Genomic DNA, 57,671 nt, shown 5'->3' with positions numbered 1-57,671 from the left:
ACCGACAGCCGCAACGCCGACACCCCCGACCAGCTCTGGCTGGTCACGCATGATCCGGTCTATACACTGGGCCTCGGTGCCGATCCGGCCCATGTGCTGGATGCCCATGGCATTCCGGTGGTGCAGACCGATCGTGGCGGCGAGGTCACTTATCACGCGCCGGGCCAGGCGATTGTCTATTTGCTGATTGATCTGCGGCGCCAGCGCAGCGACCGTCGCTTGCTGGCACGCGAATTTGTCCAGGCCATCGAGCACGCCGTCATTGCCACTCTGGCCGCGTATAATCTGGCGGGCGAACGCAAGGCAGGTGCTCCCGGGATTTTTGTTTCCGAAGGCGAATTCCAGGGTGCAAAAATTGCTGCGCTCGGCTTGAAAGTTCGCGTCAATGGCTGCACGTATCACGGTGTATCGCTGAATGTGGCGATGGACCTGACGCCATTTTCATGGATTAATCCGTGTGGCTACGCCGGACTGCAGACCACCGACATGCGCAGTCTTGGCAGCAGCGCCACGGTGGACGCCGTCCAGGCGGAACTCGCCGACCAACTGATTCAATTACTGAAAGGACAGTCTTCTGCAGCGGCTTGACGCGGAAGCACACACCATGGCAAACGACGCGCCCGAACTCGATACTCCTGCTGTTGCCGCTATTGCTCCGCCGCCAGCGACGCCGGTCTATTACAACCCGCTCGACAAACAGAAGGGCGCCGGCAAGACCGCCCGCATCCCGATCAAGATCGTCCAGGCCGAGCGTCTGCCGAAACCTGACTGGATTCGGGTCAAGTCGGCCCTTCCATCGAGCCGCTTCTTTGAAATCAAGGACATCCTGCGCGCCAACAAACTTGTCACCGTCTGCGAAGAAGCCAGCTGCCCCAACATCGGCGAATGCTTCGGCAAGGGCACTGCGACCTTCATGATCATGGGCGACAAATGCACCCGCCGCTGCCCGTTCTGCGATGTCGGTCACGGGCGTCCCGACCCGCTGGATGTGAACGAACCCGAGAACCTGGCAAAAACGATCGCTGCATTGCGCCTGAACTATGTCGTCATCACCTCGGTCGATCGCGATGACCTGCGCGACGGCGGTGCCGGCCACTTTGCCGAATGCATCCGCCGCGTGCGCGAACTGTCGCCATCGACACGCATCGAAATCCTGGTACCGGACTTCCGCGGCCGCATGGATCGGGCTCTGGAGATTCTCAATCTGGCACCGCCCGACGTGATGAACCACAATCTCGAAACCGCGCCCCGCCTGTACAAGGAAGCGCGCCCCGGCTCCGACTATGCGTATTCGCTGAATCTGCTGAAGCGCTTCAAGGAACTGCATCCGGACACACCGACCAAGTCAGGCATCATGGTCGGCCTCGGTGAAACCGACGAAGAAATCCTGCAGGTCATGCGCGACCTGCGCGCCCACAACGTTGACATGCTGACGATCGGCCAGTACTTGTCACCGAGTGGCGATCACTTGCCGGTGCGGCGGTATGTGCATCCGGATGTGTTCAAGATGTTTGAAGAAGAGGCCTACAAGATGGGCTTCGTGCATGCTGCCGTCGGGGCGATGGTGCGCAGTTCGTATCATGCCGATGAGCAGGCGTTGGGTGCGGGTGTGACGATGAACCTGCCAGGTTAGATAGCGGGCGGTACGGGTTTGGAGGTTGGGTTGCGAAGCTGAACATGCGGCAAGTTTTCGGGGCGGTTGGCGGTTGGCGGTTGGCGGTTGGCGGTTGGCGGCTCGCCGTGCGCCGTGCGCCGTCTGCCGTCTGCCGTCTGCCTTCTGCGGTAGCTAAAACGGGTTGCGCTCCGTGGAGCCAAGCCGGGGGCGGCCCGGCAGCCGCTCACTTTTTTTGCTTCGCCAAAATAAAGTAAGCAAAAAAAAGGCGACCGCTAGACCGCTGCCCTGCGGGTTCCCAAATACCGTGCCCGGTCAGGGGGAGGGCCGCAAACTCGCTGCCCTTGCAGGGCGCAGATCCGCTTGCAAGCGGATCCCGTTCCGCAGGCGGATCGCATGCGATCCGAAACCCCTGCTACACCTCAGACAGTGCGGCCCTCTTATCCCCTGCCCAGCCACGGTATTTGGCAGCGGCCTTTTATGCGGAATTCAAGGTCAAGACCAAGCTCAGCTTTGATGATTTAATTAGGGTCACGCTCGCTTTGCGCGAGAACGATGGCTTGTAAAAGCCTTGTAGGTTTTGGTTTTGACGTTGGTTTTGACGTTGGTTTTGAACTCGAAGTCGATCACGACGAGGAAGTTTTCTCGCGCAAAGCGAGCCTGACCATCAACCAATTACCAAGGCTTGGCTTGGTCTTGACCTTGAATTCCGCGTAAAAAGATCGCTGCCAAAAACCGGGTACGGCAAGAGGATCAGAAGCCCGCACTGTCTGAGCGCAGCGAGTTTGCGGGCTTCCCTCTTGCCGTACCCGGTTTTTGGGAACCCGCAGGGCAGCGGTCTTGCGGTCGCCTTTTTCTTGGTTACTGCTTTTTGGCGAAGCAAAAAGAAGTGACCGGCTGCCGGGCCGCCCCCGGCTTGCATCAACGGAGCACAACCCGTTTTAACTACCGCAGACGGCAGCCGGCAGCCGGCAGCCGACAGCCGACCCGGCGGACGGCAGGCCGCCAACCACCCAGCAAGCTTGACGCATGTTGGGCTTAGCAGCCCAACCTACGATTCGGCAGCGCTAGCAACGCTAGCTCACCAAGCCGCGGCTCCTGCTGGCAGCGGCCGGCTACCCAAGCGCCAACGCGCCAACTCATCCGCCCTACCCCGCCAACGCCACCTCCAGCAACTGATGCAACGCCGCAAAATCCGGTTCTCCCACATACCGCTTGATGATCTTGCCCTTCTTGTCGATCAGGAAGGTAGTCGGAGTCAGTTTGACGTCGCCAAATGCCTTCGCCAACGTGTCCTGCGGGTCCAGCGCGACGGTGAATGGCAGCTTGCGTGTCTCGGTAAAATTGAGCACGTAGTTCGGCGGATCGTAACTCATGGCGACCGCCACGAAGTCCAGGCCGCGGGCGTTGTAGCGCTCGTAGGTATCGATCATCTGCGGCATTTCCTTGACGCAGGTGGTGCAACTGGTGGCCCAGAAATTGACCATCACGACTTTGCCGCGCAGGCTGGACAAGGCAATTCGCGTGCCCTGCAAATCGACGAAGGTGACGTCCGGCGCGGACTTGGTCGATGACAGCGACAGGAAACCGCCGACCGCGATCGCTGCCACCACCACCACGGCGGCGAGCTTGACGAAGAGCTTGTTACGGGATGGGGGAACGGGAGATGCTTGCATGATGGTCTTGCCGATCAGATGAAAAGCCAGCGGTCATTATAGTCAGGTCTTTCGCCCCCCGCGAAACAGCCATCCATCAAGGCCGCAAATACACAAATCCTTCACGCGCCTGCAAGCGCGCAATCTCGGCCACGCCGGACGGCACCAGCCTGGCTGACGCAATCACGCGCTCCGGCGAGACATCGTGGGCGCTGAGCGTATTGGCACAGACGCGGAATTCGACACCCTGCTTTGCCAGCGCCATCACGGCCGGCTCGAACGGGTTGCCGTTGCGCTCGGTGGCGTCTTTCAGCAGGAACTTGATGCCATCGCCGAGGCCGACCACGACGATGCGGGTATCCGGCGCAGCGCGCAAATGGTTGCGGATATTTCCCAGCGCACGGCTAGCCTGGTCGAGGCCGTCGCTGAGCTGGTAGACCACCTTGATGGGTTCGTCGGCGCGTGCTGGCGCGGCGATGCCCGCGAGCAGGACTGCGCCCATGAGCGCGGTTGTCAGAAATTGGCGTCGCATGCAATGTCCTCGTCAACAATCAAAAAACGGAAAAACCAGCGCCGGCATAGCTGGCACAGCTGGCATAACTGGCCGCCACGGCCGGTGGCAACGGCGCGTCGATGGCGCTGCAGATGGCACGCAGCAGATCGGCGACGTCAATCGGCAAGCCGCCCGGCGTAGTATCGCCCGCGACCGCGACCAGCGCCTTGAGCAAGGCCGGTTTGGCCAGCGGTGCCAGTTGCAGTACGCGCTCCAGCGCCGCGCTGACCTCATCAAAGTCAATCGCCGTGATCACGAGCAAATCACTTGCCGCCAGCGACAGGCCCGTGCAGCGTTGCGCGCCCCGCAGGAATGCTGCGGCCGGGGCATCGGTGGCAGCGACATGCGCCATCAGCGACAGCAGCAAGGCCAGCTCGTTGCGCAGCGCACCGAGGTGATCGAACCGTACCGGCACCGAGCGGCCCGCATGCAGATCGAGGCGACGTGTCAGGATGGTTTGCAGCACAAACTCGGCCAATGTGACGCGCTGGTCAGCCGCAATCAATGCGCTGGCAGTGCGCAGCAGGCTGTCACGTTCGGGTTGCGACAATTGTTTCAGCGCGGGCATCGCGAGGTCCAGTATCGGCAGTCGCGCGCTGGCTGGCACGGCATCGAGCTGATGCGCCAGGTGGCGTACGAGCGCGGTTTGCGGCGACTGGCAGGCATCCAGTATCTCGTCCTGTGCGCTGCGATTCAATTCTGGCGCCAGCAACAGCGCGAACACCAGTGCCCGCGCTGCATGCGGATCGCGCAGCGCACTGTCGAGTTCCGCGCCGGGCAATGGCATCGCCGCCACGCCGGATGACATCGGCAACAGCGCTGGCACCGCGGCCGCCTCGGCCGCCTCGGCAACACTGACCGGCGCAAAGGCCAGGTCGGGCAGGCGCGGTGCGGCAAGTTCGACCTGCTGCAACGGCGGCGCATCGCGCAGCGCAACCCGCCGGCCAAAAATACGCTGCAGCCGTTCGGCAATCGGCGGATGTGTGGCAAATAGCCCGTCCACCAGACCGGCTCTTGCGGCACCGAGGAACAGGTGCGAGAGCTGCTCGGCATTCGGATGACGGATCTGCGAGCCAAGTTCATTATCGCGGGACAGGCCACCGATTTTTTGCAGCGCGCCACCGATGCCGTCCGGATTGCGCGTGAACTGCACCGCGCTGGCATCGGCCAGGAACTCACGCTGACGCGAGACCGCCGACTTGATCAGCCGGCCAAAAAAAATACCGATATAACCGATCACGAACAGCACCAGACCAGCCACGAACAGCACCAGTTGCACCGGCGGACCTTTCTCGTCGCGCTCGCGTCGGGCCCAGACCCGGCCGCCAAACTCCATCAGATGCTGGCCAAAGCCGGCCAGCATCTGGATGCCGAACAGCACACCGATCAGGCGCACGTTCATGCGCATGTCGCCGTTGAGGATATGGCTGAATTCATGCGCGATCACGCCCTGCAATTCGTCGCGTGTCAGCCGTATCAGGGTGCCGCGCGTGACGGCCACCACGGCCTCGTTCGGGTTGTAGCCGGCGGCGAAGGCATTGATCGATTCTTCTCGGTCGAGCAGATAGACTTTCGGACACGCCACGGCCGACGCCACCGCCATCTCTTCCACTACATTGAGCAGGCGGCGCTCCTGCGCATCGCTGGTTGCGCGCGCTACCAGCCGACCGCCGACCATCTGCGCGACCGCATCGCCGCCCTCGCGCAGGTTGAACAGTTCGATCAGCGTACCGCCGCCGATCAGGCCCAGTGTGAGTGCGGTATTGGTGAAAAAGAAGTAGCGCGGATAGGTATGGGGACCGGCGAAGTTGCTCCCTTCAAACCAGATCCACAACAAGGTGGCGGCCGCATTCACGGCCAGTACGATGGCCGTGACAGCCAGCGCGAACAGGATCAGCAGCGTGCGGGTTTGCTGCCGTGCCTGTTCCTGCTGTGCGAAAAAATTCATGTGCCGGTCTGTACAAAGACCGAGATCAGAACGCGACCTTGACCGCCTTGCGCTCTTCCGCCGACTCGGTCGCCTGCAGCAACTCTGCGGGTTTGAACGCGCACATCGTCGCAATGACCGAGCCGGGGAATTGCTCCAGCGCGGTGTTGTAGTGCATCACCCCATCGTTGTAAGCCTGGCGCGCGAAGGCGATGCGGTTTTCGGTACTGGTCAGTTCTTCGGTCAGCTGCATCATGTTCTCGTTGGCCTTGAGATCCGGATAGGCTTCGGACAACGCAAACAGTTTTCCTAGCGAGGCACCCAGCGCACCCTCGGCGCTGGCCATCTGCTGCAGTGCCGCGGCGCTGGCCGGATCGGCCGCGGCCTGCGCATTGGCGGTGACGGCCTGGTTGCGCGCGAGGATGACGGCTTCCAGCGTCTGGCTCTCGTGCTGCATGTACGCTTTGGCGGTCTCGACCAGATTCGGGATGAGGTCGTAGCGCCGCTTGAGTTGTACATCGATCTGGGAAAACGCATTCCTGAACTGGTTGCGCATGCTGACCAGCCGGTTGTACGCACCGATCGCCCAGAACAGCACCAGCAACACCAGACCCAGCAAAACGAGGAAGGCTGTCATATTTTCTCCGAGAAAAAAGCCGCCATTCACAGTGAAAGGCGGCTTGAAACGGCTACGGAATTTGCGCTGACTGCGCTAACCAGCGCGCCAGCTTGTCGCTACTTGCCCGACGTGCTCAACTGCCGCAATTCTTCGTCATCGATGATCTCGAACACCTTCACGACTTTTTGCACGCCGCTGACACCGCGGGCGACTTCGGTCGCCATGTTGGCTTCGCGATTGGTGACGCGGCCCATCAGATAAACCGCATTGCGCTCGGTGACGACCTTGATCGAGTTCGCGTACAGGTCCTTGGTATCGACGAACGAGGCTTTGACCTTGCTGGTCAATAACGCGTCATTGGCACGCGAGGTGTAGTCCGACAGGCCGGTCACCTGCAGTTCGTTGATGACGGATTTGACGGCTTCGATGCCGGCCACTTCACGCTCGACGTCGGCTTTCATTTTGGCGTCGCGCACTTCGCCGGTCAGCAGGACACGGCGGTTGAAGCTCGCCGTATTCACATGACCGGCATCACCGACGACTTGCGGAATGCGCGTTTCGGCCTTGACTGCGATGGCCTTGTCTTCGGTCTGCGCACCCAGGGTACGGCGATCAGTGGCAGCGAGGGTTCCCATCACGGCGGTGCCAATCGCCATTTCGATACAGCCTTGCAAGCCGGTTGCAACTACGCCGCACAACAGTACGGTCGCCAAGGGGCGGCTGGCGCGAGGCCAGGTCCGACGTGCCCAATCAATCATTTGCATCTCCTCCGAAAAGTGCGACATCGATACCGTCGCACAGACAATGAATCGTTAATAAATGGACTTCCTGAATGCGTGCAGTGCGGTCATGCGGCACGCAGATGTGCACATCGGCGTCGCTGAGCATGGCACCGATGGCACCACCGCCCTTGCCGGTCAGGGCAACGATGCGCATGTCGCGGTCCAGCGCGACCTCGATCGCCGCCAGCACATTGGCCGAATTGCCCGAGGTCGACAACGCCAGCAACACGTCGCCCGACTGGCCGAAGGCCTGCACCTGCTTGCTGTAAATCTCGTTGAAATTGTAGTCATTGCCGACCGCGGTGATGATCGAGGTATCGGTGGTCAGCGCCAGCGCCGGCAGCGGCAAGCGCTCGCGTTCGAAACGGCCAACCAGTTCGGCCGCAAAATGCTGGCAATCGGCAGCCGAGCCGCCATTGCCGCAGGCGAGGATCTTGTTACCGTTGGACAGCGCCGTAAACATGAGTTCGACTGCCTGCGCAATCGGCAGGGCGAGTTCTTCGGCAGCCTGCATTTTCAGGTCGGCGCTTTCGCGGAATTGATCGAGGATGCGTTGATTCATCATGTGGGTGGGCTTGGAATGAGAGTCATCGTGCGCCGCTCAATCCCGGAAAAAACTCCGGCATGGCGGCAGGGAGGGTGTCAGGAGTCAATGACATTTTGCAGCCATGTTATCACCGTGCCGTCGATCGCCACCACATCGAAGCGGCAGGCTGGCGGATGACGGTAACGTTGCAGGTAAAGTTGTGCGGCCACCACGAGGCGCCGCTGCTTGGCCGGCGTAATGCTGGCCGCCGCGCCGCCGTGTCGTGCCGTGGCACGCTGCCGCACTTCGACAAAGACCAGCGACCCGGGCGCCTGCATCACCAGATCGATTTCGCCACCCTTGCGCAAAAAATTGCGTTCGACCAGCACCAGCCCATGCCGCTGCAAATACGCCAGCGCAAGGTCTTCGCCAGCGTCGCCGGTGCGCTGTTGTTCGGTGCGCGATTGCCGGCCCCGCAGCTTCGCCAGCAAGCCCATTCAGCGCGACGGCACCAGCGGCGTGACGACGCCATCCTGATAAATCGCCTGCAATGGCGTGCGCTGGAAGCGCGTCGTGCCCTCGCCGAAACGCACCGACAGCCTGCCGCTGACGCCATCGATCTCGAAGCGGGTGTGCCCTGCACCGATCTCGCTGGCGATGCGCCAGGCGTCGATGCCCAGCGCATACAACCGCTCCAGATCCGGACTGCGTGGCTGATCCGGCACCGGTGGTGTGCGCGGATAAATCATCACGGCCGGATGCGACAACTCGATCTGCCACGGCAGGTCGAGCAAGCGCACGCCATCCATCTCGGGCATCGGTTCGTGCTGCGTCAGTTCCTGCGGCACGAACGGATTGAGCTGGGAGGTGCCGTACATCGGCATGTCGCGACCGACCGCCGTGCGCACCTGCCGCGCCTGCGCCGCATCAAGCGCGACAAACAGCAGCGCCGGCTTGTCGGCCAGGATGCGTTTTTTCAGCTGGGCCACGCTGCTGGCGCCGAGGTAGGCGCCAGCCTGGGACACGTCCGCGCTCTGTGGTTCCAGTCCGAGCTGGCGCCATTGCGCGGCAAATGCGCTGGCGGCGCGCCGTTGCCACGCCGCGCCGCCCGAGATCACCAGCGCCCGTGCAGTGTGTTTGCCGGCGGCAGCCCAATTGGCAAGCTGACGCGCTTCGTCTTCGACCGACAGGCCGATCACCAGCATCTGGCGCGGCAGCGCGCGGTCGACCTCGGGCGAGAGCTCGGGCTGGGTCAGGGCGATGGTGGGTTTGCGGACGTTGCCGCTCTGGGCCAGGGCCGTCACATCGGTGCGTGACAGCGGTCCGACCACGATGTCATTGCCGGCGACGGCATCGGCATAGCCGGCAAGCAATTCCTGCGGTGATTCGCCGGTGGCAAACACGGTCACCGTCGCGTCATTGCGGTCGCGTTCATAGGCCGCCATGAAACCGGCCAGCACGGCGTCGGCGGCGCGGCCCAGTACCTCGGAGTGCAACGGCAGCAGCAAGGCGATGCGCGGGCGCGCTGGCGCTGTTGCTGGCATGGGCACGGCCAGTTCACCGGGCGTGTCCGGGACGCCAGTTGTGTTTGCCGCGACAGTCGCGCACAATCCGCTCAATCCACTGAAAACGCCGCACAGCACCACCGCGCTCGCCCACTTTCCCACCATGATCTCTCCCCCGATGACTGCACCGATTGCGTTTCCCTTGCTCGAAGAAGTGTCGCAGCAGATGTATCCGATGTCCACCCTGTACGTGGTGGCGACTCCCATCGGCAACATCGGCGACATCAGCCTGCGGGCGCTGCATTTGCTCGGTCTGGCCGATGCCGTGGCCTGCGAGGACACCCGCAACACTGCACAGCTGATGACCCGCTACGGCTTGTCCAAAACCCTGATCGCCGCGCACCAGCACAACGAACGTGAAGTCGCCGACAAACTGATCGCCCGCCTGCACGCCGGCGAGCGGATCGCACTGGTCTCGGATGCCGGCACCCCCGCCATCTCCGACCCCGGCGCGCGCATCGTCGAAGCGGTCCGCGCCGCCGGCTTGCGGGTGCTGCCGCTGCCGGGTGCCTCGGCCGGGATTGCCGCGCTGTCAGCCAGTGGCTTGCAGGATGCACAGTTCTACTTCGTCGGATTTTTGCCGGCCAAGGGCAAGCAGCGCGAGACGGTACTCGGCAGCCTGCGCGGGATTGCGGCCACGCTGGTGTTTTACGAGGCACCACACCGCATCGTCGATGCCGTCGATGCGCTGACCGCCGCGTTCGAGCCGACCCGCCAGATCGTGTTTGCGCGCGAGCTGACCAAGCTGTTCGAAGAAATCCATCGCTGCGATCTGGCGCAGGCGGCGGCCTGGGTAAAGGCCGATCTGCATCGCGAAAAAGGCGAATACGTGGTGCTGCTGGCAGGCGCTCCCGCTGCAATCGCCGCCGACGAAGTCGAGGCCGACCGGGTCTTGCGCATTCTGCTGGCGGAGTGTTCGGTCAAGCAGGCCGCCGCGCTGGCGGCACAACTGACCGGGCAAAAGAAGAATGCGCTGTATGAGCGGGCGCTGGTGATCAAGGCGGAATGATCTGCGGGCAAGTGGTGCGGATGCAGCAGTGACCACTGATGTTTTTTGGCCTCAGGTATTTTTCGGTGCGTAAAGGTAAGATGGGGTTCCCAGTTTCGCCTCAGGCGAAACGCATCATCGGGCGTCGCCACCCAACCGCCCACCGAGAACTTATCCCATGACCACTTTCGTAAAAATCAGCAGCCACACCATCCCCGTACTGCAAGCCACCGTCGAGCAATACCTCGACCCGGCCAGCGGCGTCCTGCACATCCACATGGATACCGCGCAACCGGAACTGGTGTTCCTGGTCGCCTTCCCGACCGTGCCGCAGGTCAGCGATGGCCGCGCCCACATCCTCGAACATCTGGCTCTGTGCGGCTCGGATCGCTATCCGGTACGCAACCCGTTCTTTTCGATGCTGCGCCGCTCCACCGCCACGTTCATGAACGCCATGACGTACGCCGACCGCACCGTGTATCCGTTTGCCAGCACCGACAAGAAAGACTTCTTCAACCTGCTCGACGTGTACCTCGACGCCGCCTTTTTCCCGCGCCTGGATTACCTGAACTTCCTGCAGGAAGGCTGGCGCTACGGCCTCGATGGCGACACCCTGCAATACCAGGGCGTGGTCTTCAATGAAATGAAAGGCGCGTTCAACAGCCCGATGCGCGCACTCGACGCCGGTATCGCCGGCACGCTCTTCAAGGGCACCACCTACGGCGTCGAATCCGGTGGTGATCCGCTGGTGATCCCCGAACTCACGCATGCGATGCTCAAGGAATTCCACGCCACCCATTACCATCCGTCGCAAGCGGTCTTCATGACCACTGGCCGCATCGACGCCAGCGAAATCCAGCAGCAGATCAGCGAGCGCGTGCTGTCGAAACTGCCGGGTTCGTCACCGCGTCGCTTGCCCGAACTGGCCCCGGCCTGGACCGCGCCGAAAGAAAACACCGTACGCATTCCCTCGCAGGAAGCACGCGACGATGAATACGGCATCCAGTTCGCCTGGCTGATGGGCGAAGCGATCGACCAGCAAGCGTATTACCGCCTGCACCTGCTGTCAGCAGGCCTGCTGGGTGATTCGTCGGCACCGCTGATGAAGGCGATGGAGTCGGCCGGCTACGGTCGCCCGTCCAGCATGAACGGGCGCGATGCAGGTGCGCGCCAGATGGTCTTCCATATCGGCATGGAAGGCCTGACCGAAGCGCAGGTCGAGCTGGCCCGTGCGCGCCTCTGGAGCGCGCTCGAACAGACCGCCATCGACGGCATCCCGACCTCGGTATTGCAGGCTGCGCTGCGCGACATCAAATACAGCCAGCGCAAGATCAGCAGCGGCCATACGCCGTATGGCCTGTCGCGCCTGCTGCACGCGTTGCCGATGGCAATGTACGGCGGCGATGTGATGAATGCGCTGGACAACGAGGCCATCCTGGAAACCCTGGCGCACGAGATCGACGACCCGGCTTTCTTCAAGGGTCTGGTGCAGTCGCTGATCGATTCGCCGACCCGCTTGACCACCCGCGTGATTCCGGATGCGGAGTTCTTTACGGTGCGCAAGGCAACCGAAGAAGCGCGCCTGGCGGCACACCTGACGACGCTGTCGAGCGCGGACCGCGAGCGCATCCAGGCCGATTCGGCAGCGCTCGAAAAACACCAGCAGCTGCCATCCAATTCCGAACTGCTGCCGCGCATCCTGCCGGGCGATGTTAGCCCGCTACCACGTGCTGCGTTGCCGATTCCGGCAGCCGACCAAGGTGCGATCAGTTTCTCGATCGCCTCGAATGGCATCAGCTATGCCAACGTGCTGTACGACGTCTCGCACCTGTCAGACGACAACTGGCCTTGGCTGCAGCTGTACACCGACGTGATCGGCGAACTAGGCGTGGGCGAGCGCGATTTCGAGGCCACCAGCGCCTGGCGCCAGCGCATGGTGCCGGCGTTCCACGCCAGCCTGGAAGCCATCCCGCGCGGCGAAGGCCGGCTCCATGTCGAGCTGTCGTTCTCGGCCAGCGGATTGCGGGAAGAGCAAGCCGCAATCGCCAGCGTGCTGTCCGAATCGATCACCAGCCCGCGCTTCGATGAAGCCGAACGCGTGGCCTTCCTGATCCAGAGCCTGGTGCAGGACAAGCTGACCAGCCTGGCCGAATCCGGCAGCCACTACGCGTCGCTGGCGGCAAGCGCACCGCTGTCGGCACTGCGCCGTTTCAGCGACATCACCGGCGGCATGTCGGCACTGCCGTTCTATCGTCGCCTGCAAGAACTCAGCAAAACACCGGCAGGTCTGCAGGAAATTGCCGACCAGCTCGGCGCTCTGCACCAGCGCATCGTTGCGCAGGTTCCCACCATCCTGTGCGCCGGTATCGAAGAAGATGGCGCCGCGCTGGCCGCCTTGCTGGAGTTGCCGACACCGGCAGCAGCGCCGTTGCAGGAAGCGGTCGCCCCCGCCAGCGCACCGGCCAGGCCAGTCGGCAACGTCGCACTGCATGCCACCAGCCAGATCAACCATTGCGTGATCGCCTGGAGCGTGCCGGGGGTGCAGCATGCGGATGCGGCTGCACTGGCCGTCGCTGCCGAATTGCTGTCGCACCAGATCCTGCACCAGGCCCTGCGCGAACAGGGTGGTGCCTACGGCGGTTATGCCAGTTATGCCGCCAATGCCGGCGTGTTTTCAATGAGCTCGTACCGCGATCCGCGCCTGGCTGGCACGTATGCCGATTTCGCCATCGCCATCGACCAGCTGCTGGCCAGCGACTACTCGCAGGAAACCATCGAAGAAGCCATCATCTGCGTCATCAAGGGCCTCGACAAACCGCATTCGCCGTATGCCGAAGCATTGACCGCCTGGAACCTGCAGCAACGCGGCATTACCGCCGAAATCCGCCTGCAGTTCCGTACCGGAGTACTGAACTGCAGCGCCGCGCAGGTCAAGGCGGCAGTGCAGCACTGGTTGAAAGAGGGCATTCCAAGCCGCGCCGCATTCGCCGGCAACACCACCCAGGAACTGGCGGGGCTGGAGGTGGTCGATCTGGTCGGATTGGCTAGCTGACGTCAATGCAAGGCCAGATCAGGTTGCTCGTCAATGCCATCAGGAAAAGGATACGGAGATGATGCATCCCGACAGATTGACCGCAACCATGGAGGGTGACTTCGTGGTTTTTCTGATTGGCATGCGTGTTAACCGTCCCTGGAAAATCCACAAATGGCTGCCAGTAGTGCGTGCCATGCCACGCATGTTGCGCGAGCTGGCCGCACTCCCGGAGTCCGGCCTGCTGTCGTACGAAATGTGGTTTGGCCGGACCACCATCATGGTCCAGTACTGGCGCTCGTCGGAACAATTGCTGGCGTATGCCAGCAACAGGAACGCCGCGCACTTGCCGGCATGGAAAGCCTTCAACCAGTCGGTTGGGACAAATGGCGATGTCGGCATCTGGCACGAAACCTACAAGATCGCGCCCGGCGCCTGCGAGACGATTTACGCCAGCATGCCGGCATTCGGCCTGGGCAAAGCCGGCCTATTGCAACCGGCGAGTGGCAAGCGCGGCAGTGCGCGGGAACGGTTCGGATTGTAAAAGATGGGACCGCAGATGGGCTCAGCGGCTGTGACAACACCATCGGCATGGACGTAAAAATTTTTGATCGAGCAGCTCTGCCCGGACATCAATCCAGAGGGCATGGTGGCGGGAACGATGACGCAGGCCGCGCTCGCGGCAACAGGCCAGATCGTTCCAGTACGTGAGGGATGATGAAGCGGTGCAGCCTGCCATTTCCATCCATGAAAGCCGCAAGTTTGATCGCGCGGGCAAGCGGCGATGGGCAACATCGGGTTGTCCAAAGGCGAAGCGCCACAGTGGAGCGCTACCGGAATGTCAGGCCGAACGATCCGTGGTCAATCTCAACAATCAAATGTGTGTCAATATGCGTGCACGCAATTTAATTGTTCACAATCTATTAATAAAAATTCACACTGGAGATTTCCTTGACACTTCCTATGCCCGCATTGATGAACAGCTTGCCGAAGACTGCGAGTACCGCACTAGTGCTTCTGGCAAGCGTCTTTGCAAGCTCGTTTGCAAACGCCGCTGATGCCCCCGCTCCACCCGCCGCAGATGGCAAGAGCGTGCATGAAAAAATCGTCGATACCATGACCGTTCTGGCCAAAGGGCCGCACGCCGGTTATCGCGCCAATCACGCCAAGGGCATCGTCCTGACCGGCAGCTTTACGCCATCGGCCAGCGCCGCGACGCTGAGCAAGGCACCGCATTTTCTGCAAACCGTGCCGGTCACGGTACGGTTTTCCAATCCGACCGGTATCCCGACCTTGCCCGATGCCTCGCCGAATGCCAGCCCGCACGGCATCGCGATCCGCTTCCAGTTACCGGAAGGCGCGGTCACCGATATCGTCAGCATCTCGTACAACGGCTTTCCGGTGGCCACACCGGAAGACTTTCTGCTGTTTCTGAATGCCGTCGCCAGCACCAAGCCGGACTCACCAAAGCCGACTCCGGTCGAACAATTTCTGGCAACCCATCCGGCGGCAATGAAGTTTGTCAGCACACCGAAACCGGCACCGGTCAGCTTTTCGACGCTCGCGTTTTATGGCGTCAATGCCTTCCAGTTCACCAACGCCAAAGGTCAGACCGAATACGCGCGTTACCGCATCGAACCGCTGGATGGCATGAAAGCACTGACGCCGGAACAGGCCAGCGCTGCCGCGCCGAATTACCTGATGGATGAACTGCCAACGCGGGTAGCCAAAGGGCCGGTGAAGTTCCGCATCAGTGCCCAGATCGCCGCCAAGGGGGATTCGATCAATGACGGCACCGCCGTCTGGCCAGACGACCGGCCGCAAATCGAACTGGGCATCCTGAGTCTGGACAAGATGTCGCCGGACAGCGCCGCTGCAGAAAAGCTGCTGGCATTCAATCCGCTGTTGCTGACGGACGGCATTGCACCGTCGGCCGACCCGGTACTGCTGTCGCGCCCGATTGCGTATAGCGTGAGCGTGGTGCGCCGGTTGACGACGAAGTAAGGTTGAAGCAAGTCGATTGGTCGGGCTGGCACGGTGTCATCGTGCCGGCCCGATTGTCGTCCGGGGATAGCGAATCCGAATCCGAATCCGAATCCGAATCCGAATCCGACACTGTTCAGAAAATCTGAGCCAACACCTCGAAATTGAGGAAAAACTGTGTTCTGGCAAAAAAATAATCCGATTTGACGGCATTGGAGTAAGGGCCAGCGTCGCTGCACTACGCCGGAAACCGCACCGTAAACACTGTCCCTACCCCATCGGGACCGCCCGCCAGCATGATCTGCGCGCCGTGCGCCTGCACGATATCGCGCACGATGGCCAGGCCAAGGCCGCTGCCGGTGACGGTATCGTCAAGCCGAACGAAGCGGTTGAAAATCGTGTCCCGAGCCGAGTCGGCAATGCCGGGGCCGTCATCCTCTACCGCAAAGATAACGTGATCGCCATCAGACAGGCAACGCACCGTCACGCTGCTGTGCGCCGGTGAATAGCGGATCGCATTGTCGACCAGGTTATCGATCATGTCGCGCAACAGGAATTTATCGCCCTTGACGTGGACTGGTTGCAGATCAAAACCAAGATCGATTTTTTTCTTGTCCGCCTGTTCGACAAAATACTGAATCGACTGCTCGACGAGTTTGTCGAGGCTCACCGTATCCAGCCGGTCTTTTTCGAAGCGTGTGGTGTCGGCACGCGCCAGCGACAGCAACTGGTTGGTCTGGCGAATCATCCTCTCGGTAGAAAACCGCATCATGCTCAGTGAATGGGTCGTGTCGTGTTCGCCGCCATGGCGCTGCTGCAACCATTCGATCTGCATCTGCAGACCAGCCAGCGGTGTACGCAACTGATGGGCCACGTTTGCCAGAAATGCCTGTTGCGCCGTCGCGCTGGTCTGTACTTTGTCGAGCAGGCTGTTGATCGCATGGACCACCGGTCGCAATTCGGACGGGATACCTTCGGCACTGACCGCAGCCAGTTCGTCGTGTACGCGCGCATGCAAATCGGTCTGCATTTTTTTCAGCGGGAACAAGCCTTTCGTGACACCCAGCCAGACGATGGCAATCGAGATCGCCGTCAGCAAGCCTTCCAGCAAGATCATCGCCACGAGTATTTCGGAATTGATGCGGGTGCGTTTGCGCAGGGTTTCGCCGACACCGATGGAAACGGGTATCGCGCCGATGGTGGTTTTCAGGGAAATGATCCGCACCGGTTCGGCCCGCATCACACCACCGTACGCGACCGGATCGTTGGCTGTGTCCGGCGCAGCAAGTGGCGGAAAATCATTGTCGCCCGCGATGGTGCGACCGTCGACCGTGCGCACCACGAAAAAGATCGCATCGAAATGATCCAGTCGCAGGACTTGCTCGGCCTGCTGCGGCAGGTCGATGACGACCTCGCCATCCACGTCACGCAGGCGCGGTATCAAGGCCCACGCCGCATCGGCCAGGCTCTGATCGAACGCCGATTGCGCCGGTGCCCATGCCAGCCAATAGGTCAGGCCGGCACCAACCAGATTGATCAGCAGCAGCGGTGCGATCAGCCAGCCCAGCAAATTCAACCGGATGCTTTTCTTCACGGCGTGGCTTTCATAGCGGAGTCGCTTCGAGCATGTAGCCGAAGCCGCGGATGGTGCGGATTTCGATATTGGCTGCGGCAATTTTGAGCCGGATTCTGGAGATGTAGACTTCGACCGCATTCCAGGTCACGGTCTCGCCCCACGGCAAAATGGCGTCGATGATTTGCTGTTTCGAGACCACGCGCGAGGCCTGCTGCATCAGATACGCCAGCACCGCCCATTCCCGTGCTGACAGCTCGACCGGTTGCAGGCCGATATGGACCCGTTTCGAAAACGTATCGAGCGACAGGGTGCCGATGCGCAGCGACTCCTCGCGCGGTGCACTGCGGCGCACCAGTGCTTTCAGTCGGGCGATCAGTTCGGTGGTTGCGAACGGCTTCACCAGGTAATCGTCGGCACCCAATTCCAGACCATGCACACGGTCCTGCACCGCATCGCGCGCCGTCAGCAACAGCACCGGCGTATGCACGCCATTCAGGCGCAACCGGCGCACGACCTCGAAGCCATCGATACCGGGCAAACCAATATCCAGCACCAGCACGGCGATTTCGGCCCGCTTGATGGCCAGCGCGACATCGTTGCCGTTCGAGACCACATCGACCACCATCCCGTGCGCCTGCAGGACCCGGGAAATACCGTCCGCCAGGATCGAATCGTCTTCTGCCAGTAACACGTGCATGGGGAATTCTTTTTGGAAGTGGAGTGGCGAGAATGGGCGGCCAGGAACGCACGGCGGCGCCTGCGTTGAGCGCCGCACCTGGCCGAGTATACGTGCCAAATCCGTCGCAATCCGGTTGCCGCATTAACTTTTCGTTGTCAGCTTTTTGTCAGCTGGTTGTCATGCTTCCGACAGGACCGAGGCCTACGCTACATCCTCTGCCGAACACGGTTGATGTCTCGCGAAGACGCTCTCGCAGCGGCTTTCAGATAACCCGTCTCGCCTACATATCGGAACCATCATGCTGTTAAGAACATGCGCTGCCGCGCTCGGCGCCGCCCTGCTCGCGTCTTGCGCGTCGCTCAACAATCGCCCCGAAATCGATTGGCAACACGGCGCCAGGCATGGTGTGGTGGCTGGATTCTATACGCCGGAAACTGCGATGGACATGCTGCCTGAGTGCCTGTCCCGAATGCCCAAAGCCACGCTGGCAGAACGTCATTTTGTCAGCGTGCGCTACCGGCATGTTCGTCACCATGCTTACGCTGTGGTCGAAGTCGCGGATGTCAGGCCGCTCTCGATCGGCATGGAAGTCGAGGTCTTGCCGGATGACTGCGCACATGACCAATTCGGCCGGATTGTCCGGATTTTGTCGGCCACACCGCAGCCATAGCGCGAGTACGGCGGCCGCCGGCTTGACCCTTTTATTCGAACCATGAGCAACTTATGCGTAATTACAATCTGTCTGCCGTCCTGCTGGTACTGCTGGTGCTGCGCACGCACTGCGCAGCCGCCGCGCAAGCAGACCTCTCTCAACCACTCAGTCTGACGCAGGCGGTTCAGGTCGCCATCGACCATAACCACGATGTCCGCCTGGGTGGTCTCGCAGTCGACAGTGCCGGCGCTGCCAAGCTGATCGCGGCGGCGTCCCCGAATCCGATGCTCACTGTGCAGAGCTTCAACATCAATCCTGCGCTGGGGATCGGCGCGGGCAGTCTGCGTGCGAAGACCGTCGATAGCGCGATCCGCATGGATCAACTGATCGAACGCGGCGGCAAGCGGGGGCTGCGCATCGACACTGCCGTGCAGCTCGAAGACGCCGCACGCAACGATCTGCGCGACAGCTATCGCCAGCTGAAAATCAACGTGGCGCAGGCTTATTACGATGTGCTGGCGGCGCAGGAAAAGCGCACCATCACGCTAGAAACCGCCGCACTCTATGACCACACCGTCACCGCCGCGCAAAAGCGTCAGAAAGCCGGCGACATCGCCGCCGCCGACGTGGCCCGGCTGCAGGTCGACGCGCTGCGCGCGCAAAACGATGTGGTGCAAACTGAGGCCGACCTGAACCGGGCACGACAGGCACTGGCGCTGCTGCTAGGAAAAATCGCCAGTGCCGGGCAGCTTGCGCTGACCGATGGCTGGCCCGACGATGCATTTGACATCGCCGTCCCCACCGACAGTCTGACCGACCAGCGCCCCGATGTACTGGCTGCAAAGTTTCGCCTGGACGCTGCGGGAACGGCGTACAAGCAGGCGCTGGCCATGCGTACCCGTGACGTCTCGGTCGGGGTTCAGATCGACCATTACCCGGCGAGTCCGGCCAATCCGCAAGGCAGCGGCAACAGTGTCGGCATTGCGCTGCAAATCCCGCTGTTCACCCGCAATCAGTTCGATGGCGACATCCGCAGTGCCGCACTGGCGGTCGACATGGCGCAGGAAATGCTCGCAAAAATCCGTGATCAGGCCCGCAGCGAACTGTTCGGCAACTGGCAGGCAGCCGACACCGCCTATCGCCGCTTGCAGCGCTATGACAGCGCACTGCTGGTGATGGCAAAACGCGCTGCCGATGCCGCCGAGTTCGCCTACGTCAATGGTGCACTCGGCGTGATGGATGTACTGGATGCGCGGCGCACCTATCGGGCGACACGCCTCGATGCCGTGGCAGCACGGGCCGACTATGCAAAATCACTGGCGACATGGCGGGCCACTATTTCTGAAAGCAAAACACAATGAACCTGACATCCGCCTTGCCGAAAGTCGGCATCTCCCTCGTAGCGATCGTACTGGCCGTGGCTGGCTATCGGTATGTCAGCACAACGACCACGCCGGCAGCCGTGCCCGAATTGAAGGAAGCGGTGCCGTCGGGCCTGATCCGCTTCGCACCGAATGCCCCCCAGCTATCGTCACTGAAAATCGCCACTGTCACCGAAGTCCCGCTGCCGGTCTCCGACGCGCTCAATGGCCGCATTACCTACGACGAAAACGTCACCACCCGCGTGAGCTCGCCGATCCTTGGCCGGGTCACTGCGTTGCATGCAGAAATCGGCGATGTGGTGAAACGCGGTACGGTGCTGGCCGATATCGACTCGCCCGATCTGGCCACGGCGGAAGCCGACTGGCGCAAGGCGCAAGCCGATGAGCTGCGCAAAAAATTGGCGCAGCAGCGTGCCAAAACGCTGCTCGAAGGCGAGGTCCTGGCACGCAAGGATTACGAGTCCGCGCAAGCCGATTTTCAGCAGGCCAATGCAGAAACACGGCGCACCATCGCGCGCATGAAAAACCTGAACGCGGCTGGAACCGAAGACGGCCGCTTCAGCCTGAAGGCGCAATTCGCCGGCACCGTCGTCGATCGCCAGATCAACCCCGGTCTGGAAGTCCGGCCTGATTTGCCCAACCCGCTGTTCGTCATCACCGATTTCAGTCGACTGTGGGTCATCGTTGACGTGCCAGAACGGAGTGCCACCGAGCTGCATGCCGGCCAGTCGGTCTCGATTGACACCGACGCCTGGCCCGATGAACGGTTTGTCGCCACGATTGAGCGGATCGGCCTGGCGCTCGACCCGGTAACACGCCGCATCCAGGTGCGCTGCACGGTGCGCAATCCCGATCGCAAACTGAAGCCCGAGATGTTCGCCCGCGTCGCTTTTCTGGCCGATGGCGACGGCAAGAAAGCCATCCCGGTACCGAATACCAGCCTGTTCATCGATGGCATCTACAGCTACGTATTCGTCGAAAAGCAGCCCGGTGATTTCGAGAAACGGCGCGTCAATGTCAGGCTCAGGGGGCGCGAGACCAGCTACGTCGATACCGGCCTGAATGCCAACCTGAATGCCAACCTGAATACCAGCCGGAATTCCGGCCTGAATTCCGGCGAACGGGTGGTCACGGAAGGTGCATTCCTGCTCAATGCCGAGGGCGCCGCCGATGTTAAATAACATGATTGATTTCGTCCTGAAGCAGCGCGTGTTCGTGCTGATTCTGACTGCGGCACTGACGCTGTTCGGCTACCGCGCGCTGACGAATTTGCCGATCGAGGCGTTTCCTGACGTACAGGATGTGCAGGTGCAGATCGTCACGCAATTTCCGGGGCAGGCACCGGAAGAAGTCGAGCGCACCATCACGCTGCCGATCGAACGCGAGATGAGCGGCGTGCCGCACCAGACCCAGTTACGCTCGGTGACCATCACCGGCCTGTCGGTTGTCACGCTGACCTTCGCCGATGGCACCGACGATTATTTTGCACGCCAGCAGGTGCTGGAAAAACTCCAGAACGTGGTGCTGCCGAGCGGCATCCAGCCCGGCCTGGCGCCACTGACAACAGCCGTCGGCGAAGTGTTTCGCTACATCGTCGAAGCGCCGCCGGGCATGGATGCCAATGAAGTGCGGGCACTGCAGGACTGGGTGATTCGTCCCGGCCTGCGCATCGTCCCGGGCGTGGCCGACGTGGTCAGCTTTGGTGGCACGGTCAAGGAATATCAGGTCCAGGTCGATCCGAATGCACTCAAACGCTACGGCGTCACCATCGATCAGGTCAGCCAGGCGTTGACCAACAACAGTGCCAACGTCGGCGGTGGACTGGTGCGACGCGGCGACGAAGCGCTGGTGGTGCGCGGCATCGGCATCTTCAACCGGATCGATGAAATCGGTCGCGTCATCGTCAGTGCCAAAGCCGGTAAAACCGTGCTGGTATCGGATCTCGGCGATGTCACCATCGGCCACCGGCCACGCTCGGGCGTGGTCGCTTTCAACGACAACAACAGCGTGGTCGAAGGCATCGTCCAGATGACCAAGGGCAGTAATGCCGCCAAAGTCGTGGAAGATATCAAAGCCAGCATTACCGCCATCAATGCAAAATTGCCCAAGGGCGTACGCCTTAAAACCATTTACGACCGTACCGAACTGATCGACCACACCGTCCACACCGTGGCAGAAAATCTGCTGGTCGGTGCCGCGCTGGTGATCGCGATCCTGGTCATCTTTCTGGGCAACTGGCGTGCTGCGCTGATCGTCGCCACCGTCATTCCGCTGTCGCTGCTGTTCGCTTTCATCATGCTCGATGCACGCGGTATTCCGGCCAATCTGATTTCGCTGGGCGCGGTCGATTTCGGCATCATCATCGACAGTGCAGTGGTGCTGGTCGAGGCGCTGATGGTGCGGCTGGCGGTGCAAAACAAGGATGCCGCCAGCGGCCTGACGCCCTACCACTGGCGCAAGCAGACACTGAAACAGACCGTGGTCGAACTCGGTCATCCGATCCTGTTTGCCAAGGCCATCATCATCGTCGCGTTCCTGCCGATCTATACCTTCCAGCGGGTCGAAGGCAAGATTTTTTCGCCGGTCGCATTCACCCTGAGCTTCGCGATTCTGGGGGCGATTGTGCTGACGATGACGCTGGTCCCGACGCTGCTGGCATGGGCGCTCAAGCATCACACGCTGGCAGAAAAGCACAGCCACTGGATCCAGTCGCTGCAGCATCGCTATCGTGCACTGCTGGTGCGGGCACAGCAGTCGCGCGTCTGGGTCATCGCCGCATCGGTGGCGATCCTGGTACTGACGCTGGCGCTCGCACCACTGCTGGGCAGTGAATTTTTACCGAAGCTGGATGAGGGCAATATCTGGCTCACTATCAGCCTGCCGACCTCGAGTTCGCTGGAAAAAACCCAGCAGGTCGAGCAACAGGTGCGCGCCATCCTGAAATCGTTTCCGGAAGTCGGCAACATCATTTCGCACGTCGGTCGTCCGGATGACGGCACCGATCCGAAGGGGCCGAACAATATGGAAATCCTGGCCGACCTGAAACCGCGTAGTGGCTGGCGGTATGACAGCAAGGACAGCCTGATTGCAGCCATGTCGGCGAAGATCCGCACCATTCCTGGCGTGCCCACCAATTTTTCGCAAGTCATCGAAGACAATGTCGAAGAAGCGCTGTCGGGTGTCAAAGGCGAAATCGCGGTCAAACTGTTCGGCCCGGATCTCGATGTGCTGACGCAAAAAAGCGAGCAGATCGCAGCCATCCTCAGCCGCATCCCGGGTGCGGCCGATGTCGCGGCAGTCAAGATCGGCGGCCAGAGCGAACTCGATATCGTGATCGACCGGGAGCGCATCGCCCGCCTCGGCATCAATATTGCCGACGTCAATACCGCGATCCAGACGGCGCTGGCCGGCAATGCCGTCAACGCGTATTTCGAAGGCGATCGCCGCTTCGATATCGTCGTGCGTCTGAAAGAACAGTTCCGCCAGTCGATCGACGACATCGCCGCGCTGCAGGTCAATTTGCCGGCTGGTGCCGGCACGGTCGCACTGGGTGACATCGCCCATATCGCAACCCGGCAAGGCGCGGCACGCATCAGTCGCGAAGCGGGCGGACGCAGTGCCTCGGTCAAGGCCAATCTGCTGGGCCGCGACCAGGGCAGTTTTGTCGCCGAAGCGCAGCAATTGGTCGCAGCCCAGGTGCATCTGCCGTCCGGCTATCAGATTACCTGGGGCGGGCAGTTTGAAAACCAGCAGCGCGCCGTCAAGCGGCTGCAGATCATCGTGCCGATTACGGCGTTCATGATTTTCTCGCTGCTGTTCTGGGCCTTTCGCTCGATCCGCAAGGCCTTACTGGTACTGGCGATCGTGCCGTTCACACTGATCGGCGGCATCGTTGGGCTGGCGCTGGTGGGCTTGCATTTTTCGGTATCGGCAGCGGTGGGCTTCATTGCCGTGGCCGGGATTTCGGTACAGAACGGCGTGATCATGGTCGAGCAGATGGTGGAACTGAGCCGCACCAATTCCTCGGCCTTTGCCAGTGCGGTCGACGGTGCGGTAGCGCGCTTGCGGCCGATCCTGATGACTGCGCTGATGGCAGGACTGGGCTTGCTGCCGGCAGCACTGTCGCACGGTATCGGCTCGGAAACCCAGCGACCGTTTGCGGTCGTGATCGTGGGCGGGATTGTGTCGGCGACGTTGTTTACGCTGTTGTTGCTGCCGCTGGCGTTTCCGTATTTTTCGGAGAGGGTGGAGAGTGAGTGAGGGTGGCTTTGAATTGGAGCGTGCACGGGGCAACGTACCGTGCACGCCCTGCTGTTGACCGAATCTCGCGTCGCCACCCATGAGATGGACTGAACGACGATGACATATCTAATCAAAGGTGGCGCCTCAGGTCGACGCTGTTCTTTGATGAACGGAAATCACCATCGATTATCCACCAGGTTTAGCAGCTTGGCGCAGGGTAATTCCATTGATTGGTAAAGGGATCGAAACGCGAGTGCACCTGAACCCGGACCTTGCAGCCGTTTTCATAAGTGACCACACAGCTTCCGTTGGTACATTGGGAAGCGCAACGCACGGTCCGCGTATTCGGACGGCAACTTTTTTCGGATGCAACCGCCGGAAGACGCGCTACTGGCGCGGATGCGAGCTGATATGCCCTGCAATGGCTCCGGACCATATGACCTTGCATTTCTGCGCGGTCAGATTCGTGCAGCGCTCTATGGCCTCCTTGTCTGCCTCATCACTATTGCTAACTGCATACATCAAATAGTAATTTTGACCTTCCTCTTTATCTTTTTCTGATTGCGCAAGCGAATAAAAACCAGATTTCGTGATTTCATACAGCACTTTACAGCTTGTATTGCCACAATTTGCTAGCGCACTCTTTCTCGCATCTGCAAGGCTTACAGCGCTCCTGGCCAAGCCAATACTACCTCCCCCATCAGCGCGGACAATCGCTTTGGTACGATCCAGTGCACAGTCTTTTTTCGGAGTAGTCTCGTTGCATTTTTGCAATGCCAACTGGTTTGCTTCACGCTGTGTGGCACGTGTCGCCCATGCCCAGCTGTCGTCACTGCCGTAGGCGATGGACGATGCAGATGCCCTGGCAACACCGGGCAAAGCGATAAACACGAAAAGCAGTATGGCAGCCAAACTGACGTAGCCAATTACACCGCTGGCTTGTGAATTTTTTTTAATAACTGAAGTCGGCATTTTTTATCTTTCGTATTAATTTTGCTTATAAAGAGATCGATACATTGGAGTGGCTTTCTTGCTGATGTAGTACATCCAGTGATACGCGCCTATCTATAAAAATTACGACCGTAATTAACAGAAGTCGATGCCGAATAATTTCTTTCAAGAGACTGAATATAGTGATCTACATAACACCGTCTAGATCACATTAATCCATAATATATAAATAGTAACGACAGTCAATGGAAAGCACAAGGCAAGGTGATTCAAACCCGCTCAGGAGAATAATAAAGAGTTTCTCCACACTGCACGCAGGAATGCGAACGTACGAAGGTTCCATTCATTAAATTCCTCACCGAGATGCGATGATCTCCGCAAAATCTGCAATGAATACGCCCATTTTCCGATGATTCTGGAAAATTATTTTTGTACCAGCTGTAAGAATGGCTTTCCAGATTTTTTGCGTGCTTTTTATTCGCCTTGGAAGCATTAACCACCAGCAGAATAAATGCAAAAAAAGCCATCGTAAAACCCGATACCATTGCGGCATCAAAACCGAATAAATAACATATTCCAAAATTAAGGATGAAAAATATAAGGATGAAATTTCGAAACGAGCGTTTAAAATTGTTAATACTCTCTTTCACAATATCTGGGATTTTGTAATCTTTTTCCATGAAATTGTCCCGTTCATTATAAAATTTTGATAAAAAACGTGTTTAATAAGAAAGTTAATACTTTTACGACCACCGACGCTTTTTTGACTGTTTGATCTCGGCATTGATTATTCGAAGCCTCTTTGTTTTTAATAACCACCCGTTTGCTGTTGGAAATTTGTCGGCTTGAATCCGACTTTGCAATTCATATTTGGCACCAACAATAACTCTGCACAAATCAGTCAGGAATCCAAATTTATCTCAACGGTAGGGGCGAAAAGCAGCAACACTACTTATTCGTCAGGCGTGCAATTGCAGGCCCGTTACCGATTTCCGGCTGTCCTTCAATGTGGGTAACCTTGGTATTTGGAATTGCTTCGATGGTTCGCACCATATCCATAATCGTCTTGTCCACCCACTCTTCGGGTGTACCGATCATCGAGTTTGCGATGTCGCGGGATACCTGAAGAATCCCGCCTTCAACTTTCTGGAAAATCGCGTAGGTGTCCAGGTGATAGCCACTCTGATACCGATACAAACAACCATAGAGAGTGAGATTGCTCGACCCACTGATCGTGCGCTCCGCACGGGCCGTCCAGACAGCACCGTTGCACGACGCCGCCTTCATGCTAATGCCGCCGCCCTGCATGGCAGACATTTGCAACATGACACCCAGTCCAGTTCCACCGAGCTTGTCCGACATGTCCGAAATCGTAAAACGACCTGGTGTTGCCGGTAACGCCGTCGACATTTGTAGGGGCGTATTCTGGTTGATCTGGTTCGTGTTTTTGCCCAGGCCATCGACTGCGGCTTTGGACACACTACTGGTTGATGCCGCAGTTTTGATGTCGAAGATGTGATACATCTCGACCGTACTATTGCGGTTTACAAGGTAGCTGTTAGGTCCGGCACATCCGGCCAATATCAAAGTGAATGGAAAAAGAAGCAAGGCTGTAGTTTTCATTTTTTCTCACTGAGGTGAATGGATTTATGGACTATAAATGTCAAAACTGATGTCGGTCAAATGACTACGTTTTGTTTTTTCATGTTTTACACAGCTTCGATTATGGAAAAATTGTGAATTTTCACTTGCATGGTTTTATGCAATTTCACTCCATGAATTTTTTACTGCAATCAACAATAATTATTGTGAAATACAATATCAAATATTCTCTGAACACAGATCTGAAATACCTTCAAAAACTCAATCCGGAAATATCGAATTAAAAATTCATCCAACCATATTGATCACAATGAAATGAACGTTTTAATCGTTATCCATTTCATTTTCCATACCCAGTACAACAACCACCACGTATATCAATTCAGGAACTGTCTGAACTATCAGCGCTGTCTAGTTAAAATTCAGCGTCATTGCGACGACCCTTCTATTCGTAGCGACGAGTACCGCTTTTTACGCGATGAAAACTTCAAAAAGCGCAGGCGTCATACCGCAGCGGCCGACAACATCGCATCAGCACCGGCAAGAATGAATCCCGCCCACTCAAAAGCTGGTCGCCCTGCCGCATGCATGGTGTTCTTCGCCCGGTTAAGCGCCAGGCAGATGGAAGGTTCACGTGCAAGCTCGCGATAGAAATGATTCATCAGCGTCACCGTTGCCGTACTTGAAACAGCCCAGACCGAGGTCAGGCTGCAAGCCGCACCCGCTGCTTCGACAGCGCGCCGCATCCCGGACAGGCCTTCACCGGCGACCACGTCACCGTTTCCCGTATTGCAGGCAGAGAGCACGACCAGCGTGGTTCCCGACAGCGACAGGCGGGCCACGTCTTTTGCCAGCATCAGGTCGGGTTGACCGTTCTGGCTCAGCACCAGAGCGCTGCGTCGCCCCGGAATGACCAGGTCGAGAATGGACTCGCCGGTCACTGCGGCCATGGTGTCCTGTTCGTCCTGACTGACGGAGGCGTCGAGCATGACGGCGTGGGCTGCGATGTGCAGCACCTGGGGTGCCACAGCCCGCCGCAAAACTGCACAGGACGCGTCGGTGTTTTGCATTACGGTGCTGGCAATGCCGATGCTTGCCAGCGCATCACTGACACTCGCTGCCTCGACTGCCGTTTCAGGCAGTGGTCGTACGGCCACAGCTGGATGCCAGCGCCGCTCGGCGTGTACCGCCACCTCGCCACTGCGGCTGACATTCGCATCTGGCGACGACGGCTTTTCCTGGTCATAGCGCGGGTTCGCCAGGATCAGCGCGCCGGTGGCGTTGGGACCCTGCGCTGCCGTCGATCCGGCTCCGGCAGGGTGGCTGACTGGTCCGAGCGAGGACAGCATGCGCACCCGATGACGTAGCAGAACGAGCTGCCCGGTTTCCTCAGGCAATGCGTCGAACGGCAGCAGTGCAAGCATGCCATCAGGGTCGATCCGCCAGGTCGCGGCTGCGCGCACCGACATTGGCAGGTCATGCAGGAGCGCTGCAAACACCACCTTTCCTGCCGCTTCCACTTCGGCGCGGCCAAGGATCGCGGTGCGAAAGCGGGTCACTGCCCGCTCGATCGGTGACGCTTCGCCCAGATCCATCACCTGAATCTCGGAAAGGGTCACGCAATACCGCACGTAGCGGGCAGGCGAGATTGCTGCCTGGGCCAGGGAAACCGGTGCCTGATAGCGGAAAAATCCGATGACGGCGTCGTTTTCAAGCGAGGCGCGGACGTGATCAAGCCACAGCGGTTGCGTTGCAGTGGCATCGGCGTGCATCAGTTGTTGTGCCAGCAGAAAACAGCTTTCCTGGCGTACGGCCAGCCTCAAAAATGCGTTGATCCCATCCTGGGTCGTTGCCTGTGCCGCCATCGCGTCTTCGAGCAGGAATGCCTTGTCACGCAGCGACCGGATTGCCGGATCAGCCGATCCATCCATGCGGGCTTTGATCATTCGGGCGTAACGCATGCCACCGCCTTTGGCGTCAGCGATCTCTTCGAACCAGCTGGCGGCAGCGCCTGGCCAGCCGTGGCCCTCGCGCCCGAGTACCAGACGGGCCGAAACAAGACTTCGGCGTATCGAATAGGCCGCATAGACACCCGACAACAGGCCGCTCTCTTGCTGTGCAATCGCCGTGCGCCTCGCGTTCAACAACAAGAAGCGCGCCAGCAAATCACTGGCCTGCAGAGGGAGGCCGATATGAGCAAGCATCAGGCCTAATCTGGTATAGCGATATTCCAGAGAGATGATCTCTGGCAGCGTGTTGGCGGAATGTTCTGCCGACAGCGTTTTTTGACACAACGCCAGGAGTTCCTCGCGGAGTCCGGCAGCAAGCAGGGCGCGCCCCAACGTAGTCGGCATGTCGGCACTACCGATGCTGGCATCGCCTGTCAGGGCATCCACAGGCTTGAGCGACCGACCGGCGACGTGCACCGCCGCCAGCACATGCCGTGCGTATTCAGTCGTCAGCAACTCCAGGCCCATGCCGGAATCGAGTGAGCGCACGATGCCTGCAAAGCGCGGCAGATCTTCTGCCAGGATCCGTTCTTCGGTCCGGGCTGCCAGTCGCAGGCAAGTTACCGCCTCGGCGATGCGGGACACCGCCAGGAGCGCGAAACCAAGCGGCAGACAGACGAGGCGTCGAAATGGCCAGTTGTTTGCGGAATCAGCGTCGATTACCACGACAGCCTGCTCCAGCAACGCGATCGCCTTGCCTGGTTGATTCAGGGCCAGGGCAACAAGCGCCGGACGCACGAACAGGAGGAGTTGGCGATACACCGCGCCTTCCTCGACACTCCCGGCAACGCCAGTCCCAACCATCGGTAACGTTATCGTGGCCAGGATTGCACGAAGCCAGTGGCGCCGTGCTGGTCGCATCGGCAACCTCATGCGCTGCGCAGCCAAAGTTGGTGCAGCACGTTCCAGCGCTTCCACTGTGTTTCGGTCAATGTGTCGCCAGTGGCATGCTCCAGGCATTGCTTGCGGGCGGCCGGCACCCCGGTCTGTTGCAGGCAACGACGGGCCAGAGCCAGACGCTCGTTCGCCATTGCGACACGACGTTGATTCTCCAGCGCCAGGCGCAAAGCACCCACCACGCGCAAATCATCGTTGTGAAAAGCTGCCAGGCAGTCGTCGTGGGCCTGCCGAACGGGTGACTCGATGTTGGCGGGCACAGGTGACGAGTTGACAGCGGCATCTGGCAAGCGCCATTTGCCGCCAAGCTGTGTATCCATGCAAAAACCAGTGTGCGCATCGACGAACACGACGACGATCTGTTCGTACTGCGCCAGGCGCAACAGATCGTCAGGCGCGTGCCCAACCGCAGCACTTTCCTGCGCAATCGATGGCTGGGGGACCAGCAACGATATCCCGACAAGCACCCACGCCAGGACATGACCTGCTTTCGGCGCATGGGCCGGTAGTGGCGTGGCTGGCGTAGCAGGAGACGTCATTCGCTGGCATCCGTAGTTTCATATGAGAACTATATTAACCGTTAGTAGTTCTTTAATGAAACACTAATGGTGCGTTTCGCGTGAACTTCTGTTGTAATTGATCCATGCAAAACCTGCGGAACAGTTGGCGATGGCCTGGCACTACGCCACGTTCTTTTGCTCCAGGCAATGCAGACGCGGCCAGGACCGTACCCATTGCCAGCCTGTTTCTGCCAATTAACGCTGAGACGCCGAAGTCTGATCAACGCCGTTTATCTACCCGGTGGCGTGACTCGTCACTGGAAAACCGGGCCTGGTCGCAAAGGCAACGCAGCGAATCCGTGTCCTTACTACGATGGCATCACCCTTAGCCCACATGGAGTCAACATGAACAAGTCCTTACCCTTTTCGACTGTCCTGTCTTGCTACCTGATTCTTGCCGTCACCGGAACCAGCTTGTCTGGCTGCGGCGGTGCCCTCGGCGAAAATGGCGTGCCAGTCCCCCCAGTGAACGAAAGCCAGTTTGCCAGCGTTGCCGCTTACTGCACCACCGATACCTTCAAAGTCGATGATCCGAAGCGCGATGGCTGGCTGTCAGCACCCATGATTACAAGTCCCGTCGATAGCGTCGAAATCAGCGCGATCTATTCGCCCGGCGGAAGCACAAGTTCACTTCTTTCGTCCATTTCCATGCAGGTAGACCGTAGCGATTATCGAGGCATAACCACCTCGGTGGTTCGAACTGGCTACAGTCGTCCGGAGTGGGTCATGGGCGTCACCATGCCTTCCGTGCTGGCACCAAAATCGGTCGCTTGCGTGACGCAGGTGGCGCGAATTCATACCCCGATCGACCCGTTTGCCAACACGCCGTTTGCCAGGTTTGCCAACCCGGTCGACACCACGTCGGTACTCTACTGGAGCAGCTACTGGAACCAGGCACTGCCAGTCGACACGCTCGCCGGCTACAAGGTTGACGGCTTTGAATTTGTGGCCGACTTTGCCCCGGCGGACGGTCAGGCTTATTTCGTTTTGGACAAGGCACGATTCCCTGCACCGCAGTCGATGTCGATTTGCTTTCTTGCGCCTGGCGCCGTCACGTGGGATTGCAAGCAACCATCGCTGATCGACAGGGGCGCCAATTGGCAGCTCGTCCAGTCTGGCCTCAAGCAAGGGGTGTACATACTGATGTCGCCGACATTGCAATAGCAACAGGCAGAAACTGCCCGGACATTGTATTCATCAATCAACTTGAGGCGGGCGGCATGGCTACAGCAATTCTGGCAGACGATGAACCGCACATGCGTGCATCGCTGCGTGACCAGCTCGGTGAATTCTGGCCTGAACTGGAGATTGTCGGCGAGGCCGCGGATGGCCCGGCGGCGCTATCGCTGATCGAACGATGTCGTCCAGCGCTCGCCTTTCTCGACATTCGCATGCCGGGACTGACAGGACTGAAGGTAGCGCAGGCCATGACAGCGCAGACACGTGTTGTCTTCGTTACAGCCTACGAGGCGCATGCAGTGAGCGCCTTTGAAGTCAATGCGATCGATTTCGTGCTCAAGCCTGTCGATCCGGCGCGGTTGGCCAGGGTGGTTACCAAACTGCGCAATGCAACCTTGCCCATGACAGCAGACCCGGCAGCACTGCATGCGGCATTCGCCGCGTTGGGATTGGCAGGCCCCATCGCAGATACCAGCGCCAGCAATGCACTTGCGAGCGCAGCAAGGCTCAGTTGGCTGCAGGTCGGGGTAGGACACGAGGTACGTATGGTGCATATTAACGACGTCATCTTTTTTGAATCCGACACGAAATACACTCGCGTCGTAGCCGCCGACTGTGACGGACTGATCCGGCTGTCGCTCAGGCAGCTACTTGACCAGATCGACGCAATGACCTTCCTGCAGACCCATCGCAGTACCGTCGTCAACCGGCGTTTCATCAAGGCCGTCCATCGCCAGAATGACTTGATGGAGATCGTTCTGCGTGGTCATCCTGCGCGACTGAAGGTGTCGCTGCCCAACCATCATTTTTTCAGGGCGATGTGACGACATGTCGCTCCAATTAAAGTCCGCGTACGTACCGCTGGCCGTGTCCGCCGTGCTCATCCTGTTTGCGTTGGCACTGCTGGAATGGGTCACCATGGCCACACTCGGAGAACCTGTGAGCACGGCCGGAATGCTGACCGGTTTTGCGTTGGCGGCAGGTTTGCTCGCGCTGCAGCTGATACGTCCGCAACGAGTTTGGGCGCTTGCATCGGTATCTGTACTGCGCGCACTGACCGAACTGGCGATTTCGGCGACGATCGTCTTTGCGATCGCGGCTGCCTGTGCCCTGTTTTTGCCGACGTCGTTGAGTGAACGGTTCATGCAGGCAGACCGGGCAACGGACCTGATTATTTTTGTCTTCATGGGGCTGTCGATCCTGATTGCGGCACGCGCGTGGACGCGATACAACCGGCAGCAGGAAACCGCCAGCGCAGCGCTGATCGAAGCGGCTCAGGCAAAGTCGGACCTGGCGCAACGCGAACGGGCCTTGCTGGAATCGGAGATGCTGTTGTTACGGGCCCAGATCGAGCCCCATTTTTTGTGGAACACGCTGGCGCACCTGCAGTACCTGGTGATTAAAAATCCAGCCGAGGCTGCCCGTATGACCTCCCATCTCATTCGATTTCTGCGTGCTGCGGTACCGTCCGTCGAGGCTGCGGCGGGGACCTTGGGCACGGAGGTCGATGCGGTACAGGCTTACCTGGAACTGATGAAAATTCGCATGGGAGAACGGCTGACTATCCGGATCGACTTACCCGAGGCGTTACGATCGGTGCAGGTTGCGCCACTGGTGCTGCAAACACTGGCAGAGAACGCCATCAAGCATGGTGTCGAGCCAAAGATGGGGAGCGTCGAGGTCGCAGTCAGCGCGGGCCAATGCGGCACCGATAACGGTACCTTGTGGATCGAAGTCAGCGATACAGGGATCGGCTTGCAAGCTTGTGCCCCAAGCCGCGGTACGGGGCTCGGATTACGCAATGTGCGCGACCGCCTGGCACACATTTATGACGATAACGCCACGCTAACCATTGCCGGCGCTCCCACCGGCGGCGTGACTGTTCGCATGGAGATTCGAGGCGCTATTGAACAGTCCGCAGCGATCCTGAAGCAAGCCGTGATGTCGGAAGATCGACGGTAAAAAGTTCATGACCAATACCCTGCATTTCGCTTTGACCGCTACCGTATCGCCGCCAGCTGAACCGGAATCACATGAGCGCCGGTCCGCAACCGGCTCCATGAACAAGACGTTTGCCGCCAACACGCACCACAACCAAGGAGATACTTCATGCTTCGACAAATATTTGTTGCCGTAATGACTGCCGCCATCGCCCTGACCGTATTGCCGGCAGTCGCCGCAGATCAAAAACCGCTTGAGCTTTTTGGTGTGACACTAAAAGGAGCAACCCGCGACCAGCTACGTCAGGCATTCAAAAAAAATGAACTGATAGCAACCCGCGAGGAAAATAGCTATTGGGTGGACACCTACGATGTCAAAGGAGTCCTCGAAGGCGCCTCCAGCCTTAACGCGGGGTATGTCTCGTCCTCTGGCAAATTCGCGTTTGCCGAGTACACGTTCCCCAGCTTCATGGACACACAGTCGGTTGCAAAAGTCATCAATATGGTTGCGATCAAGTATGGGCGGCCCTCTTCACAGAGCGGCAGCTATGACCTTGGGCAAGTGACTGCAAAGTGGAACGTGGGTCAAGGAATGCAAATCACGGTGTCACGTGGCTGGCCTGAAACCACGACCTACCTGAATTTCACAGACTCGTCTGCCAGGAACCAAATGAATGCCGAGATCGACGCTGAAAAAAAAGCACAAGTGGCGCAAAAGGCAAAGGCGCAGAGCAAAGCTTTCTGAGCGAGATACGCGGGACAAACACCGAGACATTAGCTGATTGGCGGCGTATTCCGATCAACGTGACTGCCGAGTCAGTGTAGCCGACGTGCTAGCCCGCTTGCGGCCGATCCTGATGACTGCGCTGATGGCAGGACTGGGCTTGCTGCCGGCAGCACTGTCGCACGGCATCGTCTCGGAAATTCAGCGACCGTTTGCGGTGGTGATCGTGGGCGGGATTGTGTCGGCAACGTTGTTTACGCTGTTGTTGCTTCCGCTGGCGTTTCCGTATTTTTCGGAGAGGGTGGAGAGTGAGTGAGGGTGGCGTTGGGCGTGAAAGTAGGGTGTCTGGTTTTCCGGGAAGCGGTAATCCAACCGCAAAAGTGGCTTCCCGGCTGTAGTGGTCTATGGCGATTAATCTGCCGCGAAACCCTTCCTGGTTAGCTGCTGTTCCACCTGCTCCAGCTCTTTAAGGTCCACGCTGTCCGCCTCGGCGGCATCAACCTTGCGCCGCTGCCCGTCAAACTGCGCATATCGCTCATGCACGATGTCGAGCATCGCCTCATGGCTGACCCGCCCGGCGCCCTTGAGTAACGGGCTTTCGTTGAACTGCATGAAGTTATCCACGTACTGCCGCCAATCGACCATCCGCAGCTCTTTGCGCTGGCGGGTGCGCAGCTCGGCAAACTCAAGGAAGGCCGATACCATGCGATTCAGGTGATCAATTTCATCGGAATGTAGGTAATTCTTGGCAATCACGATATCGGTCTTGCGTACCCGGCCCGCTTTCCAGGCAGTCAACGCCATGTTGGGTTGTGTCGGGTCTGCCCGCATGACGATGATTTCCGCCGCAGTATGCTGTGTGACGGCATACAGCAGCTTGTTTTGCACTTCCGCAAAGAACTGGCCAACTACCTCGGCACTGTCTTTGTAGTCGACCGACAGCGCAAACACGTCGCGCACCTTCTGGTAGAACCGCTTTTCCGATGCCCGTATCTCGCGAATGCGTTCCAGCAGTTCATCGAAATAGTCCCAACCTGCCGGGTCTTTCATGCGTTCGTCGTCCATGACGAAGCCTTTGACCAGGTATTCCCGCAAGTTGGCGGTTGCCCATTGGCGGAACTGGGTGCCGCGCGGCGATCTGACTCGGTAGCCCACGGCCAGAATCATGTCGAGATTAAACATCTTGGTACGGTAGCGCTTGCCGTCAGCGGCAGTTGTCAAGTCTTCCTTGACAACTGAATTACCGTTCAGCTCACCCTCCGCCAGTACGTTTTTGACGTGAAGGCTGACGTTCTGCTTGGTGGTCTGGAACAGTTCCCCCAGCTCAAGTTGCGTCAGCCAAAGTGTGCCTTCTTGCGCCCGCAGGAACACACGCACGCCACCATCTTCGGCAGAATAAACAACCAGTTCGCCCTTACTCATCGCTCAATTCCTTCAGGTATAGGGATATTTGCGCCTCTAGACCGGCCGGTTCTGCCATAAGCCGTTCACGCTCCTTGCGCAGCGCCAGCAGCTCAGTCGCCACTTCTTGCGACGCGTTGACTCAAACGCGGCAACCTGCGCCTGGCCTGCAGCACGATGATGGCCAAGTTGAAGCATCCATCGGTGTCTGGCACCAGACTCCCCCGGATTGCCCTGTTCGGGCCGGGCACGCCTCAGCGCTGCACGATGAACGGTTTCGCGCCACCGGCACTCAGCACTTTCTGCGCCGCCTTCTCCGCCTCCGTGCGGCTGGAAAACGGTCCGCTGTAGAGCCGGAAAACGGCACCGGTCTGCACTACTTCAGCCGGTGGCAACGCGTCGGCCGCATCACGCTGAAGATCACGCTGAAGACGCAAGCGCGCCGCTTCGGCATTCGGTGCCTGGGAAAACGCCCCCAGCTGCACATAGAATCCGGGGGTACCGGCCGAGGCTGGCGCAGCCGACGTGGCCGGCATCAGCGCAGCAGCATCCTGCGGCGCGCTGGTGACCGTTGCCTCTGCGGGCAAGTCCATCATCAGCGACGTACCTGACGTCATCGCCGGCGGAATGACTGCGCCTTCCGCCGACGCGGCCGGCCCGGCACCAGTCGCCGAGTTGGCCGCCACCGTTGTGGTCGCCATCACCGGCAGCATCTTCACATCCAGCGCCGCCAGCACTGGCATGGCTGCCGGCCGTCTCGCTGTTTCCATCAGCGGCAACGCGCGCTCACCCAGACGGTCTTTTTCCATGCGTGCAATTTCATCCGGCAACAGGCGCTCGATTTCGATTTCGCTGCTGCCTTTTCCAAGGTAGCCCAGCTTCAATGCTGCGGTGTACGACAAATCCATAATGCGACTGGAATGGAACGGGCCACGGTCGTTGATCCGCACGATCACCTGCTTGCCGTTGGCCAGGTTGGTCACGCGCACATACGATGGCAGCGGCATGGTCGGATGCGCACCGGTCATCTTGTACATGTCATACAGTTCGCCGGACGCGGTTTTCTGGCCGTGGAATTTTTTGCCGTACCAGCTGGCGATGCCGCGCTGTTTCAGCGGCGTATCAATCGAGGTCGGGGTGTAGGTTTTGCCGAACACGACATACGGTTTGTTATTGCGGGCGAAGTTGGCTTCGATCTTCGGTTCGGCATCGGGCACGGCCAGCAGGTTGTCCGGCGGATTGTCGCCCGGACCGTCGTCCTGGTAGTAGCCGCCGCGCCCGGAACCGGCTGCCGGCATCGCTGGTGCAGGTTTTTTGGTGGACGGTATCGCGTCGCGCTGTGTGTCAGCAGGTACTGGCGGAGCGGTCGGTACGCTGCCGCAGGCGGCCAGCGCGAGTGCCGCGACGAGCACCAGCCCATGTTGCATGTTGCGCCGGACAGTGTGTATTGGAGGCTTGCCTTGCATGGGTATTCCTTAACTTTGTACCAGCTTGCGATGCCGCTGGATGCTCATCAGGATGCCGGCACCAAGGCCGAGTGTGACCAGTGCAGTGCCGCCGTAACTCATGAACGGCAGCGGCACACCGACCACGGGCAGGATACCACTCACCATTCCCATGTTCACGAACGCGTAGGTGAAGAAGATCATCGTGATCGCTCCCGCCAGCAAACGCGTAAAAAAGGTGGGCGCATTGGCCGCAATCACCAGACCGCGACCAATCAGCAGCAGGTACAAGAACAACAGCAGCAGATTGCCGGCCAGGCCGAATTCTTCGGAATAGACCGCGAAGATGAAGTCGGTGGTGCGTTCAGGGATGAATTCCAGGTGGGCTTGCGTGCCTTTCAGCCAGCCCTTGCCAAAGAGGCCACCCGACCCCACCGCGATGGTTGACTGAATGATATGAAAGCCTTTGCCCAGCGGATCGGAGGACGGGTCGATCAGCATCATGACGCGCTGGCGCTGGTAGTCGTGCAGCACGGTCCACAGCACCGGCAGACTGGCTGCCACCGTGACGACCAGACCCACCAGAATTTTCCAGGACAGGCCGGCCAGAAAGATCACGTAAAAGCCCGCCGCCAGCACCAGCAGCGCGGTACCCAGATCGGGCTGCCGCGCAATTAGCGCCACCGGGATCGCCAGCAATATGCCAGCGACGGCGAATTCGGTCCAGCGGACCATGCCTTCCCGCTTCTGGAAGAACCATGCCAGCATCAGCGGCATGGCGATTTTCATGATCTCGGAGGGCTGGATGACGATGCCGAGATTGATCCAGCGGCGCGCGCCTTTCTTGACCATGCCAAACACGGCAACCGCAATGAGCAGCGCAATCCCGAAACTGTAGATCGGCACGGCAAAGCGCATCAGCATTTGCGGCGGAATATTGGCGGCGATCCACATCACCACGAACGCCACCAGGATATTGCGCAACTGGTCCTCGACACGTCCCGGAAAATCGATCCCGGCCGAATACAGCGTGACGATGGCCAGCGACAGGATCAGGAAAATGATCAGCGACAGGGCACCGTCAAAGACCAGCAGATGCGGTTTGATGCGCGGCCAGAGCGGACGTTTTTCAATCATGGTGGTGATCCTTAATCCTTGTTGCCTTCGGTTTCAGCGCCGGCTTTCGGACCACCTTCGGCTTCGGAATACGCTTTCAGTTCCGCCGCAGAGCGGACCTCGCCGCCGGCCGGGTTCGGCGCGGACTTGTCGGCTGGCGCACTATCCTTGTCGGTCGGACGCTTGCCGAGCAGATAAAAATCGAGTGCCTTTTTGACGATTGGTGCGGCGGCTTCGGCGCCGAAGCCGCCATTTTCGACGATGATGGCAATCGCGATACGCGGCTTGTCGGCCGGGGCGAACGCCGTGTAGAGCGAGTGGTCGCGATGCCGCTCGTCGATCAGCTTGGCATCGTACTTTTCATTTTTCCTGATCGCGATCACCTGCGCGGTGCCGGTTTTGCCTGCCGACACATAGTCGGTTTTTCCGAATACCCGATACGACGTACCACCCGGCTCGCGCGCCACGCCGACCATGGCGCTTTTGATGACGTCGATATTTTCCTGCTTCAGGGGAATCCGGTAGCTTTCCTTGGGCACGGTCACGGTACGTTCGCGGCTGACGCCATTTTCGATGATCTTCACCAGATGCGGCTTCATCACGATGCCGTTGTTGGCCAGATTGGCGACCGCATGCGCCAGCTGCAGTGGCGTGAAGGAGTTGTAGCCTTGGCCGATGCCCAGCGAAATGGTTTCGCCGGCATACCATTTTTGCTGCTCGCGCTTGCGATACGCCGAGCGCTTCCAGGCCGTCGATGGCAGCAGGCCCTTGCGCTCGTGTTCCAGATCGATGCCGGTCAGCTGGCCAAAGCCGAACGGCTTCATAAAGTCATGCATTGCATCGACGCCGAGGTCATTGGCCAGCATGTAGTAGTAGGTATCACAGGACGCGACGATGGAGCGGTGCATGTCGACCATGCCGTGTCCGCCCTCCTTGTCATCACGGAATTTGTGATTGCCGAAGAAGAAATAGCCCGGGTCGGAGATGCTCATCGCCGGTGTGCGCTTGCCAAGTTCCAGTGCCGCCAGCGCCATGAACGGTTTGTAGGTCGAGCCGGGCGGATAACTGCCGGACAGTGGCCGGTTCAGCAGCGGCCGGTCGAGCGAAGTATTGAGCTGTTCCCAGCTTTGCTGGTCGATGCCTTCGACGAACAGGTTCGGATCGAAGGTCGGCATCGAGACATAGGCGAGGATGTCGCCGGTGGCAGGCTCGATCGCCACCAGGGCACCGCGCCGTCCGGCGAACGCTTCCTCGATCACTTTTTGCAGTTCGATGTCAATCGACAGGATCAGGTTGTTGCCCGGGCTGGCCGGCGTGCGCGACAGCGTACGCACTGCCCGGCCACCAGCCGAGACTTCCACTTCTTCGTAGCCGGTGGTGCCGTGCAGATGCTTTTCGTAGCTTTTTTCGAGGCCTTCCTTGCCGATGTAATCGGTGCCGCTGTAATTCGCGCTGTCTTCCATGTCATCGATCAGGGCGGCGTCGCGCTGACTGATGCGACCGATGTAGCCGGTCACGTGCGAGGCCACCTGCCCGAGCGGATATTGGCGGAACAATCGCGCCTGGATTTCGACGCCCGGAAAGCGGTAGCGCTGGGCCGTGAAGCGCGCTACTTCGGCGTCAGTCAGGCGGGTGCGGATTGGCGAGCTGGCGAAATTGCGGGTTTCTTCGACCAGCTTGCGAAAGCGCTTGCGGTCCTTCGGCTGGATTTCGACCAGCTCGGCCAGTTCGTCGATGGTTTCTTCCAGCCCGGCCTTGAGTTTGGAGGGCGTGATTTCAAGCGTGTAGGCCGAGAAATTGCGCGCCAAAACCACGCCATTGCGGTCCAGAATCAGGCCACGGTTCGGGACGATCGGCACCACCGAAATGCGGTTATCTTCGGCTTGGGCGGCGTACTGCTCGTGCTTGTAGACCTGCAGCCAGACAAAGCGCGCCACCAGAAGACCAAAGCAGATGAACACGAAAATCGCCGCAGCCGAGACCCGCAGCCGGAAGAAATGCAGTTCGCGTTCGGTATTCTTGAATTCAGTCATGCCGGCTCAAGTGGATGGAATGGACAACGCTGACCCGCCAATATGCCGGCATCAGATCGGCCGCGTATCGTCGCGGTCCACGGCGCGGCGCTGCGGCGCCAGCAACAGCCAGGTGACCAGCGGCCACAGCGCCACCGAAATCAGCGATTCGAGGAAGAACAACCAGCCCGGATACTGGCCGGTGGCCCACAGCCGGATCACCAGTTGCACCAGCTGGGTCACCAGGAACAGCGGCAGGATATGCAAGGCCTGCGTGCGTACCGGAAACCACAGCACGCGCCGGTGGATCATGATCGCCAGATAGCACAGCAGCGTGTAGACCAGCGCATTTTCGCCGAGCAGCGCGGCATCGTGCACATCCATCAGCAAGCCCATGCAAAAGGCAACGCCGATACCGACCTTGCGCGGCTGGTGGATGCTCCAGAAAATCAGTACCAGCGCCACGAAATCAGGTGCGCCGACCATGCCACCCCAAGGCAGCAGGTTCAACATGAACGCCATCACCAGACTGGCGATGATGAACAGCGGACTGGCTGGCAGCAGAATGTAGTGCGGCTGGTTCATCGGGTGATTCCTTTGGAGGTTGCCGCCGGGTCCTGGGTGGGCAACGCAGGCAACATTTTGACGGGGTCGCTCAGACGGGTCTTGCCGGTACGGTCCTTCTTGTCTTTCGCATCGACCGGTGGCGGCCGCGGTTCGGCTTTCGGCTGCGCCAGCAGGATGAGCAATTGCTTGTTGCGGTCAATCCCGGCCGAGGGCTGGCACACGATGCGCGCAAAGGCGTCACCGGATTTGTTCTCGACCTGAATGACGGTGGCCACCGACAGACCGGCCGGATACACGCCATCGATACCGGACGTGACCAGCTTGTCACCCTTCTGGATGTCGGCATTGGCTGCCATAAATTTCAGGTCAAGCACGCCGCTCTGACCGCGGCCATACGCCACGCTGCGCAAGCCGTTACGCACCACCTGTACCGGGATCGCCTGATCCTTGTCGGTCAGCAGCGTGGCCTCGGAGGTGAACAGGAATACCCGGGTGATCTGACCAACCACGCCAGTATCGTCAATCACGGGCTGACCGGCGACCACGTCGTGACGCGCGCCACGATCGAGGATGATCTTGCGCGTAAAGACATCGCGGGCGTCGTACAGGATTTCGCTCATGACCGATTTCACGGGCAGCTGTTCGCTGGTGCCGAGCAGCTTGCGCAGCTGGGCGTTCTCGGAAAACAGTTGCTGGGCGCGTTGCAGGGTCTGGGCGTTGGCGGCCTGCTCCAGGCGCAGCCGTTTGTTGTCGCGTTCGACCGCGGCCAGCGACGAGAAATATCCGGCGACGTTATAGAGCGCATCGCGCGGCATCAGCGCCACCATCTGGACCGGATACAGCGCGGTACCGACCACTTGCCGGATCATCGCCAGCGACTGCATGTGCGAGTCGACGACGAGCAGGGCGATCGCAATGAGCGAGAAGAACACCACTTTGGCGCGTGCCGATGCGCCTTGCTTGAATAGTGGTGGTGGGCTGTATTCCATCTAAGGCTGGGTATGGGTACTGGTTTCGTGACCGCCTGTCGGCGTGCAGTGCGCGACAGGGATGCGGCCTTCCAATGAACATCTGCACTGCCGAGCTGGGCGGGATCTGAGCATCACGACCCGTTCGGCTGGCTGGCTTGCCAGCTTACTCGTACGAGAAAATCGAACCCAGTTTGTCCATCCGTTCCAGCGCCATGCCGGAACCGCGCACCACGCAGGTCAGCGGGTCTTCGGCGACGATCACTGGCAGGCCGGTTTCTTCCATCAGCAAGCGGTCCAGGTCGCGCAGCAGTGCGCCACCACCGGTCAGCATCATGCCTTTTTCGGCGATGTCGGCGCCGAGTTCCGGCGGGGTCTGTTCGAGCGCGTTCTTGACGGCCGAGACGATGTTGTTGAGCGGGTCGGTCAGCGCTTCCAGGATTTCGTTGCTGGAAATGGTGAACGAGCGTGGAATGCCTTCGGACAGATTGCGACCCTTGACTTCCATTTCACGGACTTCGGAACCCGGGAAGGCCGAGCCGATTTCCTTTTTGATGGCTTCGGCGGTTTGCTCGCCGATCAGCATGCCGTAGTTGCGGCGGATGTAATTGACGATGGCTTCATCGAATTTGTCGCCGCCGACCCGCACCGAACCCTTGTAGACCATGCCGCCGAGAGAAATGATGCCGACTTCAGTCGTGCCACCGCCGATGTCGACGACCATCGAACCGGTCGCTTCGGACACCGGCAGGCCGGCACCAATGGCGGCCGCCATCGGCTCTTCGATCAGGAATACCTGCGAGGCACCAGCGCCCAGCGCTGATTCACGGATCGCGCGGCGCTCGACCTGGGTCGAACCGCAGGGTACGCAGATGATGATGCGCGGTGACGGCTTGAACAGTTTGGAGTCGTGCACCATGCGGATGAACTGCTTGAGCATTTGCTCGGTGACGGTGAAGTCGGCGATGACGCCGTCTTTCATGGGGCGGATGGCTTCGATGTTACCGGGGACTTTGCCCAGCATCTGCTTGGCTTCCTTGCCGACGGCCTGGATGGTTTTTTTGCCATTCGGTCCGCCTTGCTGGCGGATCGCGACGACTGATGGTTCATCCAGCACGATGCCCTGTCCACGCACATAGATCAGCGTGTTGGCGGTACCAAGATCGATGGCCAGATCATTGGAAAAGTAACTACGGAGAAATCCAAACATGTATTGTCCTGATGCGTGGCGGGTGCACGCGGTATCGATATGGGGTTAAATGACGCTGTGAACATGCGTGTCTTGAAACATGAGGCTGTGTGAGCCACGCGAGGCAGCCTGAGATACGGCGCCGTCAACGTGAACGCCCGACATTCTACCTTATAATTCACGCTGATCTGCCTCGTGAAACACGCCGGAAACCGCGTATTCCACGAAGTTTTTCCCCACTGCCGGCCTGAAATTTCGCCTTTCCTGAAACATTTTTCGGCGCGCTCGCTGCGTGTCTGCCAGCCATGTCGCTTACCTTATCGAATGTCACCATCCTGGCCAACCTGGCCCAACTCGCCTTGACCGATGAGCAGGCCAACAAGTCGCTGGCCAAACTCAATGACATCTTTGCGCTGGTCGAACAGATGCAAAGCATCGACACCACCGGCATCGAACCGCTGAGCCATCCGATCGCCGTCCTGCTGCCCGATCTGTCGCTGCGTTTGCGCGACGACGTCGTGACCGAAACCAACCGGCGCGAGGATTACCAGAAACCGGCGCCGGCCACCCAGGACGGCCTGTACCTGGTACCCAAGGTCCTCGACTAGAAAACCCACGCCATGCATACCAAAACACTGAAACAACTCTCGGCGCTGCTGCAATCCAAGCAGGTCTCTGCGACCGAACTGGCGCAGCACTTCCTGCAGCGCATCGAGCGCAGCGACCTCAATGCGTTCCTGCACGTCGATGCGGCACTGACCTTGCGCCAGGCTGCTGCGGCGGACGAACGTCTGGCCTCGGGCGACAGCACCGCACTGACCGGCATCCCGATCGCGCACAAGGATATTTTTGTGACCCGCGACTGGCGCTCGACGGCCGGTTCGAAAATGCTGGCCAACTATGTCAGTCCGTTTGATGCAACCGTGGTCGACCGGCTCGGTCAGGCTGGCATGGTGACGCTGGGCAAACTCAATTGCGACGAGTTTGCGATGGGCTCATCGAACCAGAATTCGTTCTTTGGCGCAGTAAAAAATCCGTGGGATCACAGCGCCATTCCCGGTGGCTCGTCCGGTGGTTCGGCGGCGTCAGTCGCCGCACGGCTGGCACCGGCGGCGACCGGCACCGATACCGGCGGCTCGATCCGCCAGCCCGCCGCCATGTGCGGCGTGACCGGCATCAAGCCGACCTACGGCCGGGTCTCGCGCTACGGCATGATCGCGTTCGCGTCGTCGCTGGACCAGGGCGGCCCGATGGCCCAGACCGCGGAAGATTGCGCCTTGCTGCTGAGCGCAATGGCCGGTTTCGATGAGCGCGATTCGACCAGTCTGGAACGGCCCGACGAAGATTTTTCGCGCGATTTGCAAAACGACCTGCGCGGCTTGCGCATCGGTGTGCCACGCGAATACTTCGGCCCGGGTCTCGCGCCCGATGTCGAACAAGCCGTGCGCGCCGCGCTGGCCGAGTACGAAAAACTGGGCGCCACGCTGGTCGATATCTCACTGCCAAAAACCGAATTGTCGATCCCGGTGTACTACGTCATCGCCCCGGCCGAAGCCTCGTCCAACCTGAGCCGCTTCGACGGCGTGCGCTACGGTCACCGCGCTGCCGAGTACAGCGACCTGACCGAGATGTACAAGCGCACCCGCGCCGAAGGCTTTGGCGAGGAAGTCAAACTGCGCATACTGGTCGGTGCCTATGTGCTGTCCCATGGCTATTACGATGCCTACTATTTGCAGGCGCAAAAAATCCGTCGCCTGATCGCGCAGGATTTCCAGCAGGCCTTCAGGCAATGCGACGTCATCATGGGACCGGTCTCGCCGACGGTGGCATGGGACCTGGGCGAGAAAGCCGATGATCCGGTGGCTAACTATCTGGCCGATATTTTTACGCTGTCGACCAGTCTGGCGGGGTTGCCGGGCATGTCGATTCCGTGCGGGTTCGGACAAGGTGACAAGAACGCGAAGCGCCCGGTGGGATTGCAATTGATCGGCAATTATTTCGCGGAAGCGAAATTGCTGAACATCGCCCATCAATATCAACTGGCGACCAACTGGCATCAGTTGCAACCGGCTGATACCGAATAATCCGGTCAGGAGCCTCCATGCGTCGCCTGTTCAGTCCCTTCCGTTCTCTTGTCGCAGCCATCACGCTGCTCTGCGCAGCGAGCGTCGGCGCACAAACGCTGGACACCAAATTCTCGTGCAGCCAGGTTGGTGATGATGGCGGCGACCGCATCACCTATGCCGATTCGGGTGAAATCCATCTGGATGGCAGCGACGTAAAAACCTTCCGCTGGGAATCGGCGATTTTCCGCTCGACCCATGGCTACGATTGCGATATCGATGAGGAAGACGGCCTGCAGGCGGAAGTACGGAGCAATGGCAGTAGTGGCAACAGCGCCGCATGGCGTGTCGCACTCAAGGATGGCGCAACTGCCCGGGCGAAGCGCGGCTACAACTTCGAGCGCGGCGTGAACTGCACGATCCGGCTGGAGCGCACTGGCAACACGGTCAAGATGCTGCCGACCTGCCCGGCCTTATGCGGATCACGCCTGAATTTTTCGGAATTGTCGATCGATCTGGACAGCGGCGTTTGCCGCTACGAATAAATACACCAAGGAATTAGCATGCAATGGGAAGTCGTCATCGGGTTGGAAACGCATACGCAGTTGACCACCCAGTCAAAAATTTTCAGTGGTTCGGCGATCCGTTTCGGCGCCGAGCCGAACACGCAAGCCGCGCCGGTTGACCTGGCGTTGCCGGGCGTGCTGCCGGTGATGAACCGGGGTGCGGTTGAACGTGCCATCCAGTTCGGCCTGGCGGTCGATGCAGTGATTGCGCCGCAGTCGGTGTTCGCCCGCAAAAATTACTTTTATCCGGATCTGCCGAAGGGCTACCAGATCAGCCAGTATGAAATTCCGGTAGTCCAGGGCGGCCGCGTGTCGTTCCTGCTGGAACGCGACGGCAAGGCCGAACTGCGTACCGTGCAACTGACCCGCGCCCATCTGGAAGAAGACGCCGGAAAATCCCTGCATGAAGACTATCAGGGCATGACCGGCATCGACCTGAACCGGGCCGGCACGCCACTGCTGGAGATCGTCACCGAACCCGACATGCGCAGCGCTGCCGAAGCCGTGGCTTACGCCAAGGCGCTGCATTCGCTGGTGACCTGGCTGGGCATTTGCGACGGCAACATGCAGGAAGGTTCGTTCCGCTGCGACGCCAACGTGTCGGTGCGCCCGGTCGGCCAGGTTGAGTACGGGACCCGCTGCGAAGTCAAGAACCTGAACTCGTTCCGCTTCCTCGAAGAAGCCATCAACTACGAAGTCCGGCGCCAGATCGAACTGATCGACGACGGTGGCCGGGTGGTGCAGGAAACCCGCCTGTACGATCCCGACCGCAAGGAAACCCGCTCGATGCGCAGCAAGGAAGATGCGCAGGATTACCGCTACTTCCCGGACCCGGATTTGCCACCACTGGTGATTTCGGAGGAATGGATCGCGCGCGTCAAGGCGGCCATGCCGGAACTGCCGGCGGCAATGCGCGCGCGCTTCGTGCAGGACTGCGGGCTGACCGATTACGACGCTGCCGTGCTGACGCAATCCAAGGCGATGGCACTGTACTTCGAAGCCGTCATGATGCTGACCGGCAAGGAGCTGGCCAAGACGGTCGCGAACTGGCTCATGGGTGACGTTGCCTCGGCACTGAACAAGGAAGGCTGCGAGGCCGACCAGTCGCCGGTGAATCCGGCGCAACTGGCCCTGCTGCTGCAACGGATTGCCGACGGCACCATTTCAAACAAGATTGCCAAGGAAATTTTTGCGGCGATGTGGGAGGCGCGTTCGACCGAGCCGCTGCTGGCGGATCAGCTGATCGAGTCAAAAGGACTGAAACAGATTTCCGACAGCGGCGCGCTGGCGGCGATCATCGACGCCGTGCTGGCGGCCAATCCGAAATCGGTCGAGGAATTCCGCGCCGGCAAGGAAAAAGCATTCAACGCCCTGATCGGTCAGGCCATGAAAGCCTCGAAAGGCAAGGCCAATCCGTCACAACTGACCGAGCTACTGAAGCACAAGCTGCTGGGCTGACGCGGTGATCCACGGTCGGCCCGCTGTCGGGCTGACCTGCCCCTGACAGATCAAGCTAGGGCAACGACACGGACTTGCTCAACTCCCGAAAACGCATCAGGGTGTCGTCGAACCAGGCGTCGACCTTGAGCAACTCGTGCTTGTGCTGTATCAGCAACTGCTGCTCGGCCTGGACCGCATCGCGCGCCCTTTCGACCTTCTGAACATGGAACGCCGGTAGTACACCATTCCTGCGGTACCGCTCGGCGTCACGCGAAGCCTCGCCGAACTGTTTTTCGGCCAGGCTGTACGACAGTTGTTCACTGCGAATTTTTTCTTCCACACCACTGATGGCGCGCTTGCGGGCGAACTCGATTTCACGCTCGCTGCGAAAGCGTTCCAGGATCGCCATGTCGCGCCGACGCACTTCCAGCGCGGCAGCGGCGTCGGCTTTTTGCCGCTCTGCCGCGAGCTGCTTCTGATACTTTTGTTCGGCGGTCAATGGCGCGGGAATTTCTCGCAACGTGACGCCGTTATTGCCGAGTTCGCGCATCGGTCGCAATGCGCACTCCGGGATCGGCCGATCCGATGTGATGGTCCGGCCAGCAGCATCCTTGCACATGTAAATTTGTGCGTGCGCCAGACCCGGCAGTTGGGCCAGGGTCAGCACCAGCAAACTGTGCGCAGAGAAACGTAGAGCGATGTGCATGGTCTGTTCGGGCCCGAAGCGTCGTTACGCGACGCCGTAACGCTGCCGGTATGCGGCAATCGCAGTTCGGTGCTGATCCAGCTTGCCATCGCCATCGGCACGTCCCAGGTACTCCAGCAAATCGGCCAGATTACCGATCGACACCACCGGTATGCCGTAGGTCTGGCTGACCTCCTGTACCGCCGAGCCGGCCGACAGGGCATCGTCCTTGCCGGAGCGTTCCATCCGGTCCAGTGCAATCAATACCGCACAGGGCGTGGCACCTGCCGCGCGAATCAGGTCGACCGATTCACGTACCGAGGTACCGGCAGAGATCACATCGTCGATGATCACGACCCGGCCCTTCAAGGCAGCGCCGACGATGCTGCCGCCTTCGCCATGGTCCTTGGCTTCCTTGCGATTGAAGGCGAACGGGACATTGTGATTTTTTGCGGCCAGCGCCACGGCCGTCGACGAGGCCAGCGTGATGCCTTTGTAGGCCGGTCCGAACAGCATGTCGAACTCGATGCCGGCATCGAGCAGTGACTGCGCATAAAACTGTGCCAGCGTGCCGAGTGTGGCGCCATCGTTGAACGCGCCAGCATTAAAGAAATAAGGCGACGTGCGCCCGGCCTTGGTAACGAATTCGCCGAAGCGCAGGACACCACTGGCGACCGCGAACTCGATAAATTGCTGACGTAAATTGTTCAATTTTTTTCCTGGATGCGCGGTGGGATTGCCAATTCTGGCAGGAGATGCGGCCGAAGCGGCATTTTAATTCGTTCTGGATAGCATTCGTCCAAATAACGCACGCGTCATTCCGTCGCGATGAACTTGCCCGAGACCAAAAAACCGCCTGCTGCATTGGTTTTCGATTAGCGTCGCGACTTGTGCAATGATATTGAAAATTACCAACTATCGTTCCAAGAACTAACCAACAGCTCTTCGCAACCAACCCCAGAACAAACCTTGCTCCGATGCCAGAGACAACTGCCCACTTGACCAAGCCTGCCCCTGCACGCCAGCCACCACGCTGGTCCGTACGGACCTGGTTGGTATCGCTGGCGCTAACCTGCCTGATTCCTGGTGTTCTTGGCGCTGGCATCCTGTTCAACCATCGTTACCAACAAGAAAAAATACAGCTCCAGCTTGACGCGCTGCGGATCAGCCAGGTACTGGCGCTGGCCGTCGATGGTGAGTGGCTTGATGCGCTGCACATTGCGCAAGCCTTGTCCGCTTCCGATTACTTCGGTCAGGGCAATTTGTCTGCGCTGCATGCGCAGACCCTGGCACTGCTACAAAAAACCGGCATCGGTGCCGTAACCGTGGTCACGGACCGGACCGGGCAGCAGCAACTCAATACCGTTCTGCCGTTCAAGTCCGCCCTCCCTATGCATGCCAATTGGCCGCACCTCCAGCGCGTACTCGCTACCGGCCAGTACGCCATTTCGGATTTATACCACGGCGCCACGACAGGTCGGCTTCTGGCTAGCGTCGATGTCCCGGTCGTGGTGCATGGTCAGATCCAGTACAGCTTGGGGATTAGCGTCTATGCGGAGCAGTTCGCGGGCATGCTGCGCAAGCAGCGACTGCCACCCAATTGGACTGCGACCATCGTCGACAGTAAAGGAATCATCGTGGCGCGCAGCATGGCGCACAGCATGGCGCCCATCAAATTGGACATGAATGCCGGTCCGTTACCGCAAAGCGCGATTGGCATCAACGAAGGATTAATGGACTTCAAGTCGATGGAAGGAGTTGCGATGCGGGGTGCGTTCACGCGGGCGACAGTATCGGGCTGGCACGTTGTGGTGGGCATTCCGAACGCAATTCTGGAAAAAGAACTCAGAGACGGCATTTACCTCTTTGGTCTGGCGCTGGTCACGCTGTTTGGCATCGGCATCAGCTTGGCCTGGCTCATGGGCAACCGGATTGCGCATTCGGTCAGGGCACTGACCGCACCGGCCATCGCGCTGGAAGCGGGAGAAGCCGTACTGGTCACGAAAGTCCATTTCCGTGAAGCTGAAGAGGTCGCCAGCGCGATGGCGGGCACCGCGCGCCTGCTGCTAAAGCGCAAGAAAATCCTGCAGGAGCGCGAACTCGAACTGCTCACGGCCCAACGCCTCGCACGCATCGGAAGCTGGCAATGGTACTTTGGGAGCAACACCGTCGAGGCCTCTGCCGAGACCTGCAGGATGTTTGGCCGTACGGATATTCCGATGTTTTCCGCACAAAAAAATACCCTGTTTGCGCCATCCGTCTGGGACACCATCCATGACGCGCTGTACCGCACTGCGACGCTGGGCGAAAGCTGTGACCTTGAGGTGCCAGCACGTCGCGCCACCGGCGACACATTCTGGGTGCACTACTGCTGCGAAGCGATCCGCAGTACGCGCGGCACTATTTTCGGATTGCGCGGCACCGTCCAGGACATTACCGAACGCAGGCGCAGTCAGGCCGAACTCGAGCGCTACCGCCATGATCTCGAAACCCAGGTGGCGTCACGTACGGTCGAACTCGAACTCGCTCGCGATGCAGCCGAATCGGCCAACCGGGCCAAGAGTGATTTCCTGGCCACGATGAGCCATGAATTGCGCACGCCGCTCAATGCCGTGATTGGACTTACGCGTCTGCTGGCCGATTCGCCACTCGGTCTGCGCCAGCGGGATTTCGCCGACAAGATCACGTCGTCAGCGCAAGCCCTGCGGGCACTCATCGATGACATTCTGGATTTTTCGCGTATCGAAGCGGGCAAGCTGGAACTTGAAAATGCGCCGTTTTCGCTGAACGACATCCTGCGCACGACCGCAACCGTGATCGGTATCGGCATTGCCGACAAACCAGTGGAAGCCTGCTTTGACATCGAAGCGGACATACCAGACGCGCTGATTGGAGATGCCTTGCGGCTGCAGCAAATCCTGCTCAATCTGACCAGTAATGCAGCCAAATTTACCGCCACCGGTACCATCGCAGTCAGCCTTCGCTGCCTGGCAAGAACGCCCCAGGACGTCACGCTGCAATTCAGCGTGCGCGACACCGGTATCGGGATTGCCGTGGACCAGCTGCCGCATGTTTTCGAGCACTTCGGCCAGGCCGACAGTTCGACCACCCGGCGCTACGGCGGCTCCGGGCTGGGGCTGGCGATCAGCAAACGCCTGGCCAATCTGATGGACGGATGGATCGATATCGACACGGTACCTGGCCAGGGGTCGGAATTCCGCTTTGGCGTGACGTTGCGCAGCGGCCCGCCTGCGTTATCGCCAGCGGTTCGGCATCTGGCCGGCTTGCGGGTATTGATCGTGGAGGACCATGCACTGGCGCGCACGCTGCTGGCGCGCTACTGCACCGCATTTGGCTGGCACACCACCACTTGCGAAGATGGCCCAAGTGCCCTGGACGAATTGCAGCATAGTGCCGCCGCAGGCACTGATTACGACGTGGTGCTGCTGGACTGGCACCTGCCGCGCATGAATGGCGTCGACCTACTGCGGCAAGTTCGTGCCATGCCGGAAATCTCCATGCCGACCGTGATTTTGCTGGCGCCGGCGATCGCACTGGAACAAGCCCTGACCGCGGGCGACGTACTCGATATCGACCGCATCCTCATCAAACCCGTGATCCCGGCGAGCCTGTTCGATGCCGTTGAACGGGCCTACCTCGGTGAGCTCGAGAGCCTCTGCCAGCGGTCGGTCGAAAGCGAAACTCACGGGAAACTGGTTGGCCTAACCTTCCTGGTCGCGGAAGACAACCTCATCAATCAGGAACTCATCGCACAAACGCTGCGCCGGGCCGGCGCTGCAGTCGTCGTGATGGTCGATGATGGAATGGGCGCCGTCGCGGCCCTGCGCGCTGACCACGACAGCTTCGATGTGGTGTTGATGGATATCCGCATGCCGGTGCTGGATGGCTGCGCAGCCACGCGCGTGATCCGCACCGAACTCGGGCTCGACACATTGCCGGTGATCGCGCTGACGGCGTTTGCCGACACCGCTGAACGCGATCGGTTCCAGCAGGCCGGCATGTCGGGTTATCTGGCCAAACCGCTCGATGTCGACGCACTGCTGGCGCTGCTCGAAGGATTGCTGCCCGGCCCCCATGCTTCGGCCAACCCGGTCCCGGTCGACGCGCAGATCGGGTCCGATTTTGTGGCGCTGGATATCCCGGCTGGTCTGCAGGCTTTTGGTGGCGACGCCACCAAATACGCCGCGATACTGCGTCAGTTCATCGACTCGCACGCCAACGATGCGACACGAGCACGCCAGCTGTTCGACGCCGGCGCCAGCACCGAAGCGATCGACCTGGCACACGGCCTGGCCGGCATGGCACGCCTGCTGCGGGCACCGGCACTGGCCAGCACGGCAAGTGCCGCGGAAACCGCATTACGAGATGGCGACGGCGGCGCGGCCTGCGCGCTGCTCGATACCTTGTGCATGTCCATGCTGGCATTGACCGATGCCATCAACGCGTTCGATACCGGGCGCAACCAGACACAATAGGTTATCGTTGGCAGCCTCTTTTCCAGGAACGATTCCCCATGCTGAAAATCATTGCTGCCAACCTCAACGGCATCCGCTCGGCCACCAAAAAAGGCTTCTTCGCATGGATGGCCCACCAGGATGCCGACGTCGTCTGCGTTCAGGAACTCAAGGCGCAGGCCGCCGACATGTCACCGGACATGCTGGCCCCAGACGGTTATCACGGTGCCTTCCATTACGCTGACAAAAAGGGCTATTCGGGCACCGGGATCTACAGCAAACGTGCTCCCGACAACATCATCACCGGTTTCGGCACGCCCGAATTCGATGCCGAAGGCCGCTACGTGCAATGCGACTTCGGCAATCTGAGCATCATCTCGGTGTACTGCCCGTCCGGCTCGTCGGGCGAAGAACGCCAGCTCGCCAAATTCCGTTTCATGGAAGTCTTTCTGCCGCACCTGATCCTGCTGAAAAACTCCGGTCGCGAGGTCGTCGTCTGCGGCGACTGGAACATCGCGCATCAGGAAATCGACCTGAAAAACTTCAAGGGCAACAAAAAGAATTCCGGTTTCCTGCCTGAGGAACGGGCCTGGCTGAGCAGGATTTTTGACGAAGTGGCACTGGTCGACGTGTTCCGCCAGGTCGACCCCCGCGCAGAGCAATACACCTGGTGGAGCAACCGTGGGCAGGCCTGGGCCAAGAACGTTGGCTGGCGCATCGACTACCAGATTGCCACCCCCGTCATCGCGGCGAGCGCGAAGGCGGTGTCGATTTACAAGCAAGAGCGCTTTTCGGATCATGCGCCGTTGATCATTGAGTACGATTTTCCTCCTGCCTGACCGCTACCCCTCCACCATCAACCGATAACCCACCGCCGTTTCCGTCAGCAGGTGCCGCGGTTGCGCGGGGTCTTCTTCCAGTTTCTGTCGCAAGTGCCCCATGTAGATACGCAGGTAATGGCTTTGGCCGGTGTGGGCCGGCCCCCACACTTCACGCAGGAGCTGGCGGTGCGTCATCACGCGCCCGGCGTTGCTGATCAATACCGTCAGCAGCCGGTATTCGATCGGCGTGAGATGGACCTCGGCACTGGCGCGGCGCACCAGACGCGCTGCGCGGTCGACTGCCACGCTGCCAAACCGGAACACCGGTTCGGTGTGCAGGCCCGCGCCGGCGGTGGTGTCGCCTGCCGCGCTGCGGGGCCGTCGCATATTGGCGCGCACTCGGGCCAGCAATTCGCCGACGCCAAAGGGCTTGGTGATGTAGTCGTCAGCGCCGGCGTCCAGTGCAGCGATCTTGTCGGATTCGTCCATGCGGGCCGACAGCACCACGATCGGTACGCTGGACCAGCCGCGCACATCGCGTATCACGTCCAGGCCGTCACCGTCGGGTAGCCCCAGGTCCACGATCAGCAGATCGGGTTTCCGGGTGCCGGCGTCCAGCAGGCCGCGCTTGGCGGTGTCGGCTTCGAACACCTGCCAGCCTTCGGCTTCCAGCGCGGCGCGCACGAAGCGCCGGATCTGGGGTTCGTCTTCAATCAGGATGGCAACGGGTGGGGACATGGCGACTCGGTTGGGGTTTCACACGGACTCGGGTGGTGGCGCGGGCGGCGCAGTGCGGGGCAAGGTGACGGTGAATTCTGCGCCTGAACCGCTCGCCTGCGCTGCCCGGATCTCACCATGATGCGCCTGCACGATCGCGCGACAAATGGCCAGTCCCAGACCCACGCCGCGGGTGGACGACTCGGCTCGGCCGCGAGTGAATTTTTCGAACAGGTCCTGCTCGCGGCCTCTGCTGGCGGCCGGCAAACCCGGACCAAAGTCACGCACGGTCAGTTCCAGGGTAGTGGGCGTGACGCTGGCACTGACGAAGGCTACCGGTCCGGCACCGTGCACGGCTTGTCCGTACTTGACGGCGTTTTCCAGCAAATTGACCAGCACCCGTTCGATCAACCCGGCATCGAACTCCACCAGCGGCAAGTCGGCCGGCACATCGGTTTGCACGGCCAGCGTTCCCAGTGCATGGCGCGCCGCGCGGATGGCGCTGCCGATCACTTCCTCGACCGACTGCCAGTCGCGGCGCAACTCGACCTGACCACTCTCCAGTCGGGCCATTTCCAGCAGGTTGGTCACCAGCGTACTCAGTTCATGCGCTTCGTGGCTGATCGATTGTGCCGACTCGCGTTGGTGGTCGGTCAACGGCGCCGATGCCGCCAGCGACTCGGCCTGCCCGACCAGCGCCGTGAGCGGTGTGCGCACATCGTGCGACATGGCCGCCAGCAGCGTGTTACGCAGGCGCTCGGACTCCATCTGCACCACCGCTGTCTGGGCGACTTCCACGTAATGCACACGCTCCAGGGCAATCGCGATCTGGCGGGCCAGCGTGTCGAGTTGCTGCATTTGTTCCGGAATCAGCAGCCAGCGTGGTTGGGCGGGACGCAATGCCAGCACGCCACGAATGCGCATCGGGGCGGTCAGCGGCACGTAATGCCACGGGTTGGCGGGCAAGGTGGAGGTGCCCATGCCGGCATGTTGTCCATGATTGAACGCCCAATCGGCAAGGCTGGCGTCGAGTTTGTCCGGCAGCGGTTCGGTCATCAGAAGCTGGTCATGCGTGCCCAGCAGCAGCACGTGCACCGCGCCGCCAAACGTGCGCTGTACCACCGCTTCGCCGAGTGCGACCACCTGCTCCGACTGCAACGCAGCCGACAAGTCGCGGGTCAGTTCGAACAGCGCGTGTGCGCGTCGCTCCCGATTGCGCGAGACCCCGACGGCAAAGCGCAGATTGGCGGTCAATTGCCCGAACAGCACGCCAACCGCCAGCATGACCGCGAAGGTCACGAGATATTGCACATCACTGACCGCAAAGGAAAAGCGCGGCTCCACAAAGAAAAAGTCAAACGAAGCGACCGACACAACGGCAGCCAACGCGGACGGCCCGCGGCCGAACCTGACCGCCACCAGCACCACGCACAGCAAAAACAGCATGACGATATTGGCCAGATCAAACCATCCCGCCAGCGGCAAGGTCAGCAGCGTCGCCGCCACGCAGGCCGCGACCGCCCACGCGTAACCGGCCGAGGCAGAAAAGCGGCTGGCTACGGGCACCTCGTCCTGAAGTTCGCGCTGAAATGCCGGTGCCAGCCGCCGCACCGTTGGGGCAGCAGCGACATCCAGAACATCCAGATCCGGGGCCAGACTGGCTATCTGACGGGTCAGTGTGGGCCGCAGGACGCGCCACAGAAAACCCTGCGGATGCTGCCTCGGACGTCCCAGAATTACCGTGGTGCAGTTGAGCGATTGGGCGTGCCGGAGCAGTTCCCTGGCGATGTCATTACCGGTGAGTACGGCGGTGTTGCCACCGAGCTCATCGACCAGCTTCAGGACGGTCAACGTGCGGTCACGTTCAGATGCCTTGCGCCGTTGCAGAAAGGCCGTGTCGACGTAGGCGGCATGCCAGCTGACATTGAGCTGATCGGCCAGCCGTGCTGCAGTGCGCACCGCATGTTCGGCACCTTCGTGAGGGCCGATGCAGACCAGCATGGTGCCCGATGTGTTCCACGCGGGTGGACCATTTGGCTGGTCACTGCGCGTGTTGTGCAGATGCTGTTTGCGGTAGCTGCGCACGTCGTCGCCGACATGCTCGGCGGTACGACGCAGGGCGATTTCGCGGAGCGCAAACAGATTGCCTTTGCGGAAAAAATGTTGGGTGGCGCGTTCGGCCTGATGCGGCAAATACACTTTGCCTGCCTTCAACCGCGCCAGCAGTTCGTCGGCCGTGACATCGACCAGCACCACTTCATCGGCACCATCCAATACGGTGTCGGGTACGGTTTCATTGACACGGATGCCGGTGATGGCACCCACCGTGCCGTTCAGACTTTCCAGATGTTGCACATTCAGCGCCGTCCAGACATCGATGCCGGCGGCCAGCAGCTCCTCGATATCCTGCCAGCGCTTGGGATGGCGCGAGCCGGGCGCGTTGCTGTGAGCCAGCTCGTCGACCAGCAGGATATCGGGTGACGCGGCCAGTGCCGCGTCCAGATCCAGTTCCAGCAGTTCCTGACCGCGATAGGGCAGCTTGCGCAAGGCAATGTGCTGAAGCCCCGCGTCCAGCGCAGCCGTCTCTTTGCGGCCATGGGTTTCGACCAGGCCCACCATGACATGCTGGCCAGCCTCCTGTGCGCGCTGCGCGGCAGCGAGCATGGCATAGGTTTTTCCGACGCCGGCGCTGGCACCAAAATAGATGCGCAATTTGCCGCGCTGCCGGGTCTGCTCCAGTGCATGGAGTTCGGCCAGCAGGGCATCGGGGTCCGGGCGTGATGCATGGTCGTGGTTCACGGAGACCGCCTTTCAGGCGCGAAAAAATCAGGTATGTCGAGGGTAACATCCCGTCGCCCCGGCACTTACCTGGGCCCCTGCAATGCCAGGTTCAGTGCCAGCACATTCACCACCGGTTCACCCGGTAATCCGAGGAGCGGCTTGCTCGTATTGACTTCGACCAGGCGTTGAATCCGATCGACCGGCAACCCACGCGCCCTGGCGACACGGGGCACCTGGTACAACGCCGCCGCCAGGCTGATATGCGGGTCCAGTCCACTGCCCGACGCGGTCACCAGATCCACCGGCACCAGCGCCGTGTTGCCCGGGTCTGCCGCCCGCAGCGCGTCCACGCGGCCTTTGACGGCCGCCATCAGCGCCGGATTCAGCGGTCCCAGATTGGCGCCGCCGGAGGCTGCCGCATTGTTCGGGTTGGGACTGGTGGCCGACGGCCGGCCCCAGAAGTTCCCGGGTGCGCTGAACTGCTGGCCGATCAGGGCCGAGCCGACGATCTTGCCATCGCGTTGCAGCAGACTGCCGTGCGCCTGCGCCGGAAACACGGCCTGTGCGAGGCCGGTCACCAGCAGCGGGTACGCCACGCCGGTGAGCAGTGTCAGCAATGCGAAGAGGACCAGAGCGGGACGAAGGTATGTTTTCATGGGGATTCCTTGAGAGGGGCAAAAAGCCGGTGCCGGTTCAAACCAGGTGCAACGCCACCAGCAGCAGGTCGATGACCTTGATGCCGATGAAGGGCACGATCAAACCGCCGAGACCATAGATGGCCAGATTGCGACGCAGCAGCGCCGCAGCACCGACCGGCCGGTACTTGACGCCCTTGAGCGCCAGCGGAATCAAGAACATGATGATCAGCGCATTAAAGATCACCGCCGACAGGATGGCCGAATTCGGACTGCCCAGCTGCATCACGTTCAAGGCCGCCAGCTGCGGATAGGTGCTGACAAAAATCGCCGGAATGATGGCGAAGTATTTGGCCACGTCGTTGGCGATCGAAAAGGTGGTGAGCGAACCGCGTGTCATCAGCAGCGCCTTGCCGGTCTCCACGATTTCCAGCAACTTGGTGGGGTTGGAGTCCAGGTCCACCATGTTGCCGGCCTCTTTGGCGGCCTGCGTGCCACTGTTCATGGCAACCGCCACGTCGGCCTGGGCCAGCGCGGGAGCATCGTTGGTGCCATCGCCGGTCATCGCCACCAGCCGGCCTTCGGCCTGGTACTGGCGGATCAACTTGAGCTTGTCTTCGGGCGTGGCTTCGGCCAGAAAGTCGTCGACACCAGCTTCGGCCGCGATGGCGGCGGCGGTCAGCCGGTTGTCGCCGGTGATCATCACGGTCTTGATGCCCATGCGGCGCAACTCGCCGAAACGTTCCTTGATGCCGGGCTTGACGATGTCCTTGAGCTCGACGATGCCCAGCACCCGGTTGCCGTCGGCGACCGCCAGCGGGGTGCTGCCCCGACGCGAAACATCGTCGGACGCCTGCGTCACTGCGGCCGGAACCGTGCCGCCCAGCGCGTCGATGTATTTGCGTACGGCATCGACTGCGCCTTTGCGCAAGGGCCGGGCCGTGCCATCGGCCAGCGTGACATCCACGCCGCTCATGCGGGTTTGCGCGGTGAACGGGATGTCGAGCAACGTGCCTGTCAATGGCTGTGCCGCACCCAGTCGCTGCGCCAGCGAGACGATGCTGCGACCCTCGGGTGTCTCGTCGGTCATCGAGGCTTGCACGGCACACGCGGCCAGCTGTGCCTCGGTCACACCCGGCGCCGGCAAAAAGCGCGA

50 protein-coding genes and 1 pseudogene (2 of these 51 running past the window's edge) are annotated in these 57,671 nt (G+C 60.2%); 23 read left to right on the top strand and 28 right to left on the bottom strand.

Translation table 11 applies throughout. The features are described from left to right. The 3 genes from lipB to ABD720_RS09375 all read left to right on the top strand — a co-directional run. Positions 1-588 carry the 3' portion of a lipoyl(octanoyl) transferase LipB gene (gene lipB, locus ABD720_RS09385; RefSeq protein WP_344763020.1) on the top strand. Its footprint begins 72 nt before the window's first position, so only the last 588 of its 660 coding nucleotides appear in the window; its start codon lies off the left edge, out of view; the stop codon is at positions 586-588. Between the two features lie 16 nt (positions 589-604). Then, positions 605-1,633, top strand: a complete 1,029-nt coding sequence (lipA, locus tag ABD720_RS09380) for a lipoyl synthase (RefSeq protein WP_344763019.1) — start codon at positions 605-607, stop codon at positions 1,631-1,633. A gap of 534 nt (positions 1,634-2,167) precedes the next feature. Then, positions 2,168-2,329: a hypothetical protein gene (locus tag ABD720_RS09375; RefSeq protein ID WP_344763018.1), complete on the top strand. Its 162-nt coding sequence runs from the start codon at positions 2,168-2,170 to the stop codon at positions 2,327-2,329. 431 nt (positions 2,330-2,760) lie between these two features. Here ABD720_RS09375 and ABD720_RS09370 read toward each other — a convergent pair whose 3' ends face one another. The 8 genes from ABD720_RS09370 to ABD720_RS09335 all read right to left on the bottom strand — a co-directional run bounded on the left by ABD720_RS09370 (position 2,761) and on the right by ABD720_RS09335 (position 9,344). Further along, positions 2,761-3,288, bottom strand: a complete 528-nt coding sequence (locus ABD720_RS09370) for a peroxiredoxin family protein (RefSeq protein ID WP_344763017.1) — start codon at positions 3,286-3,288, stop codon at positions 2,761-2,763. Positions 3,289-3,364: 76 nt separating this feature from the next. Next, positions 3,365-3,799 (bottom strand): DsrE family protein, encoded by a 435-nt coding sequence (locus ABD720_RS09365; protein ID WP_344763016.1) that lies wholly within the window; start codon positions 3,797-3,799, stop codon positions 3,365-3,367. A gap of 19 nt (positions 3,800-3,818) precedes the next feature. Further along, the gene (locus tag ABD720_RS09360; protein ID WP_344763015.1) at positions 3,819-5,768 is read right to left on the bottom strand and encodes a M48 family metallopeptidase; all 1,950 of its coding nucleotides are present in this window, start codon (positions 5,766-5,768) and stop codon (positions 3,819-3,821) included. A 25-nt stretch (positions 5,769-5,793) separates the two neighbouring features. Then, entirely contained in the window at positions 5,794-6,384 is a 591-nt protein-coding gene (locus tag ABD720_RS09355; RefSeq protein ID WP_344763014.1) for a LemA family protein, read from the bottom strand. A 98-nt stretch (positions 6,385-6,482) separates the two neighbouring features. Next, complete coding sequence (locus tag ABD720_RS09350) at positions 6,483-7,124, bottom strand: BON domain-containing protein (protein WP_344763013.1); 642 nt, start codon at positions 7,122-7,124, stop codon at positions 6,483-6,485. Further along, on the bottom strand, positions 7,117-7,713 hold the full coding sequence (locus ABD720_RS09345) for a phosphoheptose isomerase (protein WP_344763012.1): 597 nt from the start codon (positions 7,711-7,713) through the stop codon (positions 7,117-7,119). The genes ABD720_RS09350 and ABD720_RS09345 overlap by 8 nt, the downstream gene beginning before the upstream one ends. Before the next feature lie 77 nt (positions 7,714-7,790). After that, a complete protein-coding gene (locus ABD720_RS09340; protein ID WP_344763011.1) occupies positions 7,791-8,171 on the bottom strand; it encodes a YraN family protein in 381 nt (126 codons plus the stop codon). Beyond that, the gene (locus tag ABD720_RS09335; protein ID WP_344763010.1) at positions 8,172-9,344 is read right to left on the bottom strand and encodes a penicillin-binding protein activator; all 1,173 of its coding nucleotides are present in this window, start codon (positions 9,342-9,344) and stop codon (positions 8,172-8,174) included. Between ABD720_RS09335 and rsmI the strand changes: the two genes are divergently transcribed. The 4 genes from rsmI to ABD720_RS09315 all read left to right on the top strand — a co-directional run bounded on the left by rsmI (position 9,343) and on the right by ABD720_RS09315 (position 15,262). Further along, positions 9,343-10,248 carry a 16S rRNA (cytidine(1402)-2'-O)-methyltransferase gene (rsmI, locus tag ABD720_RS09330; protein WP_344763009.1) on the top strand — a complete coding sequence of 302 codons (906 nt, stop codon included), beginning with the start codon at positions 9,343-9,345 and terminating at the stop codon, positions 10,246-10,248. The two genes, ABD720_RS09335 and rsmI, sit on opposite strands and share 2 nt — an antisense overlap. A gap of 157 nt (positions 10,249-10,405) precedes the next feature. After that, positions 10,406-13,279, top strand: coding sequence for an insulinase family protein (locus tag ABD720_RS09325; RefSeq protein ID WP_344763007.1), 2,874 nt, complete (start codon positions 10,406-10,408; stop codon positions 13,277-13,279). Between the two features lie 58 nt (positions 13,280-13,337). Further along, a complete protein-coding gene (locus ABD720_RS09320; RefSeq protein WP_344763006.1) occupies positions 13,338-13,802 on the top strand; it encodes a DUF4188 domain-containing protein in 465 nt (154 codons plus the stop codon). A gap of 407 nt (positions 13,803-14,209) precedes the next feature. Then, positions 14,210-15,262 carry a catalase family peroxidase gene (locus ABD720_RS09315; RefSeq protein ID WP_344763005.1) on the top strand — a complete coding sequence of 351 codons (1,053 nt, stop codon included), beginning with the start codon at positions 14,210-14,212 and terminating at the stop codon, positions 15,260-15,262. A 217-nt stretch (positions 15,263-15,479) separates the two neighbouring features. Here the strand turns inward: ABD720_RS09315 and ABD720_RS09310 are convergent, their stop codons facing one another. Both ABD720_RS09310 and ABD720_RS09305 read right to left on the bottom strand, forming a co-directional pair. Then, positions 15,480-16,835, bottom strand: a complete 1,356-nt coding sequence (locus tag ABD720_RS09310) for a sensor histidine kinase N-terminal domain-containing protein (protein WP_344763004.1) — start codon at positions 16,833-16,835, stop codon at positions 15,480-15,482. Between the two features lie 10 nt (positions 16,836-16,845). Then, a complete protein-coding gene (locus ABD720_RS09305; RefSeq protein WP_344763003.1) occupies positions 16,846-17,514 on the bottom strand; it encodes a response regulator transcription factor in 669 nt (222 codons plus the stop codon). 280 nt (positions 17,515-17,794) lie between these two features. Between ABD720_RS09305 and ABD720_RS09300 the strand changes: the two genes are divergently transcribed. From ABD720_RS09300 to ABD720_RS09285, 4 genes are read left to right on the top strand one after another with little or no spacing between them, the layout of a single operon-like run. Beyond that, positions 17,795-18,166 carry a hypothetical protein gene (locus tag ABD720_RS09300; protein ID WP_344763002.1) on the top strand — a complete coding sequence of 124 codons (372 nt, stop codon included), beginning with the start codon at positions 17,795-17,797 and terminating at the stop codon, positions 18,164-18,166. Between the two features lie 53 nt (positions 18,167-18,219). Further along, the gene (locus ABD720_RS09295) at positions 18,220-19,509 is read left to right on the top strand and encodes a TolC family protein (protein ID WP_344763001.1); all 1,290 of its coding nucleotides are present in this window, start codon (positions 18,220-18,222) and stop codon (positions 19,507-19,509) included. Continuing rightward, positions 19,506-20,711 carry an efflux RND transporter periplasmic adaptor subunit gene (locus ABD720_RS09290; RefSeq protein WP_344763000.1) on the top strand — a complete coding sequence of 402 codons (1,206 nt, stop codon included), beginning with the start codon at positions 19,506-19,508 and terminating at the stop codon, positions 20,709-20,711. The genes ABD720_RS09295 and ABD720_RS09290 overlap by 4 nt, the downstream gene beginning before the upstream one ends. Position 20,712: 1 nt before the next feature. After that, positions 20,713-23,790 carry an efflux RND transporter permease subunit gene (locus tag ABD720_RS09285; RefSeq protein ID WP_344762999.1) on the top strand — a complete coding sequence of 1,026 codons (3,078 nt, stop codon included), beginning with the start codon at positions 20,713-20,715 and terminating at the stop codon, positions 23,788-23,790. 369 nt (positions 23,791-24,159) lie between these two features. Here ABD720_RS09285 and ABD720_RS09280 read toward each other — a convergent pair whose 3' ends face one another. The 5 genes from ABD720_RS09280 to ABD720_RS09260 form a co-directional block, all read right to left on the bottom strand. Beyond that, on the bottom strand, positions 24,160-24,744 hold the full coding sequence (locus tag ABD720_RS09280) for a DUF4189 domain-containing protein (protein WP_344762998.1): 585 nt from the start codon (positions 24,742-24,744) through the stop codon (positions 24,160-24,162). A gap of 248 nt (positions 24,745-24,992) precedes the next feature. Further along, positions 24,993-25,403, bottom strand: a complete 411-nt coding sequence (locus ABD720_RS09275; RefSeq protein ID WP_344762996.1) for a hypothetical protein — start codon at positions 25,401-25,403, stop codon at positions 24,993-24,995. A gap of 268 nt (positions 25,404-25,671) precedes the next feature. Continuing rightward, positions 25,672-26,346: a hypothetical protein gene (locus tag ABD720_RS09270; protein WP_344762995.1), complete on the bottom strand. Its 675-nt coding sequence runs from the start codon at positions 26,344-26,346 to the stop codon at positions 25,672-25,674. 482 nt (positions 26,347-26,828) lie between these two features. Continuing rightward, positions 26,829-29,195 (bottom strand): CHAT domain-containing protein, encoded by a 2,367-nt coding sequence (locus ABD720_RS09265; RefSeq protein WP_344762994.1) that lies wholly within the window; start codon positions 29,193-29,195, stop codon positions 26,829-26,831. Positions 29,196-29,203: 8 nt separating this feature from the next. Next, positions 29,204-29,770 (bottom strand): hypothetical protein, encoded by a 567-nt coding sequence (locus tag ABD720_RS09260; protein ID WP_344762993.1) that lies wholly within the window; start codon positions 29,768-29,770, stop codon positions 29,204-29,206. A 366-nt stretch (positions 29,771-30,136) separates the two neighbouring features. On the opposite strand from ABD720_RS09260, the gene ABD720_RS09255 reads away from it, so the two are divergent. The 6 genes and pseudogenes from ABD720_RS09255 to ABD720_RS09230 form a co-directional block, all read left to right on the top strand. After that, positions 30,137-30,955, top strand: coding sequence for a hypothetical protein (locus ABD720_RS09255; protein WP_344762992.1), 819 nt, complete (start codon positions 30,137-30,139; stop codon positions 30,953-30,955). Between the two features lie 56 nt (positions 30,956-31,011). After that, positions 31,012-31,794: a LytR/AlgR family response regulator transcription factor gene (locus ABD720_RS09250; RefSeq protein WP_344762991.1), complete on the top strand. Its 783-nt coding sequence runs from the start codon at positions 31,012-31,014 to the stop codon at positions 31,792-31,794. Between the two features lie 4 nt (positions 31,795-31,798). Continuing rightward, positions 31,799-32,932: a sensor histidine kinase gene (locus ABD720_RS09245; protein WP_344762990.1), complete on the top strand. Its 1,134-nt coding sequence runs from the start codon at positions 31,799-31,801 to the stop codon at positions 32,930-32,932. A gap of 7 nt (positions 32,933-32,939) precedes the next feature. Then, a complete protein-coding gene (locus ABD720_RS09240; protein WP_344762989.1) occupies positions 32,940-33,107 on the top strand; it encodes a hypothetical protein in 168 nt (55 codons plus the stop codon). Beyond that, positions 33,080-33,655 (top strand): hypothetical protein, encoded by a 576-nt coding sequence (locus ABD720_RS09235; protein ID WP_344762988.1) that lies wholly within the window; start codon positions 33,080-33,082, stop codon positions 33,653-33,655. Before ABD720_RS09240 ends, ABD720_RS09235 begins: the two co-directional genes overlap by 28 nt. An 88-nt stretch (positions 33,656-33,743) precedes the next feature. Further along, positions 33,744-33,950, top strand: a pseudogene (locus tag ABD720_RS09230) (efflux RND transporter permease subunit); the annotation flags it as partial. Positions 33,951-34,045: 95 nt separating this feature from the next. On the opposite strand, the gene ABD720_RS09225 reads toward ABD720_RS09230, so the two are convergent. The 7 genes from ABD720_RS09225 to ABD720_RS09195 all read right to left on the bottom strand — a co-directional run bounded on the left by ABD720_RS09225 (position 34,046) and on the right by ABD720_RS09195 (position 42,353). Beyond that, a complete protein-coding gene (locus ABD720_RS09225) occupies positions 34,046-35,056 on the bottom strand; it encodes a virulence RhuM family protein (protein ID WP_344762986.1) in 1,011 nt (336 codons plus the stop codon). Positions 35,057-35,289: 233 nt separating this feature from the next. Continuing rightward, entirely contained in the window at positions 35,290-36,501 is a 1,212-nt protein-coding gene (locus tag ABD720_RS09220; RefSeq protein ID WP_344762985.1) for a septal ring lytic transglycosylase RlpA family protein, read from the bottom strand. Between the two features lie 9 nt (positions 36,502-36,510). Next, positions 36,511-37,617 carry a rod shape-determining protein RodA gene (gene rodA / locus ABD720_RS09215; protein ID WP_344762984.1) on the bottom strand — a complete coding sequence of 369 codons (1,107 nt, stop codon included), beginning with the start codon at positions 37,615-37,617 and terminating at the stop codon, positions 36,511-36,513. An 11-nt stretch (positions 37,618-37,628) separates the two neighbouring features. After that, a complete protein-coding gene (gene mrdA, locus ABD720_RS09210) occupies positions 37,629-39,629 on the bottom strand; it encodes a penicillin-binding protein 2 (RefSeq protein ID WP_344762983.1) in 2,001 nt (666 codons plus the stop codon). A 51-nt stretch (positions 39,630-39,680) separates the two neighbouring features. Beyond that, positions 39,681-40,193, bottom strand: coding sequence for a rod shape-determining protein MreD (gene mreD, locus ABD720_RS09205; RefSeq protein WP_344762982.1), 513 nt, complete (start codon positions 40,191-40,193; stop codon positions 39,681-39,683). Then, a complete protein-coding gene (mreC, locus tag ABD720_RS09200; protein ID WP_344762981.1) occupies positions 40,190-41,164 on the bottom strand; it encodes a rod shape-determining protein MreC in 975 nt (324 codons plus the stop codon). The genes mreD and mreC overlap by 4 nt, the downstream gene beginning before the upstream one ends. Positions 41,165-41,309: 145 nt before the next feature. Further along, the gene (locus ABD720_RS09195) at positions 41,310-42,353 is read right to left on the bottom strand and encodes a rod shape-determining protein (RefSeq protein WP_344762980.1); all 1,044 of its coding nucleotides are present in this window, start codon (positions 42,351-42,353) and stop codon (positions 41,310-41,312) included. A gap of 284 nt (positions 42,354-42,637) precedes the next feature. On the opposite strand from ABD720_RS09195, the gene gatC reads away from it, so the two are divergent. The 4 genes from gatC to gatB are packed head-to-tail and all read left to right on the top strand — an operon-like array spanning position 42,638 to position 46,419. Then, the gene (gene gatC, locus ABD720_RS09190) at positions 42,638-42,940 is read left to right on the top strand and encodes an Asp-tRNA(Asn)/Glu-tRNA(Gln) amidotransferase subunit GatC (protein WP_344762979.1); all 303 of its coding nucleotides are present in this window, start codon (positions 42,638-42,640) and stop codon (positions 42,938-42,940) included. Between the two features lie 12 nt (positions 42,941-42,952). Then, positions 42,953-44,416 carry an Asp-tRNA(Asn)/Glu-tRNA(Gln) amidotransferase subunit GatA gene (gatA, locus tag ABD720_RS09185; RefSeq protein WP_344762978.1) on the top strand — a complete coding sequence of 488 codons (1,464 nt, stop codon included), beginning with the start codon at positions 42,953-42,955 and terminating at the stop codon, positions 44,414-44,416. 17 nt (positions 44,417-44,433) lie between these two features. Beyond that, positions 44,434-44,940, top strand: coding sequence for a hypothetical protein (locus ABD720_RS09180; protein ID WP_344762977.1), 507 nt, complete (start codon positions 44,434-44,436; stop codon positions 44,938-44,940). Between the two features lie 18 nt (positions 44,941-44,958). Further along, positions 44,959-46,419 (top strand): Asp-tRNA(Asn)/Glu-tRNA(Gln) amidotransferase subunit GatB, encoded by a 1,461-nt coding sequence (gene gatB / locus ABD720_RS09175; protein WP_344762976.1) that lies wholly within the window; start codon positions 44,959-44,961, stop codon positions 46,417-46,419. A 55-nt stretch (positions 46,420-46,474) separates the two neighbouring features. On the opposite strand, the gene ABD720_RS09170 is transcribed toward gatB, so the two are convergent. Both ABD720_RS09170 and pyrE read right to left on the bottom strand, forming a co-directional pair. Then, positions 46,475-47,107, bottom strand: a complete 633-nt coding sequence (locus ABD720_RS09170) for a DUF4124 domain-containing protein (RefSeq protein WP_344762975.1) — start codon at positions 47,105-47,107, stop codon at positions 46,475-46,477. 24 nt (positions 47,108-47,131) lie between these two features. Then, entirely contained in the window at positions 47,132-47,797 is a 666-nt protein-coding gene (gene pyrE, locus ABD720_RS09165) for an orotate phosphoribosyltransferase (protein WP_344762974.1), read from the bottom strand. Positions 47,798-48,084: 287 nt separating this feature from the next. Between pyrE and ABD720_RS09160 the strand changes: the two genes are divergently transcribed. Then, complete coding sequence (locus ABD720_RS09160; protein WP_344762973.1) at positions 48,085-51,582, top strand: response regulator; 3,498 nt, start codon at positions 48,085-48,087, stop codon at positions 51,580-51,582. A gap of 38 nt (positions 51,583-51,620) precedes the next feature. After that, the gene (locus ABD720_RS09155) at positions 51,621-52,400 is read left to right on the top strand and encodes an exodeoxyribonuclease III (protein WP_344762972.1); all 780 of its coding nucleotides are present in this window, start codon (positions 51,621-51,623) and stop codon (positions 52,398-52,400) included. A 3-nt stretch (positions 52,401-52,403) separates the two neighbouring features. On the opposite strand, the gene kdpE is transcribed toward ABD720_RS09155, so the two are convergent. The 4 genes from kdpE to kdpB all read right to left on the bottom strand — a co-directional run. Next, entirely contained in the window at positions 52,404-53,120 is a 717-nt protein-coding gene (gene kdpE, locus ABD720_RS09150; protein WP_344762971.1) for a two-component system response regulator KdpE, read from the bottom strand. 18 nt (positions 53,121-53,138) lie between these two features. Beyond that, positions 53,139-55,898: a DUF4118 domain-containing protein gene (locus ABD720_RS09145; RefSeq protein WP_344762970.1), complete on the bottom strand. Its 2,760-nt coding sequence runs from the start codon at positions 55,896-55,898 to the stop codon at positions 53,139-53,141. 65 nt (positions 55,899-55,963) lie between these two features. Beyond that, positions 55,964-56,536: a potassium-transporting ATPase subunit KdpC gene (gene kdpC, locus ABD720_RS09140; protein WP_344762969.1), complete on the bottom strand. Its 573-nt coding sequence runs from the start codon at positions 56,534-56,536 to the stop codon at positions 55,964-55,966. Between the two features lie 37 nt (positions 56,537-56,573). Then, positions 56,574-57,671 carry the 3' portion of a potassium-transporting ATPase subunit KdpB gene (gene kdpB / locus ABD720_RS09135; protein WP_344762968.1) on the bottom strand. Its footprint extends 963 nt past the window's final position, so 1,098 of the gene's 2,061 nt are visible here — the last part of the coding sequence; its start codon lies beyond the right edge, outside the window; its stop codon occupies positions 56,574-56,576.

Source organism: Actimicrobium antarcticum (assembly GCF_039536745.1).
Taxonomy (GTDB): domain Bacteria; phylum Pseudomonadota; class Gammaproteobacteria; order Burkholderiales; family Burkholderiaceae_D; genus Actimicrobium; species Actimicrobium antarcticum.
The sequence above is the reverse complement of the archived record's forward strand: the minus strand, read 5'-3'. Positions and strand labels throughout refer to the sequence as shown.

Coding starts and splice junctions, on each gene's coding strand:
- lipA (WP_344763019.1), top strand. CDS start 605: ATGGCAAACGACGCGCCCGAACTCGATACTCCTGCTGTTGCCGCTATT.
- ABD720_RS09375 (WP_344763018.1), top strand. CDS start 2,168: ATGGCTTGTAAAAGCCTTGTAGGTTTTGGTTTTGACGTTGGTTTTGAC.
- ABD720_RS09370 (WP_344763017.1), bottom strand. CDS start 3,288: ATGCAAGCATCTCCCGTTCCCCCATCCCGTAACAAGCTCTTCGTCAAG.
- ABD720_RS09365 (WP_344763016.1), bottom strand. CDS start 3,799: ATGCGACGCCAATTTCTGACAACCGCGCTCATGGGCGCAGTCCTGCTC.
- ABD720_RS09360 (WP_344763015.1), bottom strand. CDS start 5,768: ATGAATTTTTTCGCACAGCAGGAACAGGCACGGCAGCAAACCCGCACG.
- ABD720_RS09355 (WP_344763014.1), bottom strand. CDS start 6,384: ATGACAGCCTTCCTCGTTTTGCTGGGTCTGGTGTTGCTGGTGCTGTTC.
- ABD720_RS09350 (WP_344763013.1), bottom strand. CDS start 7,124: ATGATTGATTGGGCACGTCGGACCTGGCCTCGCGCCAGCCGCCCCTTG.
- ABD720_RS09345 (WP_344763012.1), bottom strand. CDS start 7,713: ATGATGAATCAACGCATCCTCGATCAATTCCGCGAAAGCGCCGACCTG.
- ABD720_RS09340 (WP_344763011.1), bottom strand. CDS start 8,171: ATGGGCTTGCTGGCGAAGCTGCGGGGCCGGCAATCGCGCACCGAACAA.
- rsmI (WP_344763009.1), top strand. CDS start 9,343: ATGATCTCTCCCCCGATGACTGCACCGATTGCGTTTCCCTTGCTCGAA.
- ABD720_RS09335 (WP_344763010.1), bottom strand. CDS start 9,344: ATGGTGGGAAAGTGGGCGAGCGCGGTGGTGCTGTGCGGCGTTTTCAGT.
- ABD720_RS09325 (WP_344763007.1), top strand. CDS start 10,406: ATGACCACTTTCGTAAAAATCAGCAGCCACACCATCCCCGTACTGCAA.
- ABD720_RS09320 (WP_344763006.1), top strand. CDS start 13,338: ATGATGCATCCCGACAGATTGACCGCAACCATGGAGGGTGACTTCGTG.
- ABD720_RS09305 (WP_344763003.1), bottom strand. CDS start 17,514: ATGCACGTGTTACTGGCAGAAGACGATTCGATCCTGGCGGACGGTATT.
- ABD720_RS09300 (WP_344763002.1), top strand. CDS start 17,795: ATGCTGTTAAGAACATGCGCTGCCGCGCTCGGCGCCGCCCTGCTCGCG.
- ABD720_RS09295 (WP_344763001.1), top strand. CDS start 18,220: ATGCGTAATTACAATCTGTCTGCCGTCCTGCTGGTACTGCTGGTGCTG.
- ABD720_RS09290 (WP_344763000.1), top strand. CDS start 19,506: ATGAACCTGACATCCGCCTTGCCGAAAGTCGGCATCTCCCTCGTAGCG.
- ABD720_RS09285 (WP_344762999.1), top strand. CDS start 20,713: ATGATTGATTTCGTCCTGAAGCAGCGCGTGTTCGTGCTGATTCTGACT.
- ABD720_RS09280 (WP_344762998.1), bottom strand. CDS start 24,744: ATGCCGACTTCAGTTATTAAAAAAAATTCACAAGCCAGCGGTGTAATT.
- ABD720_RS09275 (WP_344762996.1), bottom strand. CDS start 25,403: ATGGAAAAAGATTACAAAATCCCAGATATTGTGAAAGAGAGTATTAAC.
- ABD720_RS09270 (WP_344762995.1), bottom strand. CDS start 26,346: ATGAAAACTACAGCCTTGCTTCTTTTTCCATTCACTTTGATATTGGCC.
- ABD720_RS09265 (WP_344762994.1), bottom strand. CDS start 29,195: ATGCGACCAGCACGGCGCCACTGGCTTCGTGCAATCCTGGCCACGATA.
- ABD720_RS09260 (WP_344762993.1), bottom strand. CDS start 29,770: ATGACGTCTCCTGCTACGCCAGCCACGCCACTACCGGCCCATGCGCCG.
- ABD720_RS09255 (WP_344762992.1), top strand. CDS start 30,137: ATGAACAAGTCCTTACCCTTTTCGACTGTCCTGTCTTGCTACCTGATT.
- ABD720_RS09250 (WP_344762991.1), top strand. CDS start 31,012: ATGGCTACAGCAATTCTGGCAGACGATGAACCGCACATGCGTGCATCG.
- ABD720_RS09245 (WP_344762990.1), top strand. CDS start 31,799: ATGTCGCTCCAATTAAAGTCCGCGTACGTACCGCTGGCCGTGTCCGCC.
- ABD720_RS09240 (WP_344762989.1), top strand. CDS start 32,940: ATGACCAATACCCTGCATTTCGCTTTGACCGCTACCGTATCGCCGCCA.
- ABD720_RS09235 (WP_344762988.1), top strand. CDS start 33,080: ATGCTTCGACAAATATTTGTTGCCGTAATGACTGCCGCCATCGCCCTG.
- ABD720_RS09225 (WP_344762986.1), bottom strand. CDS start 35,056: ATGAGTAAGGGCGAACTGGTTGTTTATTCTGCCGAAGATGGTGGCGTG.
- ABD720_RS09220 (WP_344762985.1), bottom strand. CDS start 36,501: ATGCAAGGCAAGCCTCCAATACACACTGTCCGGCGCAACATGCAACAT.
- rodA (WP_344762984.1), bottom strand. CDS start 37,617: ATGATTGAAAAACGTCCGCTCTGGCCGCGCATCAAACCGCATCTGCTG.
- mrdA (WP_344762983.1), bottom strand. CDS start 39,629: ATGACTGAATTCAAGAATACCGAACGCGAACTGCATTTCTTCCGGCTG.
- mreD (WP_344762982.1), bottom strand. CDS start 40,193: ATGAACCAGCCGCACTACATTCTGCTGCCAGCCAGTCCGCTGTTCATC.
- mreC (WP_344762981.1), bottom strand. CDS start 41,164: ATGGAATACAGCCCACCACCACTATTCAAGCAAGGCGCATCGGCACGC.
- ABD720_RS09195 (WP_344762980.1), bottom strand. CDS start 42,353: ATGTTTGGATTTCTCCGTAGTTACTTTTCCAATGATCTGGCCATCGAT.
- gatC (WP_344762979.1), top strand. CDS start 42,638: ATGTCGCTTACCTTATCGAATGTCACCATCCTGGCCAACCTGGCCCAA.
- gatA (WP_344762978.1), top strand. CDS start 42,953: ATGCATACCAAAACACTGAAACAACTCTCGGCGCTGCTGCAATCCAAG.
- ABD720_RS09180 (WP_344762977.1), top strand. CDS start 44,434: ATGCGTCGCCTGTTCAGTCCCTTCCGTTCTCTTGTCGCAGCCATCACG.
- gatB (WP_344762976.1), top strand. CDS start 44,959: ATGCAATGGGAAGTCGTCATCGGGTTGGAAACGCATACGCAGTTGACC.
- ABD720_RS09170 (WP_344762975.1), bottom strand. CDS start 47,107: ATGCACATCGCTCTACGTTTCTCTGCGCACAGTTTGCTGGTGCTGACC.
- ABD720_RS09155 (WP_344762972.1), top strand. CDS start 51,621: ATGCTGAAAATCATTGCTGCCAACCTCAACGGCATCCGCTCGGCCACC.
- kdpE (WP_344762971.1), bottom strand. CDS start 53,120: ATGTCCCCACCCGTTGCCATCCTGATTGAAGACGAACCCCAGATCCGG.
- kdpC (WP_344762969.1), bottom strand. CDS start 56,536: ATGAAAACATACCTTCGTCCCGCTCTGGTCCTCTTCGCATTGCTGACA.